This is a genomic window from Actinomyces gaoshouyii (assembly GCF_002072175.1).
GTDB classification, from domain to species: Bacteria; Actinomycetota; Actinomycetes; order Actinomycetales; family Actinomycetaceae; genus Actinomyces; species Actinomyces gaoshouyii.
In genome coordinates, this window is record NZ_MVIV01000002.1 from 1 (window position 1) to 57,123 (window position 57,123).

Annotated in this window: 48 protein-coding genes and 4 tRNA genes; 14 read left to right on the top strand and 38 right to left on the bottom strand. The window is 72.4% G+C overall.

The window, feature by feature from the left end; genetic code table 11:
• Positions 1–329: 329 nt before the first annotated feature.
• The 15 genes from ppdK to B1H50_RS01805 form a co-directional block, all read right to left on the bottom strand.
• Positions 330–3,044, bottom strand: coding sequence for a pyruvate, phosphate dikinase (gene ppdK / locus B1H50_RS01735; RefSeq protein WP_080462089.1), 2,715 nt, complete (start codon positions 3,042–3,044; stop codon positions 330–332).
• 136 nt (positions 3,045–3,180) lie between these two features.
• A complete protein-coding gene (locus B1H50_RS01740; RefSeq protein WP_080462090.1) occupies positions 3,181–4,257 on the bottom strand; it encodes a putative glycoside hydrolase in 1,077 nt (358 codons plus the stop codon).
• Complete coding sequence (gene pelF, locus B1H50_RS01745) at positions 4,254–5,969, bottom strand: GT4 family glycosyltransferase PelF (protein ID WP_080462091.1); 1,716 nt, start codon at positions 5,967–5,969, stop codon at positions 4,254–4,256. The genes B1H50_RS01740 and pelF overlap by 4 nt, the downstream gene beginning before the upstream one ends.
• The gene (locus tag B1H50_RS01750) at positions 5,963–7,411 is read right to left on the bottom strand and encodes a hypothetical protein (protein WP_229657845.1); all 1,449 of its coding nucleotides are present in this window, start codon (positions 7,409–7,411) and stop codon (positions 5,963–5,965) included. Before B1H50_RS01750 ends, pelF begins: the two co-directional genes overlap by 7 nt.
• Positions 7,412–7,704: 293 nt before the next feature.
• The gene (locus tag B1H50_RS01755; protein ID WP_080462092.1) at positions 7,705–9,519 is read right to left on the bottom strand and encodes an MFS transporter; all 1,815 of its coding nucleotides are present in this window, start codon (positions 9,517–9,519) and stop codon (positions 7,705–7,707) included.
• Positions 9,520–9,813: 294 nt separating this feature from the next.
• Positions 9,814–12,378 carry an ATP-dependent Clp protease ATP-binding subunit gene (locus B1H50_RS01760; protein ID WP_080462093.1) on the bottom strand — a complete coding sequence of 855 codons (2,565 nt, stop codon included), beginning with the start codon at positions 12,376–12,378 and terminating at the stop codon, positions 9,814–9,816.
• 293 nt (positions 12,379–12,671) lie between these two features.
• Positions 12,672–13,571 carry an ABC transporter ATP-binding protein gene (locus tag B1H50_RS01765; protein WP_080462360.1) on the bottom strand — a complete coding sequence of 300 codons (900 nt, stop codon included), beginning with the start codon at positions 13,569–13,571 and terminating at the stop codon, positions 12,672–12,674.
• A 6-nt stretch (positions 13,572–13,577) separates the two neighbouring features.
• Entirely contained in the window at positions 13,578–14,624 is a 1,047-nt protein-coding gene (locus tag B1H50_RS01770; protein ID WP_080462094.1) for an ABC transporter permease, read from the bottom strand.
• Entirely contained in the window at positions 14,621–15,805 is a 1,185-nt protein-coding gene (locus B1H50_RS01775) for an ABC transporter substrate-binding protein (protein ID WP_080462095.1), read from the bottom strand. The genes B1H50_RS01770 and B1H50_RS01775 overlap by 4 nt, the downstream gene beginning before the upstream one ends.
• Positions 15,806–16,205: 400 nt before the next feature.
• Entirely contained in the window at positions 16,206–16,985 is a 780-nt protein-coding gene (locus tag B1H50_RS01780; RefSeq protein WP_095532453.1) for a 4'-phosphopantetheinyl transferase family protein, read from the bottom strand.
• Complete coding sequence (gene dtd, locus B1H50_RS01785; RefSeq protein ID WP_080462362.1) at positions 16,986–17,411, bottom strand: D-aminoacyl-tRNA deacylase; 426 nt, start codon at positions 17,409–17,411, stop codon at positions 16,986–16,988.
• Positions 17,411–17,773: a DUF2516 family protein gene (locus B1H50_RS01790; protein WP_080462096.1), complete on the bottom strand. Its 363-nt coding sequence runs from the start codon at positions 17,771–17,773 to the stop codon at positions 17,411–17,413. Before B1H50_RS01790 ends, dtd begins: the two co-directional genes overlap by 1 nt.
• A 67-nt stretch (positions 17,774–17,840) precedes the next feature.
• A complete protein-coding gene (gene ygfZ / locus B1H50_RS01795) occupies positions 17,841–19,166 on the bottom strand; it encodes a CAF17-like 4Fe-4S cluster assembly/insertion protein YgfZ (RefSeq protein ID WP_080462097.1) in 1,326 nt (441 codons plus the stop codon).
• Positions 19,166–19,870, bottom strand: a complete 705-nt coding sequence (locus B1H50_RS01800) for a heme-binding beta-barrel domain-containing protein (RefSeq protein ID WP_080462098.1) — start codon at positions 19,868–19,870, stop codon at positions 19,166–19,168. The genes ygfZ and B1H50_RS01800 overlap by 1 nt, the downstream gene beginning before the upstream one ends.
• A gap of 111 nt (positions 19,871–19,981) precedes the next feature.
• Complete coding sequence (locus B1H50_RS01805) at positions 19,982–20,884, bottom strand: tellurium resistance protein TerC (protein WP_229657844.1); 903 nt, start codon at positions 20,882–20,884, stop codon at positions 19,982–19,984.
• Between the two features lie 147 nt (positions 20,885–21,031).
• Here B1H50_RS01805 and B1H50_RS01810 point away from each other — a divergent pair, with 147 nt between their 5' ends.
• From B1H50_RS01810 to B1H50_RS01820, 3 genes are all read left to right on the top strand, one after another.
• Positions 21,032–21,703, top strand: coding sequence for a response regulator transcription factor (locus B1H50_RS01810; RefSeq protein ID WP_080462100.1), 672 nt, complete (start codon positions 21,032–21,034; stop codon positions 21,701–21,703).
• Positions 21,704–22,153: 450 nt separating this feature from the next.
• On the top strand, positions 22,154–22,774 hold the full coding sequence (locus tag B1H50_RS01815) for a DUF47 domain-containing protein (RefSeq protein WP_080462101.1): 621 nt from the start codon (positions 22,154–22,156) through the stop codon (positions 22,772–22,774).
• Positions 22,775–22,789: 15 nt separating this feature from the next.
• Entirely contained in the window at positions 22,790–23,803 is a 1,014-nt protein-coding gene (locus B1H50_RS01820; RefSeq protein WP_080462102.1) for an inorganic phosphate transporter, read from the top strand.
• Between the two features lie 402 nt (positions 23,804–24,205).
• Here B1H50_RS01820 and B1H50_RS01825 read toward each other — a convergent pair whose 3' ends face one another.
• Positions 24,206–24,868 (bottom strand): hypothetical protein, encoded by a 663-nt coding sequence (locus B1H50_RS01825; RefSeq protein WP_080462103.1) that lies wholly within the window; start codon positions 24,866–24,868, stop codon positions 24,206–24,208.
• A 110-nt stretch (positions 24,869–24,978) separates the two neighbouring features.
• Here B1H50_RS01825 and B1H50_RS01830 point away from each other — a divergent pair.
• Positions 24,979–25,052: transfer RNA gene (locus tag B1H50_RS01830), tRNA-Lys, on the top strand.
• Between the two features lie 72 nt (positions 25,053–25,124).
• Here the strand turns inward: B1H50_RS01830 and B1H50_RS01835 are convergent.
• Entirely contained in the window at positions 25,125–25,553 is a 429-nt protein-coding gene (locus tag B1H50_RS01835; protein ID WP_080462104.1) for an organic hydroperoxide resistance protein, read from the bottom strand.
• A gap of 125 nt (positions 25,554–25,678) precedes the next feature.
• Between B1H50_RS01835 and B1H50_RS01840 the strand changes: the two genes are divergently transcribed.
• The gene (locus B1H50_RS01840) at positions 25,679–26,110 is read left to right on the top strand and encodes a MarR family winged helix-turn-helix transcriptional regulator (RefSeq protein ID WP_080462105.1); all 432 of its coding nucleotides are present in this window, start codon (positions 25,679–25,681) and stop codon (positions 26,108–26,110) included.
• A 46-nt stretch (positions 26,111–26,156) separates the two neighbouring features.
• Here B1H50_RS01840 and B1H50_RS01845 read toward each other — a convergent pair whose 3' ends face one another.
• From B1H50_RS01845 to B1H50_RS01885, 9 genes are all read right to left on the bottom strand, one after another.
• On the bottom strand, positions 26,157–27,614 hold the full coding sequence (locus B1H50_RS01845; RefSeq protein ID WP_080462106.1) for a DEAD/DEAH box helicase: 1,458 nt from the start codon (positions 27,612–27,614) through the stop codon (positions 26,157–26,159).
• Between the two features lie 284 nt (positions 27,615–27,898).
• The gene (locus tag B1H50_RS01850; RefSeq protein WP_229657843.1) at positions 27,899–28,297 is read right to left on the bottom strand and encodes a DMT family transporter; all 399 of its coding nucleotides are present in this window, start codon (positions 28,295–28,297) and stop codon (positions 27,899–27,901) included.
• 45 nt (positions 28,298–28,342) lie between these two features.
• The gene (locus B1H50_RS01855) at positions 28,343–29,299 is read right to left on the bottom strand and encodes an AEC family transporter (RefSeq protein WP_080462107.1); all 957 of its coding nucleotides are present in this window, start codon (positions 29,297–29,299) and stop codon (positions 28,343–28,345) included.
• A gap of 29 nt (positions 29,300–29,328) precedes the next feature.
• A complete protein-coding gene (locus tag B1H50_RS01860; RefSeq protein ID WP_080462108.1) occupies positions 29,329–30,297 on the bottom strand; it encodes an endonuclease/exonuclease/phosphatase family protein in 969 nt (322 codons plus the stop codon).
• Positions 30,298–30,308: 11 nt separating this feature from the next.
• Positions 30,309–30,812, bottom strand: coding sequence for a peptide-methionine (R)-S-oxide reductase MsrB (msrB, locus tag B1H50_RS01865; protein WP_167370994.1), 504 nt, complete (start codon positions 30,810–30,812; stop codon positions 30,309–30,311).
• Between the two features lie 121 nt (positions 30,813–30,933).
• Positions 30,934–32,232, bottom strand: coding sequence for a mechanosensitive ion channel family protein (locus B1H50_RS01870; RefSeq protein ID WP_080462109.1), 1,299 nt, complete (start codon positions 32,230–32,232; stop codon positions 30,934–30,936).
• Positions 32,233–32,405: 173 nt separating this feature from the next.
• Positions 32,406–32,478, bottom strand: a tRNA-Phe gene (locus tag B1H50_RS01875).
• A 49-nt stretch (positions 32,479–32,527) separates the two neighbouring features.
• Positions 32,528–32,601: transfer RNA gene (locus B1H50_RS01880), tRNA-Asp, on the bottom strand.
• 52 nt (positions 32,602–32,653) lie between these two features.
• Positions 32,654–32,726 (bottom strand) — tRNA-Glu (locus B1H50_RS01885).
• A gap of 129 nt (positions 32,727–32,855) precedes the next feature.
• Between B1H50_RS01885 and B1H50_RS01890 the strand changes: the two genes are divergently transcribed.
• From B1H50_RS01890 to B1H50_RS01930, 9 genes are all read left to right on the top strand, one after another.
• Entirely contained in the window at positions 32,856–33,245 is a 390-nt protein-coding gene (locus B1H50_RS01890) for a metallopeptidase family protein (protein WP_081172287.1), read from the top strand.
• A gap of 60 nt (positions 33,246–33,305) precedes the next feature.
• Positions 33,306–34,589: a glycoside hydrolase family 3 N-terminal domain-containing protein gene (locus B1H50_RS01895; RefSeq protein ID WP_080462110.1), complete on the top strand. Its 1,284-nt coding sequence runs from the start codon at positions 33,306–33,308 to the stop codon at positions 34,587–34,589.
• Between the two features lie 72 nt (positions 34,590–34,661).
• Complete coding sequence (locus B1H50_RS01900) at positions 34,662–36,614, top strand: ABC transporter transmembrane domain-containing protein (RefSeq protein WP_080462111.1); 1,953 nt, start codon at positions 34,662–34,664, stop codon at positions 36,612–36,614.
• Positions 36,614–38,350: an ABC transporter ATP-binding protein gene (locus B1H50_RS01905; RefSeq protein WP_080462112.1), complete on the top strand. Its 1,737-nt coding sequence runs from the start codon at positions 36,614–36,616 to the stop codon at positions 38,348–38,350. The genes B1H50_RS01900 and B1H50_RS01905 overlap by 1 nt, the downstream gene beginning before the upstream one ends.
• Positions 38,351–38,500: 150 nt before the next feature.
• Positions 38,501–38,983, top strand: a complete 483-nt coding sequence (locus B1H50_RS01910; RefSeq protein ID WP_080462113.1) for a phage holin family protein — start codon at positions 38,501–38,503, stop codon at positions 38,981–38,983.
• Positions 38,980–39,621 (top strand): hypothetical protein, encoded by a 642-nt coding sequence (locus tag B1H50_RS09595; RefSeq protein ID WP_143231746.1) that lies wholly within the window; start codon positions 38,980–38,982, stop codon positions 39,619–39,621. The genes B1H50_RS01910 and B1H50_RS09595 overlap by 4 nt, the downstream gene beginning before the upstream one ends.
• 11 nt (positions 39,622–39,632) lie before the next feature.
• Positions 39,633–39,974 (top strand): DUF3618 domain-containing protein, encoded by a 342-nt coding sequence (locus tag B1H50_RS01920; RefSeq protein ID WP_080462115.1) that lies wholly within the window; start codon positions 39,633–39,635, stop codon positions 39,972–39,974.
• 188 nt (positions 39,975–40,162) lie between these two features.
• Positions 40,163–40,399 carry a DUF3073 domain-containing protein gene (locus B1H50_RS01925; protein ID WP_080462116.1) on the top strand — a complete coding sequence of 79 codons (237 nt, stop codon included), beginning with the start codon at positions 40,163–40,165 and terminating at the stop codon, positions 40,397–40,399.
• A 290-nt stretch (positions 40,400–40,689) separates the two neighbouring features.
• Positions 40,690–41,157 (top strand): DUF3806 domain-containing protein, encoded by a 468-nt coding sequence (locus tag B1H50_RS01930; protein ID WP_080462117.1) that lies wholly within the window; start codon positions 40,690–40,692, stop codon positions 41,155–41,157.
• 233 nt (positions 41,158–41,390) lie between these two features.
• Here the strand turns inward: B1H50_RS01930 and purM are convergent, their stop codons facing one another.
• The 12 genes from purM to gdhA form a co-directional block, all read right to left on the bottom strand.
• Entirely contained in the window at positions 41,391–42,539 is a 1,149-nt protein-coding gene (purM, locus tag B1H50_RS01935) for a phosphoribosylformylglycinamidine cyclo-ligase (RefSeq protein WP_080462118.1), read from the bottom strand.
• Positions 42,536–44,470, bottom strand: a complete 1,935-nt coding sequence (gene purF / locus B1H50_RS01940; protein WP_373284806.1) for an amidophosphoribosyltransferase — start codon at positions 44,468–44,470, stop codon at positions 42,536–42,538. Before purF ends, purM begins: the two co-directional genes overlap by 4 nt.
• A gap of 30 nt (positions 44,471–44,500) precedes the next feature.
• Positions 44,501–45,958, bottom strand: coding sequence for a GntP family transporter (locus B1H50_RS01945; protein WP_229657842.1), 1,458 nt, complete (start codon positions 45,956–45,958; stop codon positions 44,501–44,503).
• Positions 45,955–46,878, bottom strand: a complete 924-nt coding sequence (locus B1H50_RS01950) for an NAD(P)-dependent oxidoreductase (RefSeq protein ID WP_080462119.1) — start codon at positions 46,876–46,878, stop codon at positions 45,955–45,957. Before B1H50_RS01950 ends, B1H50_RS01945 begins: the two co-directional genes overlap by 4 nt.
• A gap of 33 nt (positions 46,879–46,911) precedes the next feature.
• Positions 46,912–48,336, bottom strand: a complete 1,425-nt coding sequence (locus B1H50_RS01955; protein WP_080462120.1) for a four-carbon acid sugar kinase family protein — start codon at positions 48,334–48,336, stop codon at positions 46,912–46,914.
• Positions 48,337–48,428: 92 nt separating this feature from the next.
• Entirely contained in the window at positions 48,429–49,247 is an 819-nt protein-coding gene (locus tag B1H50_RS01960) for a FadR/GntR family transcriptional regulator (RefSeq protein ID WP_080462121.1), read from the bottom strand.
• Between the two features lie 123 nt (positions 49,248–49,370).
• On the bottom strand, positions 49,371–50,954 hold the full coding sequence (locus B1H50_RS01965) for an RNB domain-containing ribonuclease (RefSeq protein ID WP_080462122.1): 1,584 nt from the start codon (positions 50,952–50,954) through the stop codon (positions 49,371–49,373).
• A 45-nt stretch (positions 50,955–50,999) separates the two neighbouring features.
• Positions 51,000–51,401, bottom strand: a complete 402-nt coding sequence (locus B1H50_RS01970) for a sterol carrier family protein (RefSeq protein WP_080462123.1) — start codon at positions 51,399–51,401, stop codon at positions 51,000–51,002.
• 146 nt (positions 51,402–51,547) lie between these two features.
• Complete coding sequence (locus B1H50_RS01975; RefSeq protein WP_080462124.1) at positions 51,548–53,626, bottom strand: PTS fructose transporter subunit IIABC; 2,079 nt, start codon at positions 53,624–53,626, stop codon at positions 51,548–51,550.
• A gap of 97 nt (positions 53,627–53,723) precedes the next feature.
• Positions 53,724–54,728 (bottom strand): 1-phosphofructokinase family hexose kinase, encoded by a 1,005-nt coding sequence (locus B1H50_RS01980; RefSeq protein ID WP_080462125.1) that lies wholly within the window; start codon positions 54,726–54,728, stop codon positions 53,724–53,726.
• Positions 54,725–55,495 (bottom strand): DeoR/GlpR family DNA-binding transcription regulator, encoded by a 771-nt coding sequence (locus tag B1H50_RS01985; RefSeq protein WP_080462126.1) that lies wholly within the window; start codon positions 55,493–55,495, stop codon positions 54,725–54,727. Before B1H50_RS01985 ends, B1H50_RS01980 begins: the two co-directional genes overlap by 4 nt.
• A 246-nt stretch (positions 55,496–55,741) precedes the next feature.
• Complete coding sequence (gene gdhA / locus B1H50_RS01990) at positions 55,742–57,079, bottom strand: NADP-specific glutamate dehydrogenase (protein WP_080462127.1); 1,338 nt, start codon at positions 57,077–57,079, stop codon at positions 55,742–55,744.
• Positions 57,080–57,123 lie beyond the last annotated feature (44 nt).

The following is a 57,123-nucleotide window of genomic DNA, read 5'->3' on the forward strand; positions in this document are numbered from 1 at the left end:
GAAACCCCCCACCCACCCCACCCAGCAACCAACAACCGGTCTCGCCCCAGTTTTCAACCGGTCTCACCCCTCACAACAACCGGTCTCGATTCAAGGGAGAGAGGGCGAGAAGCGCGGGCCGATGCAGCGGGCCAGGGCGAGCATGGTCCTGCCGGTGGCCGGGGACGTCCTCGATGAGCGGGTGCCCGCCGGTGAGGAAGGTGGCGACGGCAATGCGCACCGCATCTGAGATGCCCCGGGATGCGTGATGGCGCCCACCGCCCCATGAGGGGGCGGTGGGCGCCATCACCGGTGGCCTGCGCAGGGCCGTGGATGGGTGTGGCGCGGCCCTACTGCCGGGCCGGCTCCGGGGCGAGGACGGCGGCGCGACCGGCCTCGAGGCGCGCCACGGGGACGCGGAACGGGGAGCAGGACACGTAGTCGATGCCCACGGAGTGGAAGAAGGCGATGGAATCGGGGTCTCCGCCGTGCTCGCCGCACACGCCCATCTTCATGCCGGGCTTGGTCGAACGGCCGCCCTCGACGCCCAGGCGGACCATGGCGCCCACGCCGTCGACGTCGATGGACTCGAACGGGGAGGTGCCGAAGATCGCCTCGTCGATGTAGTGGCCCACGAAGGAGGTCTCGACGTCGTCGCGGGAGAAGCCCCAGGTGGTCTGGGTCAGGTCATTGGTGCCGAAGGAGAAGAAGTCGGCCTCCTCCGCCACGTGGGAACTGGTGACGGCGGCGCGGGGCAGCTCGATCATGCAGCCGATCGGGAAGGAGAGGTCGTAGCCGGACTCGGCGCCGACCTCGGCCAGGACGGCCTCGGCGCGCTCGCGGGCGATCTGGAGCTCCCGGATGGAGCCGATGAGCGGGATCATGATCTCGGGGCGCGGGTCTCCCCCGGCGCGCAGGCGCTCGACGGCGGCCTCGGCGATGGCGCGCACCTGGAGCTCGATGAGTCCGGGCATGGTCAGCAGGAGGCGGGCACCGCGCAGGCCGAGCATGGGGTTCGCCTCGTGGCTCTTGCGCACCACGGCCAGGAGGGACTCATCCGCGGGGTCGAGGACCCCCTTCTCCCGGTCGACGGCCACCTTGACGCTGAGCTCGGTGAGGTCGGGGAGGAACTCGTGCAGGGGAGGGTCGATGAGGCGCACGGTCATGGGCTTGCCGTTCATCGTGGTCATCATCTGCGCGAAGTCGTCCTTCTGCAGGGGCAGGAGGACGGCGAGGGCCGCCTCGCGCTCGGCGTCGGTGGAGGCCAGGATGAGGTTCTGGACGAACTTCTTGCGCTCGCCGAGGAACATGTGCTCGGTGCGGCACAGGCCCACTCCCTCGGCGCCGCGGTGGATGGCGTGGCGGGCGTCGTCGGGGGTGTCGGCGTTGGCACGCACCGCCAGGCGCCGGACCTTGTCCGCATGGCGCATGAGGCGGTCGACGCTGGTGATGAGCTCGCGGTTATCAATGTCGCCGGCGCTGTCCAGGGCGGTCTCCAGACCGCGGCGCAGGTAGGTCATGACGGGCGAGTCGGCCACCTCCACCGAGCCGAGGAAGACCTCGCCGGTGGTGCCGTCGATGGCGATGATGTCCTCGCTGGTGAGAAGCTCGTCGCGTCCGGCGACCCGCACGGTCTTGGCTGCGGCGTCGACCTCGAGGGCCTCGGCGCCGCACACGCAGGTCTTGCCCATGCCGCGGGCGACGACGGCGGCATGGGAGGTCTTGCCGCCGCGCGCGGTGAGCACGCCGGAGGCGGCCACCATGCCGGGCAGGTCGTCGGGGTTGGTCTCACGGCGCACGAGGATGACGGATTCGCCGGCCTCGGCGCGGGCGATGGCCTCGGCGTTGTCGAAGGCGATGAAGCCGACGGCGGCGCCGGGCGAGGCGGGCATGGCCTTGGTGAGCAGGTCCCGCTCCCCCGTGGTGGAGAACTGCGGGAACATGAGCTGGGTGAGCTGGTCCCCGGTGACGCGGGTGAGGGCCTCATCGGTGGTGATGAGCCTTTCGTCGACGAGCTGCGTGGCCACGCGGAAGGCCGCGGCGGCGGTGCGCTTGCCCACGCGGGTCTGGAGGAGCCAGAGCTTGCCGCGCTCGATGGTGAACTCGATGTCGCACAGGTCGCGGTAGTGGGTCTCGAGCTTGCGCATGGCCGCGCGCAGGTCCTTGTAGGACTCCGGGTCGAGGGATTCCAGGTCCGCCAGGGACAGGGTGTTGCGGATGCCGGCGACGACGTCCTCGCCCTGGGCGTTGACGAGGTAGTCCCCGTAGACGCCGGAGCGGCCGGTGGAGGGGTCGCGGGTGAAGCAGACGCCGGTGCCGGAGGTCTGTCCCATGTTGCCGAAGACCATCGTGCACACGTTGACGGCCGTGCCCAGGTCGTGGGGGATCTTCTCGCGGCGCCGGTAGATGTGGGCGCGCTCGGTGTTCCAGGAGCGGAAGACGGCCTCGGTGGCCATGTCGAGCTGGCCGCGGGGGTCCTGGGGGAAGTCGATGCCGGCCTGCTCGCGCACGATGGCCTTGTACTCCTCGACGAGCTCGGTGAGGGCGTCGACGTCGAGCTCGTAGTCGAGGGCGACGCCGCGCGAGGCCTTCTTGGCGTCGAGGGCGCCGGAGAAGTGCCCGCCATCGATGTCCAGGACGGTCTTGCCGAACATCTGGATGAGGCGGCGGTAGGAGTCCCAGGCGAAGCGCGCGTCCCCGCTGACCTCGGCGAGCCCCTCGACGGAGGAGTCGTTGAGGCCGATGTTGAGGACGGTCTCCATCATGCCGGGCATGGAGAACTTGGCACCGCTGCGCACGGAGACGAGCAACGGGTCCTCGGGGGCGCCGAGCTCGCGACCGAGCTCCTCCTCGACCTCGCGCAGGGCGGTGGTCACCTGGACAGCGAGCTCATCGGGGACGGCGCCGTCGGCGAGGTAGGCACGGCAGGCGTCGGTGGTGATCGTGAAGCCGGGGGGAACGGGCAGGCCGAGACGGGTCATCTCGGCGAGGTTCGCGCCCTTGCCGCCCAGGAGGTCCTTCTGATCCTTGTCTCCCTCACTGAAGCGGTACACGTACTTGGGCATCCTCGCCCCTTTCAGTCGTCAGTCGCGCGGCATCGCGCTGGTCAGGTCGTCCCACTCTAATGTGACTTCAGTCCCAGGTTCAAACCGCGGTGATTCGGCGGAGGCGCCCCGAGGGACCCATGGCGCTCGGACGGCCTCAGGGCCGCAGGGCGATGAGCCCGGACCTCGGACCCAGGAGCGCGCGCCGGGGCAGGGGCGCGCCGTCGGGCCCGCCCCGGGGGCCCGGCTCCACGAGGCCGGCAGGCAGTCGGGGGCGGGCGCCGCGGGCGCCGTCGAGATTGACGATGGCGACGCCCCGTTCGAAATCGCGCCGCCACAGGCGGGCCCGGTGCCGGGGCGGCCCCAGGGGCGCTCCGAGGTCGGCGTCGAGGGCGGGGAGCCAGGCCAAGCGCGAGTAGTCGTCGTGGCCGGTGGAGGCGAAGGCGCCGCGCCCGCCGCCCAGCACCCAGAAGGCGGCCAGCCCGTAGAGGGCCCGGGGCGATCCCGCGCCCCCGCTGGGGGCGCGCACGATCGTCAGGCCGGGGGCGGTGAGCTCATGGGCCTGGGCGAGCGCGTCGGGGGCATCGAGAAAAGAGTCGTCGCCCCAGCCGAGCCAGCACTCGTCGAATCCCCCGCCCCAGGCGCTGTGGCGCTCCCAGCGGCCGGGCTCGCGGCGGGCCTCGGCGATATTGGGGACGAGGATCCGGCCGATGCCCGCCAGGGCGGCGCCGGCCTCGTCCACCAGCATCCCGAGGGACTCGCGCAACGCGGCGGGATCGTCAGCGCCCTCGATGGGCAGGCCGAGGCCGTAGTAGTCGTCGAAGACATCGTTGTCGGCCATAACGCCGTCGAAGGCGGTGGGGGCGATCCTCTCGCGCACGCGCTCGGCCCAGGCGCACCGGTAGTCAGGGTCCCAGACGGTGGTCTGGAAGTGCCCCGGATAACCATCCCATTCGATGAGGGAGCCGTCGCGGCGCCGGGCGTGCCAGCCGTGGCGGGCGGCCTCGGCCTGGGCTATCCCGGAGGCGAGGCGCTCGGGCGGCTCGAAGTCCCTCGTCGAGGACAGGCACTGGTAGGCCAGGACCGTCATGTGGGGCGCGAGCTCCTTGAGGCGCGCGGCGGCGGCCGTCTCCCAGGGCTGGAGGATGGCGGCCCGGTAGTGCCGGGCCGCCTCCTCCACATCCGCAGCCTTGAGGGGGCCGCCGTAGCGGATCCAGGCGCCGACGCCGGTCATGCGCCCCCTGCCAGCGGCCCGGCGGCCCTCGCGGAAGCGGCGCGGCGCTGACTCGCGAGATCGTTGTAGATCCGGTTGTAGGTGGCGTTGACCAGGCCCAGGTTGAAGGCGGTCTCGACGCGGCGCCGGGCCGCGCGGCACATGTCCTCGTACAGACCGGGGTTGGAGATGACCTGGTGGATGCGGTCGGCGAGCAGGGCGGGATCACCGGGGGTGAGCATGAGCCCGCACGGACCGATGAACCCGCCGTCGTCGGCCTTGATCGGGTCCTCCACCACCGAGCGCAGGGCGCCGACGTCGGAGGAGACGGTCGGGATCCCGGCGCCCATCGTCTCCAGGGAGACCACGGGCAGGCCCTCGTTGTAGCTCGGCAGGACGAACAGGTCGAACTCGTCGAGCAGCTCCCGCACACGCACGGTGCCGCGGATGGTGATGACGTCATGGAGGCCCAGCTCGGCGATGCGGGCCGCGCAGCGCTCGTAGTACTCGGGCACGTGCTCGGTGGGCCCGCAGACGTCGAGGTGGATGCGCATGCCCCGCTCGCGCATGATCTCAACGGCCTCGATGAGGTCGAGCAGCCCCTTGATCGGCACGATCCTCGCGATGTAGACGAGCCTCCACAGGTGGCGGTCGCCCTCGGCGTGGATGCGCCCGATCGCCTCACGGCGGGCGGTCCACGGGGTGTCGAACTCCTCGACGTCGAGCCCGTTGGGCAGGACGACGGACTTGTCCGGGATTCCGCCGAGGTCCTGGGCCTCCTCGATGGCGCGGGGATAGAGGTAGGTCATGAGGTCGGCCTGGGGATAGCACAGGCGGCCCATCTCGATCCACCAGGCCATCCACATGCGTTCGCGCGCGGTGACGTCGAAGTCCCGGTAGTCGCTCAGGCGCACCGGCAGGTCCATGCGCCGCTCCAGGAGCGTGTTGACGGTGTCGCGCACGTAGAGGTTGTGCTCGGTGAGCAGGAAGGAGGCCCCGTGCTGGCGGGCGGCGGCCGCCGCCAGCAGGGAGGCGTAGCCGGTGGTGTGGGCGTGGTAGACGGCGGCGCGGGGCACGGGGTCGGCCAGGACGGCGTGCGCCAGGGAGAAGAAGTCGCGCAGGCACCAGAAGAGCTCGGACAGGGGCATGCCCAGGTCCGGCATCATCTCGCGGAAGGCCTCCATGAACTCCTGGGTGCCCAGCAGCGCCCACAGGGGGTAGCGGCGGGTGGCGGGGCTCATGCCCTCATCGATGAGCCGCCAGACCTCCTCGCCGTCGCCTGTGGTGGCCAGCTCGATGAGCGCGCCGAGGAGGCGACGCGACAGGGCGCGCCGCTGGGCGCGGCTCATGCGCAGGTCCCGGGGGCGGGCGGCCAGGAAGTCGTCGCGGTGCTCGGCCATCGACAGGTAGAGCACCCTCACCCAGGCCACATTGGACGGCATCCCGTACAGGTCCGTGTGCGGGGCCTCGGAGTCCCAGGCGATGTGGATGATCCCGAAGGTCTTGTCCGGGTTGCCGGAGATGATGTCATGGACAACCGCCGAGACCCCGCCCTTGAGGTAGGGGTAGGTGGACTCCATGACGATGGCGACATCAACGTCCTCGTAGCGGCCGTCGGCCGGGACGCCGTCGGGCCGGGATGCGGCGGGGGCCTGCGGCGCGAGCGGGACGGGGACCTGCGGGGCGCGCTCGTCGAGCGCCTCCACAGCGGTATCGAGCGCGAGACTCACCATGACAGTGCCTTTCCCCAGAAGAATGCGTATTCGGGCGCGCTCCAGCGCCGGTGGTAGATGAGGGCGCCGATGACGCTCAGGCCCATCGCGGCCAGGGCGATGGGGCCGTAGGCGCCCGCGCCGTCGAAGGCCGCGAAGGAGGCGGCGATGAGGACGACGGCGATCCCTGACAGGGCCAGGGCCGCCCGGGAGCCGCCGGCATGGTCGATCTCATAGGCGAGGAGGGTGAGGACGGCCAGGAGGAGGCTGGCGGCGCTGATGGTCGTCACCGTGGCGATGTCGCCGGGGGCGAGGATCGCGGTCAGGGCGACGACGACGAGCGTCGCGGCGCTGCCCACCGAGGCCATGCGCGCCAAGGACCAGGTGACCATGCGCCGCAGCGCGGATCCCCGCCGGTGCAGGGCGCTCATGGGCTCGTTCTCCAGGGCGTCGCGGAAGCCGGTGAAAGCCTGGTTGATGCGCGGCGAGGCGACGGCGAAGTAGTAGGAGTAGGCCAGGACGGCGGGCTGGAGGCACAGGTAGACCAGCGAGACATCGAACTGCCGGCCCACGGCGACGAACAGGAGGAGCTTGTCGGCCCACAGCACGCCGCCCAGGATGAGCCCGCGCCCCATGTCGGCGATCACCGGGGCGACGGCGAAGCGCCGGGGGCGGGCCAGGGCGCGCAGGTCGGCGCCGATGGCGAGGACCTGGCTCAGCGCCCCGGCCAGCGGGGGCGCCAGCCACCAGCCGGGCGCGATGAGCAGCGCGATCGCGTAGGCGAGCCAGCCCAGCGCCCACAGGTGGCGGCGCGAGCCGAGGTCGGCCACGACGAGGGACTGCACGAATACGACGTGCGCCATGATGAGGGCGAAGTGGGCCACCAGGGCTCCTACACCCCAGCCGGTGACGAGCCCGATGCAGGCGGTCACGGCGGTCGCCGGCACGATGGACAGGACGAGCAGAGCGGGCCAGATCTCGCAGTAGCGGCGCCTGACGGCGTCGGGCCCCTGGCCGATGGTGGAGCCGAGGAGGCGGTACACAGGGGTTCCCACCACCTGGCTGAGCCAGGGGACGGCCACCGAGGCGGACAGGATGAGGGTCTCGAGGCGGACACCCGCCACGGCGTGCGGGGCGAGGCGGTCGGCAACGAGTGGGAAGGCGCTGCCCAGGAGGATCGCCGGGGACATGACCAGGACCATGAGCCACAGCGATGATCCCCGATCACGGGGCCCGGTGGGACGACCGCCCCTGGCCGCGGCGGGCGGGGAGGTGAGCAGCGCGGCGGCCAGGAGGACCAGCGCCGCGATGAGGGCGATGGTGCTGGCGGCGGGCCAGCCGAGCAGCCAGAGGATGGAGGCGCCGAGCGCGAGCGGTATCACCAGTACGGTGAGGTCGACACGAGGGAGAGGACTGCGGCCCCCGCGCTGCGGCAGGTGGCGCTGTTCGTGTATGCGGCTCATTCTGTTGTGCTCTCACAGGGGGTCGTGAAGGCGTTTCGGGTTCGCCTCTGCGCTGATCAGGGACCAGGACCCTTCCACGATAACCGCGCCATACGCTCCACTTGAAATTACGTACGGCACTCAAAGCGATACGCAATAACTTTCAGGAAACGATCAGCGTTTTCCCAGGTCCGCGGAAGCGCTGGAATCAGGGCGCTATCCTCTCCCCCGGGCCGCCCGCGCCTGGGAGAAAGCCCGGCAACGCGCAACGCAGAAGCCGCTGCGATGTGCGCAAGACCATTTCCCCGAGTTCCTTAATTCGGGACGGGGTCGGACTCGCTCGGCGCGGGTCGGCTCCGCGCGCCCGAGGAGTCGGGGGAGGCGCTCTCGCGCTTACGGGCCTCATCGAGGGCCCTGAGGGCCTCGGTGGTGGCGCGCGTGGCGCGGTCGAGCCTGGCCCGCGCCTTGTCCTCCCAGGCCTGAGCCACCTCGACCTCGGCCAGGGCCTCCTCGACGGTCGGCTCGGTGTCGACGAGGTGGGCCGGGGCGATCGCGAAGATCTCGGAGACATCGAGGTCGGGGTTCTCCTCCTGGGTCTCGACCAGCTCGGCGACCTCCTCCTGGCTGGCCACGGCCGGCATGGAGCCGGGCAGGGGGCGGCGGGCCGTCTCCTTGAGCCCGAAGATCGCCCCGAGGGCCGCCGCGGAGGTCCCCATCAGCCAGAAGGCGGGCGCCAGGGGGCTGCCGGTGGAGGCCACGAGGGCCTCCAGGATGAAAGCGGCCGTGCCGCCGAAGAGGGCGACGGCGATGTTGTAGGCAATGCCCATGCCGCCGTAGCGGCAGCGGGTGGGGAAGATCGCGGGGAGGGAGGCGGCCAGGTTGCCGACGTAGGCCGCCGTCGGATAGGCCAGCAGACCCAGGCCGAACAGGATCGACCAGACCTCCTTGTGCTCCAGCAGCAGGAAGACGGGCACCGCCAGCACGATCGTGCTCACCGCCGCGGACAGGAGGACGGGCCGGCGGCCCACGTGATCCGACAGCCGGCCGCAGGCGGGCACGAGGAAGGCCACGAGGATGAGGATGGGCAGGGTCAGGAGGGGGCCGTGCTCGGCGTCGAGGCCTAGGGTGGTGGTCAGGTAGGTCGGCATGTAGGAGGTGAGGGTGTAGCCCACGGTATTGGCACCGGCCACGAGGACGATCGCTATGCCCAGCTCCCGCCAGTAGGTCCGCACCATCTCCTTGAAGCCGAGGGGCCCCTCCTCCGGCTTCATGATCTCGGTCTCCACGGCCGCCAGGTCCGCGGGCTCCTCGTCCTCGGTCTCTGCCCGGGCGCCGCGGAAGGCGGGGGTGTCCTCGATGCGGGCCCTCAGGTAGAGGGCGATCGTGCCCATTGGCAGGGCGAGGAGGAAGGGGATGCGCCACCCCCAGGTGGCCATGAAGTCCCCGGGCAGGGTGAGCATGAGGACGGAGACGAAGCCCGCGCCCAGCGCATTGCCGATGTAGGAGCCCCAGTCGAGCATGGCGGCGTAGAAGCCGCGGCGCTTGTCGGGGGCGTACTCGGTGACGAAGGTCGTGGCGCCCGCGTACTCGCCACCGGTGGAGAAACCCTGGACGAGCTTGAGGCAGATGAGCAGGATCGGCGCCCATACGCCCAGGACGCTGGCCGGCGGCAGGATGCCGATGCCGAAAGTCGCCAGCGCCATCATCATGAGGGTGAAGGCCAGGACCTCCTTGCGACCCAGGCGGTCGCCGAGCTGGCCGAGGATGACGCCGCCCAGCGGCCGGGCGACGAAGGTGACGGCGAAGACCCCCAGTGAGAAGAGGTTCTGGGCCACGGGGGTGGCGTTGGGCAGGAAGGCCTGACCCACGAGCACGGCGACGTAGGCGAAGACGCCGACGTCGTACCACTCCATGATGTTGCCCACGACGGATCCGAGGATCGCCCTGCGCAGCGCCGATTCCTCGACGACGGTGACATCGTCGGCGCGCAGACGGCGCCTGCGGCGCAGGTAGGCGAGCCGGCGCTGCTCACGGCGCAGCCGCTCGGCGCGCCTCCGGTCGCCCTTCGCGCTGGCGCGGGATGCTCGTTCCTGAAGGCTCTTCTCGGTGGCAGGGATCTTGTTATCCATCGACTTCCAATCGTCGTCTGGCACGGTCGGCAGACGCGCAGGGCCAGCGGCCCGACCAGCCGGGTCGGGCGGAGAAGTGGGAGAGCCGGACCGCGCCTGCCCGCATCGCGGCGCGCAGGTCGCCGGAACGACCCAAGAGGCTACCACCCGGGCCGCGATGCCCCGTCGGGGCGACAGTCGCACCCGGTGGCTCCCCCGAACGGCGCCAGCGCGGGCCGGGAGAGAGGAGGAGCCCGTCAGATCGCCGTTTCCCCAGCGCCGACGGGCTCCTCGCGGGAGCATTCCCCTGGGGGATCAACCCACCTGGGGAGCCTCGGTGACCTCCGCTGAGCCCTGGCCCCCCTCGCCCGCGACCGTGGCGGCCCCCTCGACGTCGGCGACGGCGGCCTCCTGCTCGGGGACGGCGGGAATGGCCTCGCCGCGGAAGGTGAACTCCCCGAGGATCCCCTCGCCCCGGGCGTCGACGATGACCCTCTGACCGCGCTCGATCTCGCCGAAGAGGATCTTCTCCGACAAGGCGTCCTCGATGTCGCGCTGGATGGCGCGACGCAGCGGGCGGGCGCCGAGGACCGGATCGAAACCTCGTTCGGCGAGCAGCTCCTTGGCGGCGTCGGTGAGTTCGATCGTCATGTCCTGCTCGCTCATGCGCTTGTCGAGGCGGGCGATCATGAGGTCGACGATCTCGCGCACCTCCGCCTTGGTCAGCTGCGGGAAGACGATGAGGTCGTCCACACGGTTGAGGAACTCGGGCCGGAACTGCTGCTTGAGCTCGCGGTTGACGTGGGCCTTCATCTCCTCGTAGTCCATGGCTCCGGACTCGGTGGACTGGAAGCCCGTGGCCACCGACTTGCCGATGTCCTTCGAACCGAGGTTGGTCGTCATGATGATGACGGTGTTCTTGAAGTCGACCTCCCGGCCCTGGGCGTCGGAGAGGTGCCCGTCCTCCAGGATCTGCAGGAGCGAGTTGAAGATGTCCGGGTGGGCCTTCTCCACCTCGTCGAAGAGCACCACGGAAAAGGGGCGGCGGCGGACCTTCTCGGTGAGCTGGCCGCCCTCGTCGTAGCCGACGTAGCCGGGAGGGGCGCCGAAGAGGCGCGAAACGGTGTGCTTCTCGGCGAACTCGGACATGTCGAGCTGGATGAGGGCGTCCTCGTCGTCGAAGAGGAACTCCGCCAGGGCCTTGGCGAGCTCGGTCTTGCCCACGCCCGTGGGGCCGGCGAAGATGAACGAGCCGCCGGGGCGCTTGGGATCCTTCAGGCCGGCGCGGGTGCGGCGAATGGACTTGGAGATCGCCTCGATGGCCTTGTTCTGGCCGATGATGCGCTTGTGGAGCTCGGCCTCCATGTTGAGCAGCTTGGAGGACTCCGCCTCGGTCAGCTTGACCACGGGGATGCCGGTGGACATGGCCAGGACCTCGGCGATGAGGTTCTCATCGACCTCCGCCACCTGATCCAAGTCCCCATCCTTCCAGGCCTTCTCCTTGGCGGTGCGCTCCTCGGCCAGTCGGCGCTCGTCGTCGCGCAGGGCGGCGGCGCGCTCGAAGTCCTGGTCGTCGATCGCGGATTCCTTTTCGCGCTTGACCTCGGCGATCCTCTCATCGATGTCGCGCAGCTCCTGAGGAGCGGTCATGCGCCGGATGCGCAGGCGGGCACCGGCCTCATCGACCAGGTCGATGGCCTTGTCCGGCAGGAAGCGGTCATTGATGTAACGGTCGGCGAGCTTGGCGGCGGCCTCGATGGCATCGTCGGTGATGACGACGCGGTGGAAGGCCTCGTAGCGGTCGCGCAGCCCGGTGAGGATGCCGATGGTCTCCTCGATACTGGGCTGGTCCACGGTCACCGGCTGGAAGCGGCGCTCCAGGGCGGCGTCCTTCTCGATCTTGCGGTACTCCTCCAGCGTGGTGGCGCCGATGGTCTGAAGCTCGCCCCGGGCGAGCATGGGCTTGAGGATGGAGGCGGCGTCGACGGCCCCCTCGGCGGCGCCGGCGCCCACGAGCGTGTGGATCTCGTCGATGAACAGGACGATGTCCCCCCGGGTGCGCACCTCCTTGAGGACCTTCTTGAGGCGCTCCTCGAAATCGCCGCGGTAGCGCGAGCCCGCCACGAGGCTGCCCATGTCCAGGGAGTAGAGCTGCTTGTCGCGCAGGGTCTCAGGGACGTCGCCGTGGACGATGGCCTGGCTCAGGCCCTCGACGACGGCGGTCTTGCCCACGCCGGGCTCCCCGATGAGGACGGGGTTGTTCTTGGTGCGCCGGGAGAGGATCTGCATGACCCTCTCCATTTCCTTGTGACGGCCGATAACCGGGTCGAGCCTGCCCTCGCGAGCGGCCGCGGTGAGATTGCGGCCGAACTGGTCGAGGATGGCGCTGCCCGACGGCGTCCCCTCCTTGGAGGGGACGCCGGCCGTGACGGCTTCCTTGCCCTCGTAGCCCGAGAGCATCTGCATGACGGTCTGGCGCACGGAGGACAGGTCCGCGCCGAGCTTGATGACGACCTGGGCGGCCGTGCCCTCGCCCTCGCGCAGCAGGCCGAGCAGGATGTGCTCGGTGCCGATGTAGTTGTGCCCCAGCTGCAGAGCCTCGCGCAGCGAGAGCTCGAGGACCTTCTTAGCGCGGGGGGTGAAGGGGATGTGTCCGCTGGGCGCCGCCTGCCCCTCGCCGATGACCTCGACGACCTGGGCGCGCACGGCGTCCAGGGAGATCTGCATCGACTCCAGGGCCTTGGCGGCCACACCCTCGCCCTCGTGGATGAGGCCGAGAAGGAGGTGCTCCGTGCCGATGTAGTTGTGGTTGAGCGCCCGCGCCTCGTCCTGGGCAAGGACGACGACGCGGCGGGCGCGATCGGTGAAGCGTTCGAACATCGCGGGTTATCTCCTCGGCACGCGCGGTCGGTTGGGGACGCCGGACAGCCGCGTGCGCTCAATGAGCGCGAGCGGGCCCAGCGCGGGCACGTGCTGCCAAGGCTAACGGCGGCGTATGGGGCCCATGCCCCTGTTCGCGGTAGGCGTGAGCCAGGATTAAGCCCGGCGGACTCATATCTCGCCGGGATGGGGCGCGCCATCGGTGCGCCGGGAAGAGCCGTCCGCGCCCACCGGTGCGTCCCGCCCGCACCAGTGGGCGCCAACCGCACCGGTCGGACGGGCCGCCGCCCCGCCTACCGCCCCAGCAGGGAGAGGATCCGCGCCTTGAGGTCCTGGTAGTCGGCGGAGGCGGGAGCGGCGGCCAGGAGGCGCGGCACCTCGAGATCGGCCACCACATGGGCGGGCCTCTCGGACAGGACGACGACGCGCTCGGCCAACCGCAGCGCCTCGTCGACATCGTGAGTGACGAGGATCGCGGTGAAGGCCTGGGAGGCCCACAGGCGGGAGAACTCGTCCTGGAGCCCCAGGCGGGTGAGCGCGTCGAGCTTGCCGAAGGGCTCGTCGAGGAGGAAGAGCCGGGGCCGGTTGACCAGAGCCCTGGCCAGGGCTGCGCGCTGGGCCATGCCGCCGGAGAGCGTCGAGGGATAGGCACCGGCGAAGTCGCGCAGCCCCACGATCTCCAGGGCGGCGTCGATCCGCCTCTGGTCGATGGCCAGGCGCCCCCGCGCCTGCGGCCCGAGGGCCACATTGTCCCTCACGGTCCGCCACGGCAGGAGGGTGGCCTCCTGGAAGGCCATGGCCCGCTCGGGAGCCGGGCGGGTGACCCTCTCGCCATCGACGACGACGCTGCCGCGGGTGGGCGCCTCCAGGCCGGCGAGGAGCCGCAGGATGGTGGACTTGCCGCACCCGGACTGACCGACGACGGCGACGAACTGCCCGGACGGGATCGTCAGCGCCACGTCGTCGAGCACGTGGAGGGAGGACCCCTTGGCGGCCTCGGCCTCGTGGCGGGCGCGGGCCGCGGGCGAGACGCGGCGGATCGCCCAGGGGACCCAGCCCTGGTCGAGCTCGTGGTGGAGCGGGTAGCGGTGCGAGACGCCGTCGAGGACCACCTCGGCGCCGCGGGGGCGCTCAGGGCCGATCGCGGCCCCCGGGCCGGTCGCCGCGGGGGCGCTGGTCGTGTTCTCGGTCATCATGGGTCACCACCGGACGAGGTCGTGCTGCCAGGCGAGCAGCGAGGAGCGGAGCTTGAACAGCAGGATCATGAGCGCGCGGCAGAAGACGACGAGGACGACGAGCCCCACGTACATCCGGGGGTAGTCCGCCCAGCCCTTCACCCAGTTGATGTACCAGGCCAGACCCTTGTCGACGCCCACGAGCTCGGCGGTCATCAGGGCCGCGAGCGACGTGCCCAGGCCGGTGAACAGGCCGGTGAGCATGTCGGGCAGAGCGGCGGGGACCGCCACGCGACCCACGAGGAAGCCCTCGGAGGCGCCGAGCGTGCGGGCGGCGTCGATGTAGCTGCGGGGCACGGCGCGCACGCCGGCGCGCGTCATCGTCGCCATGGGAAACCAGGCCCCGAAGGCGATGATGAGCACTGCGGAGGCGAAGGTCGACGGCGCGACGAGCAGCGCCAGCGGGAGCAGGGAGGCGGCTGGGACCGGGCCGATGCTCTGCAGGAGCGGGTGGAGCCAGTAATCGGCCCGCCGCGACCAGCCCATGAGCAGTCCCGTGGCGAAACCCATCACCGAGCCGAGCGCGTACCCCGTCAGGAAGAGCAGGGAGGAGGCGCCCAGGCTCGAGGCGAGGAGGTCGGCATCCCCGCGAAGCGCCTCGATGAGGACCTCCGGGGAGGCGAAGTAGGGCGGGGAGAGCCAATCGAGCTTCGCCGTCGTCATCTGCCACAGGATCATCCACGCCCCGCCCAGCGCGATCCACGGCAGGCGGTGGGCCAGGGCGAGGGCGGCCGATGACGCGGGCCGGGCCAGCGCCCGGGCGAACCACATCGCCAGGAGGGCGATCCAGACCCCGACGACGATGAGGAGCGGCCGGTGGTCGGCCGTGCGCAGCGCGGTGTCCGGGACGGCGACGATGATCACCGGATGCGCCGCCCACAGGGCCAGTGCGAGGGCGCCCTGCACCAGGAGGCCACGGCTCCGAGACTCCGCCGTCGGCCCGGCGGCGCCGGCAGGGGCCGGGCCGTCCGGGCCCGCCAGCGGCTGGGGCTCCTGTTCCGCGGCGCTCATCGGCCGATCCCCAGGTCGGCGTAGACGGCGTCGGCCAGCGCGTCGGCCGCGATATCGGCGGAGATGAAGCCGGTCTTCTTGAAGCGCTCGATCCCCGGCTCGATGGCAGCGCGGAAGCGGGTCGCGGAGGCGTCGAAGTCGTAGGTGCGCAAGACCTTCTCGACGACGTCCCGCTCGGTGGCCACGTACTCGTTGTCCACCTCGAGCCCGGCGATCTCCTCGATGTGGTCGGGCACGTAGGCCGCCCCCTTGATCCACGCCTCGGTGAGCGCCTTGGCGCTCTCGGGCCGCTTGGCGATGAAATCGCCGTTGAGGACCACCGAGCAGCAGAAGTCCTCGGCATCGTTGTTGGCGATCTCGTGGCCGGTGCCGCCCAGGACGGGCAGGAGGACACCGGGATCGGAGCCCATGATGACGTCCACGTCCCCCGAGGACAGGGACTGGCCGAGGGAATCGGAGTCGACGGTGCGCCAGCTGATGTCCCCGCCCGAGGGATCGGGGTTGATCCCGGCATCGGACAGGCCGATGGAGAAGTAGGCGAAGGCGGAGGACGACAGTGAGGGGACGCCGATCGAAGCGCCCTTGAGATCGGCCAGCGAGGAGTAGGGGGAGCCCTCGGGGGCCACCACCCGCAGGCAGCCGGCGTGCAGGCCGGCGGTGAGGCGGGCGTTGAGGCCGTTGTAGATCGGCTCCAGCCAGGAGAAGAAGATCCCCGGGGCGCCGATGTACTTGCCGGCGCCCACGCCGTCCTTCGTATCCTCGGTCTGCTGGGTGCGCACGAGGGTGACGTTGAGGCCGACGTCGTCGAAGTAGCCCTGATGGTAGGCGGCGTAGAGCGGGGCGGCGCAGATATCCCCGCCGATGACCAGGGGGATATCCTCGGCCGCTCCGATGACGCCCTGGTTCGTGCGGCGCAGGGTGAGCCAGGCTCCCCCGGCCACGAGGGCCGCGGCGGCCGCCGAGCCGCCGATGAGGAGGCTCCGGCGGGAGGCGGAGCGCTTGGCGAGGGCGGCGAGTTCGTCGGGATCGTCGGCGGCGGCGAGGATGTCCGCCGCATTGCGCGGGGTGACGGACTCATCAACGCGATCCCCCGCGGTGGAGGGGCGCGCGGCGGCGGTCCCCTCGGGGCTGGGGGCGGAGGACGGCGAGGGGGCAGGCGAGGGTGATGAGGATGCGGACACGATGGTCTCCTTGTGAAAAGCGGGGCGAGGTGGGGCGAATGAGCCCGGGGGGGCACCGCAGTAGCGGCGGCCGGCGACGGTGGCCCGTGGCCATGGCGCGGGCGGCGCCCCTGGGCGCTCGCCCCGGGCGCGGACCTTCTGCGCCAGGGGCTCGGCAGGGCCCGTCCGGCGCGGAGGCGGGGCCGCGAGGGGAGCGGCCCGGGGGGCGGCGCCGTCGACCCGCCGCCGACTCAGCCCGTCAACGGACGGCGACGGCGGTGCCCGGAATGATCAACAGGGCCGACGGCTGGGCATGGAGCGGCGACAACAGCGCATCATCCTCGCGCGGCCGATCATCGCCGACGACGCGAGGGCGTCGTGGCCGGCAAGGATGCGCGTGGTGTGTTCCATGCAACAGAGCCTACGCACCGGGCGCGGGCGATGTCATGGAGGCGCCCGGAATGCGGACGCCCGCGGGCCGCGGGTCGGGGCCGATGACGCGGGGCCGTCGAGCGAGGTCGGCCTCACCGCCCCACCGGCCCGCGGGCACGACGACAGCCGTGGCAATGGTGTCCTCGGCGAGAATCCACCTCCCCTGAAGGCGCCTCGTCCTCCCACCGGGCCGGGGATCGGTCAGATCCGCGATGAACTCGCCGTCGCCGAGGCGCACCAGGGCATCGCCGAAACCCAGCCATCGCATCTCCCGCGGGTACCAGGCCTTGTACAGGCTCTCCTTGGCGCTGAACAGGAGCCTATCGACGGCGGCGTCGGGCCTCTCGGCGGCCAGACGGCGAAGGCCATCGAGCTCCTCCGGCGCCGTCGCCACCCGCACCAGCACGCCCGCCGGGAGCGGCGCGTTGGGCTCCGCATCGATGCCCAGGCAATCCACGTCCTCCTGGCGCGCCACTGCGGCGGCGCGGTAATGCTCGCAGTGGGTCATGGAGCCGACGACACCCGCGGGCCAGGCCGGCTCGCCCGCACTACCGGGCACCATGGGCGGACGCCGGAAGCCCAGGTCGCGCAGGGCCCGGCGAGCGCAGCCCCGGACGGTGGCGAACTCCCGGCGCCGCCGGTCGACCATGCGCTCGGCGAGGGCGGCTTCTTCGCGATGGAGGATCTCATCGAGCTCCTCACGGGTCTCGGCGACGCTGACCGAGCCGGGCACCAGCTCCGGCAGGAGCCGCGCCGGGCCACCGATCACTCAGGCCTCCACCAGGATCGTCACCGGGCCGTCGGCCTCCATGTCGATGCGCATATCGGCGCCGAAGCGGCCCGTGGCCACCTCCAGGCCGCGCCCGCGCAGATCCTCCACGACGGCGTCGACCAGCGGCTCGGCCACGGGGCCGGGGGCGGCCGCGTTCCAGGTGGGGCGCCGCCCCTTGCGCGCGTCCCCGTAGAGGGTGAACTGGGAGACGACGAGCACGGGCGCGCCGGCCTCGGTGACAGAGCGCTCGCCGGCCAGGAGGCGCAGGTCCGCGATCTTGCGGGAGATCGTGGCCACCTGCGCGGGGCCGTCGTCATGAGTGGCGCCCACGAGCACCATGAGGCCCGGACGCGCGATCTCGCCGACGACGTCGCCGTCGACCCGCACGGCCGCGCGCGTGACGCGCTGGAGGACGGCGCGCATCAGCGCCACCGGCCCTTCGAGCCCCCACCGCCCGAGCGGCGGATCCGCGAGCGCACCCGGATCGGGCGGTACACCTGGAGGGCGGGGCGCACATCGGCGAGGTAGACCGCATTGACCACCATCCCCAGCAGGCCGAACAGGGACATCTGCCCCATGAGCAGGATCACCGCGAAACCTGCGGCGTTGAGGCCCATCCAGAAGCCCTTGCTGCGCCTGCCCGCGGCGACGTAATGATCGGCTCGGTGGATGGTGCAGTCCGCCAGCGCCCAGAGCCCGAGCGCGATGCCGACCACCTGGAAAGCGAGCTGCAGATAGCCGACGGCCTCGGCGAGGGCATGCGCGGTGCCGATCAGAATGCTCACGCCCCTACCTTAGCGGGGCGACGGGGCGGGGCAGGGGGCCGCCGCGCCCGGGGCGAACCCGGGCGGTTCAAGCGGTTCGGGCCGTGCGGGGCCCGCCGGCCAGGCCGCCGGTCGATCCGCCGTTGCCGAGCCCGATGCTGCGGCCCGCGGCCCGCAGCCCCGCACCCGGCCGCTCGGCGGGACTGGCCTGCGCCCGCCCCTCGGGGCTGACCAGCGGCTCCTGAGCGGCATCCACCGCGCCGACGATCTCGGGGGGTGTCGCGCCATCGCCCTCCCCTGCGTCCCCGGGCTCGTCGGTCTGCCCGACATCGACGAGGAGAGGCGCATCCACGGGCACGCCCCGGCGCAGGAGCGCCAGGGCGATCGGCCCGAGCTCATGATGGCGGGCCACGCTCGTCACGGCGCCCACCACGCGCTCCCCCAGGCGTACGGGAGCGCCGGGAAGGGGCGCCTGGCCCGTCAGTCCGTCGAGCTGCAGAAGGCAGAGGCGCCGTGGGGGGCGCCCGAGGTTGAGGGTGCGGGCCACCGTCTCCTGGCCCGGGTAGCAGCCCTTGTCCAGGTGGACGGCGGTACGCAGCCAGTCGAGCTCGTGCGGGATCGCGCGCTCGTCGGCCTCACGGGCCCGGCGGGGGCGCCCCGCCTCGACGCGCAGCGCCTCCCAGGCCAGCGCCCCGGCCATCCTCCGCCCCGCATCCCCAGCCAGGAAGGACCGGGCGATATCCGGAACCCGCCCGGCGGGGGCGAGCACCACGACCGCGCGATAGCCCTCCCCCGGATGTCGGGAGGTTTCGAGGCCGACGTCGTAGCTCGTCCCACCGTCGACGACGCCGGGCCAGGGGTCGCGCCAGGCCATCGGCGCTCCCGGGAGGAGCGTCGCGGGAGCATCCGACTCCGCGAACGGCTCATCGCCTCCGGGGAGGGTCGCGCGGACCGCCTCCTCGAGGGCGGTGGCACCGCTCCCCAGCGCGCCCAGGGCGGCGACGTCGTCGCGCGGGGACACCTCGACGCGCAGCGTGAAGCGCATCCTCTCCAGGTGCTCGACGAGCACCGGCCCCCCTCCCGCGTCGACGACGACCCAGGCGGTGGCGCCATCGTCGAGGACGGCCAGCGCATGGCGGATCCGCCCCTGGGCGTCCAGGATGAGAGCCTCGGCCCCGCCGTCGCCCGGGGCCAGGGAGGTCAGGACCTGGGTGGTCAGCGTGGTGAGCCAGGAGAGGCGGTCTGGACCGCTCACCGCCACGACGTCCCTGGCCAGTGCGGCGATCGCCTGCCCGTCGGCCAGGGCCGCCTGCTCGCGCAAGGGATTGCCGTAGTGCGCGGGGACGGCGGCGTCGGGACTCGTGGCGTCCTCGGCGATCGCCTCTGGCCAGTCCAGCAGTGGTGAGCGGCGCATCACTGGGCGGCCCCGTCGTCGTCGGCCCCCTGTGCGGGGGCATCGGCCGGCTCGGAGGGCTGAGGGCCATCGGGCAGGAGCGCGCCCGGCCGGGCGGCGGGGTCCTCGGGGTCCTCGACTCGCCCGAGGCGGCCGGAGGCGTAGCTCTGCAGGTCCTGGTCGAAGGCGGCCATGTCCTGCGCCCACATGAGATCGCCGCCCACGAGCCCGAAGACGCGGGTCATCTCGGTCAGGGGAGCACTGGTGCGGGTGCGGCCCACGGCCTGGGTGCCGATCTGCGCGCGGGGGCCCTGGATCCAGCCCTCCCAGACGCCGACCTGCCCGGCCGGGTCGGCGGAGACCACCTCGAGGCGGGTGATCGGGGTGCGGGTGTCGGCGTCGTCGGCGTCGGGCCGCTCCTGGCCGACAGGGCGCCAATAGGCGGTCTCCGAGGACCAGATCCGGGCCGGGGCGATGCGCGTGGCACCCTCGAGACCGGGGACCTCGAAATCGAGGTCCTCCGATCGCGTGGCGTCCAGGGTCCACACGGTGGTGGTCTGGTGCAGGTAGGGACCGCCGTCGTGCTCGAAGACGATCTCCTGGTAAACCGCCTGCTCGGGAATGGTCTCGCCGTAGGTGAGCACGCCGTAGCCGCGCCAGGTGCCGACCAGCCAGGCGAGCGGGTAGAGCTCGGGGGCCAGGTCCTCGGGGAGGGAGAAAGTCATGCCCCCACCCTAAGCCGCCCCGCCCCCTCCATCGGGACCGGTCGAGAATTAAGGGGCGAGACCGATCCGGGAACCGGTCTCGCCCCTTATTTTCGACCGGTCCCGGCACGGCTAACCGGCAACGAAGCTGCCCATGAGGCGGGCGATGGCGTACGACGGCGCTCCGACGGCGAGGATCGGCACGATGGCGCTGGCGATCGCTGCCCGTCCACCGGGAACCCACTGGTGCGTCCACAGCACCCGGTTGGCGGCCGCCATGAGGACGCCGGCCGTGAAGCCCACGATGAGGCAGGCTCCCCCGGACTGAGCGGCCTCGCCGAGCCCCGTGTGCGCCGGCCCGAAGAACCCGATGACGGCGAGCAGACCGCCGACCGCGCCCGAGATGACCGCGGGCAGCGTCATGGTGAGCGTCTCCAGAACGCTGGCGCGCACCTCCAGCGTGGTCAGCAGCGCGCCGATGAACAGCGCCAGACTGCATGGGACGATGACGGCGGGGTCGGCCACGCCGGGCTCCAGCGCGCACCAGGCGGCGCCGGCGATCGCCACGAGACCGCCGGAGACCGTCGAGGACAGGCTCTCGAGCAATCCCCTCCGATCCCCTTTGCGGAGCATCTGGGCGACGAATGCGATGAGGACGGACAGCGCCATGACGACACCGGCGGCGCCGTAGTCCTGCCTCCAGGCCACGGCCAACGCGCCCGCGACCCCCGTCAGGGCGATCACCGCTGTCGAGCCCGTATCGTGGCGGGCCCGGACGAGGGCCGGCCACCCCTGCGCCATGGCCAGGACGAGGACGACGATGAGAACCATCCTCGCCCACACCGCCATCGGGGCCGAGGCGGCGAGGAGAACGGGGATGAGACCGGCCACCGCCAGACGGGTCCAGGCGGGGTCCACGATGCCGGGCTCCTTCGGCACGCCGTTCCCGCGCCGGGTGCCGTATCCGGGGCGGGAGGAGGCGGGAGCAGGCGCCGGGCGCCCTGGACCGCTCTGGAGATTGGCAGGGGTATCCACATCTCGTATCGTCGCACACCCCGGCACGATCGCATGACGTGTGCTTGACTTGGGCAGGCCCCCCGAGGGCGTCCGGGCACGCGCCCCGCGCCACTCGGGACGGCCTGTCCGGCAATGCCCAGGAGGGTTCCCGAGGAGAGGGATCGCATGCGCGTCGTCATGTTCACCCACGCCGCCGATCCCGCGGATGCGCTTCCCGCCGCATCGTTCCTCGACGCGACAGTCACCTGTCTGCCCCCGCTCCCCTCGAACTACGGCGCGGTCGACGACGCCGACGCGGTCCTCATCGACACCAGGGCGGACCTGACCCGGGCGCGAGCCCTGTGCCAGCTCCTGAGTGGGCCGATGGAGTGCGGACCGATCCTTCTCGTCGTCGACGACGGAGGGGCCGCGGCACTCCAGGACGACTGGGGGGCCTCAGACTTCGTCATGGCCGGGGCCTCCCCCGCCGAACTCGCCGCGAGACTGCGGATGCTGCGCCGCGCCGCGCCTCCCTCCCAGGCCCCCCGAGAGGACCGCCTGGAGGTCGGCGACCTCGTCATCGATGTCACCGCCTACACGGCTAGGATCCACGGGGAGATCCTCGATCTCACCTACAAGGAGTTCGAGTTGCTCAAATTCATGGCGATCAACCAGGGCCGGGTCCTGACCCGGGAAACACTTCTGGACGAGGTCTGGGGCCAGGACTACATCGGCGGAGCGCGGACGGTGGACGTCCATGTGCGCCGCCTGCGCGCGAAGCTCGGCACGGAGTACGACCAGTTCATCGGGACGGTCCGCAATGTGGGCTACCGTCTCGATGCCCCGGGGATCATCTAGAGGCATCCAGGGCGCGCAGCAATGCCAGGCAATGCCAGGCAATGCCAGTCCGCGAGACCCCCGCCGGGGCCGCCATCATCGGCCCCACCGCCATTGCCCCCCGGCGCCTTTGGCGCACGCGCGACGCTGCTGCTACCTTGAAGCCGACGCCGGGTCGTGACGGGCCCCGGGCTCCACCTTGTGCCGCCACGAGCGGCATTCGCGCCGACTGGCGCTCTTGCGGCCCGGCGTCCTCAACCACGATTCCTTCTCGAGAACGACACCGCAGCCGAGAACCCGCACCACACCTGAGATCCCGATTACCCGTGCTCACCTGAATCGACCATCTCCCGAAGCGGCCACTATCAGCAAGCCGACCGCCTCAGGACCCCCGCCCCGGGAAGAATCCGGGGCCGCGCATTCATGACAGGAGCGGCGATCCGAGCCGCCCAGACCAGCAAGGAGCCATCCGTGCGCATCCACCCCCGCAACAATGACGAGGCCCTCTTCGACCTGCTGTCGAGATCCGCTCGCCACCTCGTCAGCGCCTGCGATGTCCTCGAGCAGATCATCAACGCCGACCGCGAGGAGCGCGCCAGCCTCCGCGAGACCCTCCACGCGGAGGAGCACGCGGCGGACAACTCGCACCACGATTTCCAGCGCCTCATCAACGCCACCTTCGTCACCCCGCTGGACCGCGAGGACCTCCACCTGCTCGGCTCCACCATGGACGACTGCATGGACCTGGTCGACGAGGCCGGCGACTGCATCGTCCTCTACCACGTCGGCGTCCTGCCCCAGGCCTGCCACGAGCTGGTCGATATCCTCAAGCAGTGCGCCGAGCTCACCTCGCAGGCCATGCCCCGCCTGAAGTCCCTCAAGGACATGGAGAGCTACTGGGTGAAGATCAACGAGCTGGAGAACCACGGGGACCAGATCTACCGCGCCGGCATCGGCAGGCTCTTCGAGGAGGAGATGGACCCCGTCAGCCTCATCAAGCGCAAGGAGATCATCGAGCGCATGGAGGCCGCGATCGACGCCTTCGAGTCTCTGGCGAACACAGTCGAGTCGATCGCCGTGCGCGAGTCCTGACGAATCGGCACCGCAATGATGACAGCACTGGTCATCGCGATCCTCGTCGTCGCGCTCATCTTCAACTTCACCAACGGCTTCCACGACGCCGCGAACGCCATCGCCACGTCGGTCTCCACACGCGCGCTGTCCATGCGCACGGCCCTGCTCATGGCTGCTGTCATGAACGTCATCGGAGCCATGCTGGGCACCTCGGTGGCCCACACGATCGGCTCGGACATCGTCTCCATCACCTATGGCTCGGATGAGGGGAACATGATCGCCCTCATCGTCGTCTTCGCCGCACTGTTCGCCGCGATCGCCTGGAACCTCATCACCTGGTGGTTCGGGCTGCCCTCCTCGTCCTCCCACGCGCTGATCGGGGGCCTGGCCGGCGGAGGCATCGCCTGCGGGCTGATGGTCCACTGGAGCTCGATTCTGGACAAGGTCGTCATCCCGATGATCGTCTCGCCTCTGGGCGGGTTCATCGTGGCCTACATCGCCATGATCATCGTGCTGCGCCTGTGCGCGGCCCTGCCCTACCACCGCACGATGCGGCGCTTCCGGTGGGCCCAGACGGTCTCGGCCGCCGCCATGGCCCTGGGCCACGGCCTCCAGGACGCCCAGAAGACGATGGGCGTCATGCTCATCGCCCTGACAGCCGGGGGGCTCCACTCCTTCGACCACGGCGTGCCCGCCTGGGTGAAGATCGCAGCGGCACTGACGATCTCCCTCGGCACCTACTTCGGCGGCACCCGCATCATGGCGACCCTCGGGTCCAAGGTCATCGATCTCGATCCCGCTCACGGGTTCGTCGCGGAGAGCGTCGCTGCGGGCTTCCTCTACGTGGCCGCCATGGGCTTCGGCGCCCCGGTGTCAACGACGCACACGATCACCACCTCCATCATGGGCGTGGGCGCCACGAAGCGCCTGAGCGCCGTGCGCTGGGGCGTGGCCGGGGACATCGTCGTGGCCTGGGTGATGACCCTTCCCGCCGCGGCGGCGATCGCCGCCGTCGTCTCCTTCATCCTCCGGGCGGCCCTCCTGTGAGAGCGGCGGTGCTCCGCGATCATCACGGGGCACCGCCGGCGGCGCCGGCATCGCCGCCAGCACGGCATCATCGGGCCCGGCCCTGCGGTTCCCCCGCGGGCCGGGCCCGACTCGTTCTCCCCACTCCGGCCGATGCCATCCACCGAGCCGGAACCGGCCGCCGCCGCCGTGGCGGCCCCACCACCAGGCGCCGACGCTCGCCTCCTCCTCCCCGATATCACGTCCTTCTCGTCTGCGACAAGGCGGCTCCCCGCTCATCGCCCACCCCATGCCCGGCCCGGCGCCCCGCCGCCTCCCAGCGGCTCCGGGCGCCTCCCAGCGGCTCCGCGGCTCGCACCCTGCCCGCACGAGGAGGGGGCACGGACGACGGGGTGCGCCGCAATACGCTGCCCCCGCGCCGAGTCAGTCCAGGAGGCCCGCCCGGGCCCTCACGGCGGCATCGGAGAGCTCGTCGGCGGTGGCCAGGAGCGCGGAGTCCCGGCGGGTGACGCGGTCGGCGAGGGGGTCGGCGTCGTCGTCGATCCACTCGGGGGCCGAGCCCGCGGCGAGCGCCGCGAGGAATCCGGAGGTGGTGGAGAGCAGTGGGGCGAGCGCGGGAACGGAGCCCTCCAGCGCGCCGGCGAGGACGGCGTCGAGGCGCGCGCGCAGCTCCTCGGGTGAGATGACCGGGCGTCCCTCGGCGAGGGCGGCGTCGAGGCGCGCTGCGAGGGCACCGTCGCCATCAGGGCCGGTGAGGTCGACGACGGTGGCGTAGCGGCGCCCGACGAGCGCGGCGTCGCGGCGGATCCACTCGCGCACGAGGAAGAGGCGCCACAGGGCCCCTGGCAGGGTGGTGGCCGGTGAGTCCGCCCAAAGCTCGGCGACGTCATCGACCCCCTGCCCGGCGACGGCGTTGATGACCGCCTCCCGGGTGATGGGGTCCTCCGGGGCGGCGGGGAAGCCGCCGACGAGCGCCTGGGCGGCGCGATGGGCGAGCTCGGAGGCGACGGCGGTGTCCGCGCCGCCCTCGATGGATTCGGCGGCCTCGGGGTCGAGCCGGGCGGGGCGGTGGAACTGGCGTGCCATGGCGTTCTCCTTCGGTGCGCAACGCGCCCATTGTCTCGCACGCCCGCCGTGGCGTGTCCTGCGCGCCCGGGTCCGGCTATGCTGCGCGTGGTGCCGGCCCCCGGCGCCGCGCCCCCTTAGCTCAGTTGGTCAGAGCTGCGGACTTTTAATCCGAAGGTCGTGGGTTCGAGCCCCACAGGGGGTACCGCCGCGCCCTCGGCCCGCTGGCCACGAGCGCTGCCCCTTCCTGGGATTCGACTCCGGGCACGGGGCCCGCTCAGTCGTCGACGACGACGACGTCGACTCGAATGTTGCCGCGAGTGGCGTTGGAGTAGGGGCATACCCGATGCGCGGCATCAGCGAGCCCCTGGGCAACCTCGTGCGGCAAGTCCGGAACGACCACCTCGAGGGTGACGGCGAGCCCGTAGCCCTCGCCGGCCCTGCCGATGGAGACTCGCGCGCCCACCGAGGAATCGCCGAGCTCCTGCTTGGCCTGCCGCGCCACTCCCTGAAGGGCGGAGTGGAAGCAGGCGGCGTAGCCCGCGGCGAAGAGCTGCTCCGGGTTGGCGCCATCGCCACTGCCGCCCATCTCCTGCGGAATCGCAAGATCCAAGGAGACGCGGCCATCCGCGGTCTGGACGTGTCCATCACGGCCCGCGCCGGTGGCAATGGCCTCAGTGGTGTAAATGGGCTCGATCTCGTTCATGGGTTCTCCCTGCTCACTGCTCCTGCTGCCCCGGCACTCCGAGGAGGCGGCCCCTCGGCCACCAGGCCAATATAGTGCACAATTTAATTGCACACAACTCATCTGTCTGAGGTAGTTTCAACGGCATGCCCCACGATCCGCTCGCGCTCGACCGCCAGCTGTGCTTCTCGCTCTACCGCGCCAGCCGGGCCATCACCCGCGCCTACCGCCCCCTCCTGAAGGACATCGGCCTGACCTACCCCCAGTACCTCGTCATGCTCGCGCTCTGGCAGTGCGGCGAGCCGATGGGCCTCAATGACATCGGCAGCAGGATCAGCCTTGACAGCGGGACCCTCACACCACTGCTTCGCCGCCTGGAGGAGGCCGGCCTCATCACTCGCGCCAGGGATCGCACGGATGAGCGCCGCCGCCTCATCGCCCTCACCAGCGCGGGCCGCGACCTGCGAGAGCGGGCTGCCGCCATCCCCGGAAGGATGACCGCGCTCTACTCCCAGCCCCGTGCGGACCTGGAGCGCCTGAAGTCCGCGCTCGACGACATGGCCGCGCGGCTCGCCTGACCCCACAGCCCGATCGGGGCGGCCGCGGCGGGCAGTCGCGAGGAGGTCAGCGCCCCGGGCGACGGCCCCGGTGCGAGGAATGCTTCTGTCCTTGCTGCGCCTTCTGCCCGACCCCGGTGCGACGCCCGCCATGACGCGCCCCGTGGCGGGATCCGGCGAGGGAGGACCCACCGGCCCTGCGGCCGTGCGCGCCGCGGGCCGGCGCCTGGACGCCGGCGCTGGTGGGCCGGCCTCCCTTGATGGCGACGCCGTCGGGCATGTCCTCGGCGGCCACGCGCTCGGCCCGCTCGCCAACAAGTGCGGTGACGGCGTCGTCGTCGGGGCGCACGCGCTCCATCTCGGCCTTGATATGGGCCTTCTTGAGGAGCACCTGGACATCCTTGCGCTGCTCGGGCAGGACGAGGGTGACCACGGTTCCCGAGGCGCCCGCGCGGGCGGTGCGGCCCGAGCGGTGCAGGTAGGCCTTGTGCTCGGCGGGCGGATCGACATGGACGACGAGCTCGACGCCGCTGACGTCGATGCCGCGGGCGGCGATGTCCGTGGCGACCATGACGCGCACGGCCCCGGAGGTGAAGGCCCCCATGGCCCTCTCTCGGGCGCCCTGGCTCATGTTCCCCTGCAGCTCGACGGCCGGGATGCCGGCGCTCACGAGCTTGCGGGCCAGGCGGCGGGCGAGGTGCTTGGTGCGGGTGAAGAGGATCCGCTGGCCGGTGCCGGAGGCGAGGCGGGTGACGACGCCGTCCTTGGCGGTCCTGTCCGCCAGGAGCCACACCCGGTGATCCATGTCCGTCACCGGGGAGGAGGCGGGGTCGACGGCGTGCTGGAGGGGGTCGTGGAGGAACTCGCGGACGATGGCGTCGACGCCGTTGTCGAGGGTGGCGGAGAAGAGCATCCGCTGGCCGCCGGCGGGGGTGGCGCGCAGGATGCGGCGCACGCTGGGCAGGAAGCCGAGATCGGCCATATGGTCGGCCTCATCGATGACGGTGATGCTGACCTCATCCAAGGAGCAGCGGCCCTGGGCGATGAGGTCGAGGAGCCGCCCGGGACAGGCCACGACGATGTCCACTCCCGCGCGCAGCGCCTTGACCTGGGGGTTCTGGTTGACGCCGCCGAAGATCGTGTTGACGGTCAAGTCGAGTGCCGCGGCCAGCGGCTTGATGGTCTCGGTGATCTGGAGGGCGAGTTCACGGGTGGGCGCCAGAACGAGGCCGATGGGATGGCCGGCGCGAGCGCAGTCCTCGTCGGCCAGGCGCTGGACAAGGGGCAGCGAGAAGGCGAGGGTCTTGCCGCTGCCGGTGCGCCCCCGGCCGAGGACGTCGCGGCCGGCGAGGGTGTCGGGCAGGGTCGCGGACTGGATGGGGAAGGGGGAGGCGAAGCCGCGCGCGGCGAGTTCGGCGATGAGGTCGGGGGCGACGCCGAGGTCGGCGAAAGTAGGGGCGGGAGCCTGGCGGGAGGCCGAAGCGGAGGAGGCGGGCGCGCTGGGGCGCTTGCGGGTGGCGGGCACGGGGGTCCTGTCTGGATCGGGGCGGCGCCGCGCCGGTGGGCGGGCGCAGCGCTGCGGGGTGCCGGTATCGGGGGGTCGACGGCGTCGCCGGCCCTCACGGGGCGTGGGGCGCCGGAGCCGGGGCACCAGCCTGGCCTCGGCATGCCGCCGGGCCGAGCGCCATCATCTCAGGCCCAGGGCCCGCCCCGCCATGACCCGCGCCGCTCAGCAGCCGACGAGGCCTGTGACGCCCGTCGCGCCCGCCACGCCTCGTACAGGAGCCTCAGGACGGTCATCCGTTGCTCTCAGGACCTCCCGGCGACGGCGAGACTGACGAGGACGAGGCCGGGGAGTTCCCCGATATCGGGCATCTGGCGCAGCATGACGATTCCCAACGCCATCGAGGTCGCCGGCATGGGGGAGGCCAGGAGGCTGAGCGTGTCAGCACTCAGGCGCCCCAGGTTGATCTGGTCGAGGGCGCAGGGGATGACCGTCGAGAGCACCGCCAGGGCCGTCCCCGCTGAGCTGTAGGCCCCAGACGCCGTCGGAGCCGCCAGGGGCGTATAGAACAGCGCGCCTGCCGCCATCCCCGCCGCGAGCGCGTCGAGCCCCGCCGCCAGGGCCAGGAGCACGCCCGCCCGATGGGCGGGATCGGAGATATCCAGGCCCGCCACGGAGATCGAGGCGTAGAAGAGGACGGTCATCGTCGCCGTGGACACGCCGAAGGAGGCCGCCGCTCCCAGCGCCCCTCAGCCCAGGATGGACGCCGCCAGGAGGACGACCGGCGCGAATCCGGCCGTGGTCAAGAGGACCGTGTCGCGAGCGAGGTCGGTGGCGCGCTCATAGCGCGAGGCATACATGAAGATGTTCTGCGCGGTGGGCAGGCAGGCCGTGGTGACGGGCACGAGCAGCACCTGGCCCCGCAGTCCCATGAGGCCACCGACGGCGAGAGCGAGGAGCGGCGCGACGAGCAGCTTCCAGCCCACCGCGCACCACAGCGCCGGACCAGCGGGACCGGTCACCCTCCCGAGCGGCCCCATCCGGCGCTCGCGCTGCGAGTCGGCCAGGCTCAGCCCCAGGGAGAGCATCATGAGGGGGACCGCCATGCGGCCCAGCATGCCCAGGACCTCGGCAGGGCTCCCTCCTGCGATCCCGGCCGGCTCCCAGCCGGCCAGGTTGAGGACGGTTCCCGTCACCACGCCGATGAGCAGCGGGTTTCGCAGTGGCGCGGTGGCGCGCCGCAGGGCGGTCCGGCCCGACTTGCCGGTGATGACGTCGAGGATCGCGAAGGAGCCCGGGGTCAGGACAATGAGCTGGAGCAGCAGGATCGGGGCGATCGGTGTCACGTCGCCGACGACGAGGAGCGCCACCGGGATCCCCAGGTTCGCCGCGTTGACATAGCCCGAGGCCAGCGCCCCGATGAGGGCGTCGGCGGGGTTGCGCCCCAGTACCCACCGGTGCACTGCCCAGGCACCGGCGATCGTCAGCAGCTCGGCGATGATCGCGGCCAGCGCTCTGGCCGAGACGACGGCATCCAGGTCGGCGCCCGCCAATGTCGTCAGCATGAGGGCGGGGGTGGCGGCGAAGAAGGCCAGGCGGGTGAGCACGCGATCGGATCGGGGCGGGAGCGCGCCAGTGCGCCCGAGGACCCACCCGATCGTGATGACAACGGCGAAGATCGCCAGTCCGCTGATGATCCTCAGCATCGTCTCATCACGGTCTCAGCACGGCGCGCTCACGGGACCGGCTCGAGGTCGGCCCAGGCGCCCACATGATCGGAGACGACGAAGGCGCGGGTCCCCCACGCGACCGCGCGCAGGAGGGGCGCACTCGGGGCCTGTGAGGATGCCTGCGCGTCCATGCCCGGCATCCCGTCGGCGCTCATGGGCCAGGGATCGGTGAGGAGGTGGTCGGTGCGCTCGCGCGGCGCCCAGGCGGGGAAGGTCGGTCCCTCTCCCAGGGGGCGGGCCACCCCGGTGGCGGCGACGCCGCCCGGCCCCATGTTGAGATCTCCGGCCAGCAGTCGCGGCCCGGGCAGGGTGGTCAGAGTCGCCCAGGCGGCGGCGAGCTGCCGGGCGGCCATGCCGGTGCGCGTGGCCAGATGCGTGGAGGCCAGGGTGATCGAGTCGAACCCGCCATCCCCGGGGATATCGATCCGGGCGGCGAGCATGGTGCGGGCGGTGGAGGTCTCGAGGTGGTAGGAGCGGGGGCTCCAGGCGCGCTCGCCCCGTCGGCTGAGGGTGGCCGGGCCCCTGCCGAGGCGGCGCACGTGCCAGGAGCGCACGGGCAGGCGGGACAGGATCGCGTTGCCGAATCCGGCGGGCCCGCGGCCCCTGATCAGATGGACGGGGGCGAGGACATCGTCCCAGGCGCGCTCCAGGGACGAGCGCAGCGGGCGGCGCCGCATGCCGACCACGGGCCCGGCCCAGGCGGCGGCGAAGCGGTGGTGCTCCCAACCGAGAAGGTGGGCGAGCTCTCCGGCCTGGTCGATACCGCCGGAGCGCCTCTGGCGCATGTCGACCTCCTGGAGGGCGACGATGTCGGGGGCGAGCGCGGCGATCTGGCCGGCAAGCGCCTCCAGCACGGTCCGTGCGGCGGCGGGGTCGGTGATATCGGCGCCCGCCAATGGGGCGGTGCCGCTGTCGTGCTCGGCCCCGGCGCCGGGCAGGCAGTGCTGGAGGTTGAGGCTGAGCACCCGGATCACGAGGACCGACTCTATGCCCGCCCGACGCGTCGAAGCCAGTGGCGCCGTCCTGCGTCCCCGTCCGCAGCGGCCTCGGACTCGCCGTCATCGCCATCGGAGGAACCACCGTCGGCCTCGAAGGTGAGGCTCACGGAGTTCATGCAGTAGCGCTGGCCGGTGGGCGTGTGAGGGGCGTCGTCGAAGACGTGGCCGAGGTGGGAATCGCAGGCGGCGCAGCGAACCTCGGTGCGAACCATGCCGTGGGAGGTGTCGCGCAGGAGGGTGACCGCCTGGGAGTCGGCGGGGTCGTAGAAGGAGGGCCAGCCGCATCCGGACTCGAACTTGGTGGTCGAGCGGAAGAGCTCTGCCCCGCAGCCCCGGCACCGGTAGATGCCGACGCGCTTCTCATCCAGGAGGGCGCCGGTGAAGGCCCGCTCGGTGCCGGCCTCGCGCAGCACGTGGTACTCCATGGGGTCCAGGAGGGCGCGCCACTGGGCGTCGGTGCGGGCGATGGCCGCCGGGTCCAGGCGGGGGATGTCGGTTCCGGCCTCCTCGGCAGGAGTGCGGTCTGGTGCTGGCGTGGTCGGATTGCTCGTGGTGCTCACGGGCCCATGGTTGCCCGCCCGCGCCGATAGCGCGAGCCCGACGGCGCTGTTTTCACGATCCGGGAACCGCGCCATCCGCGGAGGCCGTCGGCTCCGAATCATCCGATCCGCCGTCGTCCTGGCCCGGGCCCTCGACACCGGGCCCCTCCAGGTCGGCGACGGCGGACGCGCCCTGGGCCGTCTCGATGCGGATACGGGTGCGCGGCAGGGCCTCAGGGGCCTCGCGCTGCAACCAGACGAGGATCTCCTCACGCACATGGGCGCGCAGATTGGCGACGTCGGTGGGGTTGCGCCCGGAGACGGCGATGCGCAGCATGACCGTCGCGGTGGAGGTGTCGAGGACGGAGAGGGAGGCCAGGCGCCCGTCCCACAGCGGTGTCCCGGCGACGACATGCGCGAGCTGGGCCCGGATCGCCTCGATGGGCGCGCGCCAGTCGAGAGCGAGGTCCACCGAGCCCGTGTACTGGGCGGAGCGGCGCGACCAGTTCTCGAAGGGGTTCTGGGTGAAGTGCGTGGAGGGGAGGATGAGGCGGCGGTCGTCCCAGGTCCGCATGACCACGTAGGTCAGCGTGATCTCCTCGATGACGCCCTGTTGATCCTTCTGGACGACGACGGTGTCCCCCACCCTCATGGCATCGGTGCTGGCCAACTGGATGCCGGCGAAGACATTGCTGAGGGCGGACTGGGCGGCGAGACCCATGACCACCGAGAGGATGCCCGCGGAGGCCAGGAGGGATCCCATGGCGACCCGGGCGGCGGGGAAGGTCATGATGACGCCGACCAGCCCGCAGATGATGATGATGGCCTTGGCGACGCGCCGCAGGATCTGGGCCTGGGTCGTCACCCGGTTGGTGCGCCCGGGCTCGCCGCGGGCGCGCACCCCCTCGACGACGAGCGCCTCGACGGCCTTGGTCAGGGAGACGACGAGGAGGGTCGACGCCGCGATGACGCCGATGAACAGGATGTGGAGGGCATCGCCGGTCCACGCGGGCGCATCACCGTCCCCGGCGGCGAACCGGCAGCCGAAGTAGCCGCCCAGGGCGCTCCCCAGGATGACCAGCGGCGTGCGGCAGTGCTTGACGAAATGCGTGTAGTAGCTGCGGCGCCGCGCCATGATGCGCAGGGCGAAGACGATGGCGACGGCGGTGAGCGCTCCCACCAGAGCGAACAGCAGGCCGGCCCCGGCGAGGGCCGCCACATTGAAGGTGGTCTCGACGGCGGCCTCGACGGTCCCGGGGGTGGCGGTGGCGCTCGGGGTGGGTGCGGCCGAGGGGTCGAGAGGGGCCGAGGGGATGGGGGTGGCCGACGGACTGGGGACAGGGGTTGGGGAGGGAACCGGCGGCGTAGTCATGAGTACAGCGTACTGAGGAGGATCGGGGTCGCCTCATGAGAGGATCGATGGAGGATGGCCGATGGGCCCTCCGGCGTCGCACCGACTGCCGCCACCGCCCGTGGCACGGGCTCGCGAATGCATGAGAATGCGCGAAACCCCTGGAGCCTTGTGAGTTCCAGGGGCTGTCGCCGTGGCTCCGACCGGCGTCGATCCGGTGACCTTTCGATTTTCAGTCGAACGCTCTACCAACTGAGCTACAGAGCCGTCGGGATGCGATCGGCCCGATCATCATCTGATCGGGCCGACCCTTCCGCGACCTCGACGGGACTTGAACCCGCGACCTCCGCCGTGACAGGGCGGCGCGCTAACCAACTGCGCCACGAGGCCTCGTGCGGCACGAAGCCGGACTCTATTCGAGTTCTTCCACTCGCACGAGCCGTACCCCCAACGGGATTCGAACCCGTGCTACCGCCGTGAAAGGGCGGGGTCCTAGGCCGCTAGACGATGGGGGCCCAGATGCCCTTGGCGTCGCCGCGCCTCGAACCAGGTAGAACCTTAGGCGGCGCCGATGAGCTCGCGCAAATCGGCTGAGCGTGAGTCGCCTCACCACGGCGGAATAGCGACATGACACCATGGGCGCCATGGCACCAGCCCACCTGACCGCCGAGGAGTTCGAGGACGCCGTCGACGCCGGACTCGGCCTCATCCCCGACGCCCTCCTCGACCAGATCGACAACGCCGCCATCATCATCGAGGCCGAACCCGACGCCGAGCTCCTCACGCACGAGGACTACGATGACGACGGCCTGCCCACGCTCCTGGGCTACTACGACGGCGTCCCCCTGACCGAGCGCGACGAGGGCTGGTCCGGGGCCCTGCCGGACCGCATCCTCATCTTCTCCGGCCCCCTGGAGCGCTGGTGCAACAGCCGCGAGGAGCTGGTCGAGGAAATCGCCGTGACCGTCATCCACGAGATCGCCCACCATTTCGGCATCTCCGACGAGCGCCTCCACGAGCTCGGCTGGCAGTGAGCCCCGCCGCTCGCTGTCGCCCACTGCCCCATCCCGACGCCATCCTCTAGGGTCCTGGGCATGACGTCCCTCGACCCGCGCCCCGCCCCCGCGGCACGTACCTGCTCAGCGGGATGGAAGCGCGTGGGCCGACGCCCCATGCTCTTGGCCGCCCTGCTCGGAACAGCGGGCCTGGCCGCCTGCGGCGAGGGCCCCTCGGACCCCGCGACGGCAGCGCCCGAGCACAGCCCGTCAGACGCTCCCTCCCCCGCCGAGACGACGTCGCCCGCCCAGGAGCCGGCCGCCGCGCCGTCGGGGACGACAACCCCCGACGACCCGCTCGCGGGCTGGTCCCTGGAGGAGAAGGTCGGCCAGCTCCTCATGGTGGGCGTGAACGCCACCACCCCCTCGCAGGCCGCCAAGGACGCCGTGACCGCCCACCATGCGGGCAATATCTTCCTGTCCGGCCGCTCGTCCGCCTCAGCGACCGAGATCGGTCGGACCGTCTCAGTGTTCACCGGGCTCACCGAGTCCTCCACCCACGGCGCCGCTATGCTCGTGGCCACCGACCAGGAGGGAGGGGATGTTCAGGTCCTGTCCGGGCCCGGGTTCTCCTCCATCCCATCGGGCGCCGAGCAGGCGGGGCAGTCGCGCGAGCAACTGGTCGCCTCCGCCACGGCCTGGGGCCAGGAGCTCGCGAGCGCCGGGGTCACGATGAACCTGGCGCCGGTCGCCGACCTCGTCGACATCGCCGCCCCCACCTCCAACGCCCCCATCGGCCAGTGGCACCGCGAGTACGGCCACGACGCCGCCACGGTGAGTTCCCAGGCGAGGGCCTTCGCCGAGGGGATGCGCGCCGCCGGCGTCATCCCCACCTTCAAGCACTTCCCCGGACTGGGCCGGGTCAAGGAGAACACGGACACCGCCTCCGGTGTCACCGACTCGGTGACTACGCGCAGCGGGGACCCCGCCGTCGCGATCTTCAGGGACGCGATCGCGGGCGGCGCCGAGGTCATCATGGTCTCCTCCGCCTACTATTCGCAGATCGACGCCGGCGCGCCCGCCATCTTCTCCTCCACGATCGTCACGGACATGCTGCGCACCGAGATGGGCTTCACCGGCGTCATCATCACCGATGACGTCTCGGCCGCCGTCCAGGTGCAGGGCTGGGGAGCGGGCGAGCGCGCGCTGAAAGCCGTGAGCGCGGGCTGCGACCTCGTCCTGGCCTCGGCCGATGCCTCGGTGGCGGCCGCCATGGCGACAGCGCTCGTCTCGGCAGCGCAGTCCGATCCGGCATTGGCGGCGCGGATCGACGAGTCGGCCCGGCGGATCCTGGCACTCAAGAGCGCCAAGCAGGGCGGATGACCAGGAGCCACTATCTCGCTCTCAGGGGAGGGCGGGTCATGGGGACGGGGTGACAGCTAGGCTCGGAGGATCATGCGATTCCTGCCCGTACCGGACGCGCCGCTGGCCACACCGCCCACGCGCTCCACCCGCGCCGTCCTGGCCTGGCTGCTGCGGCGCGCCGCAGCCCCCTTCGCCGTCGCCTGCGCGGCCTCCATCGTCGCCAATGTCATCCAGGCGATCGTCCCGGCGTTCCTCGGCGCCGCCCTCGACTCGGGGATCGAGTACGGCCTGACGCCGCGCATCTGGGCCCTCGCCCTGGGCCTGCTCGCCCTGTTCTGCGTCTACGCCGTCGGGGACACGATGCTGTCCTACTTCTCCACCCTCGTGCGCCTGCGCATCTCCTTCGACATCGACCGCCTCGTCGGCCGCCAGGTGACCACGACCGGCGCCGCCCTGGACCGCCAGACCTCCTCAGGCGAGGTCTCCTCGATCGTCGCCTCGGACTCGGACTCCATCGGCACCTTCTTCCAGCGCGCGGTCCCGGTCATCGGGGCGGCGGTCTCCTTCGCGGTCGTCGCCGTGCTCATGCTGCGCACCTCCCCACTGCTGGGCACGATCGTCATCATCGGGATGCCGCTGACGGCGTGGATTGTCACCCTCGTCATCAAGCCCCTCCAGTCGCGCCAGTCGCGCCAGCGCGAGGCGCAGTCCGAGGTCACCACGATCACCACCGACACCGTCGCCGGATTGCGGATCCTGCGCGGCATCGGCGGGGAGGAGGTCTTCGCCGACCGCTACCGGCAGGCCTCTCAGGAGCTGCGGCGCCGGGGCGTGCAGGTCGCCGGAACCCAATCGATCCTCATGAGCCTGCAGGTCCTCCTCCCAGGGCTGTTCGTGGCCGCCATCGTGTGGGCCGCGGCCAGGCTGGCCATCGAGGAGGAGATCACCGCCGGGGAGCTCATCACCTTCTACGGCTACACCGCTTACCTGTCCTGGCCCCTCATGGTTTTCTCCTCCTCCGTCCAGGAGTACACGCGCGCCGTGGTGGGCGTGCGCCGCCTGCGCCGGCTCCTCGAGACCGCCCCCACCGCCGGGACCACCGCCGAGCGCCAGCACCTGGAGCGCGACATGCGCTCCGCCGAGCCCGTGACCGGCCAGATCCACGACACCGCCTCCGGGGCCCGCTTCGCCCCCGGGCTCATGACGGCGATCGTCGCCCCCAACCCGGATATCTCCGCCGCCCTGGCCACCCGCCTGGGGCGCTTCGACGACGGCGCCTCCCCCGTCACCCTGGACGGCGTCGACCTGCGGGAGATGGGACTGGCCCGGGCGCGCGCGAGCATCGTCGTGGCGGGGGCCGAGGCCCAGCTCTTCACCGGGACGCTGCGCCAGGCCCTTTCCGGGCGGGACGCCCCCGACCCTGTTCCCGTGGGCCCGGCCGAGCTCGCCGCGGCGGAGGCCCGGAGGGCCGGGGTGGCCGACGTCGACCAGCAGGTCCGCCCGCAACCACGCCAGGCCGATGGCGACAACCGGCTCCTGGCCGCCCTGGAGGCCGCCGACGCGAACGACATCCTCACCTCCCTGCACGCCGGCCTCGCCGGGATGATCACGGAGAAGGGGCGCTCCCTGTCCGGCGGGCAGCGCCAGAGGGTCGCCCTGGCCCGCGCCCTGCTCACCGAGGCGCCCGCCCTCGTGCTCATCTCCCCGACCTCCGCCCTCGACTCCCATACCGAGGCGCGGGTGGCCCAGCGGATCCGCTCGGCGCGCGCCGGGCGCACCACGGTGGTGGCCACCGAGTCGCCGCTGGTCCTGGCAGTCTGCGATGAGGTCGTCCTCCTGGGCGAGGATGGCCGCGAGCGCGCTCGGGCCACCCACCGCGAGATGCTCTCGCGCGCGAGGGCAGGCGATGAGTCCGCACTGGCCTACCGGCGGATCGTCGCCCGAGCCACCGGCTCTGAGGACGCTCCCGACGGCAACGACGCGGGCGGCGCGGACGCGGCTCCCGCCGCGGCGTCCGAGCCCATCAGGGGGGTCGATCGCTGATGGCGCTCCCCCTGGCTCCCGGTCGCGTCGCCATGCGCAAGGCGCTGGGCATCATCTCCGCCTACCGCTGGCGCTTCGCCGGCGTCCTGGCCCTCCAGATCGCCGCGGTCCTGGCCACGCTCGTCGCCCCGCAGCTGCTGGGCCGGCTCGTCACCCGCGTCTCGCAGGGAACCGCGAGCGCCTCCTACGCGGACGGCGTCGTGGGGGCGATCGTCGTCGTCACGCTGCTGGGGGCGCTCACCAACCGCTACGCGCAGATGCACGCGCGCACTCTGGGCGAGTCGGTGTTCGCCGACCTGCGCGAGCGGATGATGACGCGGGTGGTCCACCTGCCCCTGTCCGCCGTCGAGTCCGCGGGCACCGGGGACCTCGTGGGCCGCACCACCAACGACATCTCCCGCATCGAGTTCCTCGTGAGGGTGGGGATCCCCCAGATCATGGTGTGCGTGGTGACGATCGTCTTCACGGTCCTGGCCGCCTTCACCGCCGATTGGCTGCTCGCCCTGGCCCTGGGCGTCATCGCGCCGCCCGTGTGGCTGACGATGCGCTGGTACCTGCGCCGCGCGGTGCCGGTCTACCGGGCGGACCTGGCCGCCGTCGCGCGCCTGAATGGGACGGTCTCGGAGACCGTCGAGCACGCCGAGACCGTGGATGCCCTGGCCCTGGGGGCGCGCCGTGAGGCGGCCCTGCGGGCCGATATCGCCGAGGCCTGGAGCCTGGAGGAGCTGGCCGCGCGCCTGCGCCTGGTCATGTTCCTCATTCTCGACATCGCCTGGCGCGCCCCGGTGGTCGTAGTCCTGCTGTGGGGCGGATTCCTGGCCTCACGCGGCTGGGTGGGCCTGGGGGAGATCACCACGGTGGCGCTGTACGCCATGGAGATCCGCAAGCCGATCGGCCAGCTCATGTTCTGGATCGACCTGCTGCAGGTGACCCAGGCGGCGCTGTCGCGGATCATGGGGGTGGAGGAGGTCCCGCCGGACCGCACCCCCACCGGCGAGGTCCCCCGGGGCAAGCGGATCGTGCTCGACGACGTCCGCTTCGCCTACCGCGAGGGCGTCGAGGTGCTCCACGGCATCTGCCTGGAGCTCGTGCCCGGGGAGAGACTCGCCGTCGTCGGCCCGTCCGGATCGGGCAAGTCAACACTGGGGCGGATGCTCGCGGGCATCAACCCGCCGACCTCGGGGACAGTGACCGTCGGCGGGGTGAGCCTGACCGACCTGACCGAGACCGAGCTGCGCGGGCACGTGGCCCTCGTGACGCAGGAGCACCACGTGTTCGTCGGCTCGATCGCGGACAACCTTCGCCTGGCGCGCCCGGACGCCGACGACGACACCCTGCGCCGGGCGCTGACCTCCATCGGGGCCGATGCCTGGGTGGATTCCCTTCCCGACGGGATGGGCACGCGCGTCGGCTCGGGCAACCTGGCGCTCACGCCGGCCCAGGCCCAGGAGGTGGCCCTGGCGCGGCTGGTCCTGCTCGACCCGCACACCCTCATCCTCGATGAGGCGACCTCCCTGCTGGACCCCGGCGCGGCCCGGCGCCTGGAGCGCGCGCTGTCCACCGCACTGGCCGGGCGCACGGTCATCGAGATCGCCCACCGGCTGTCGACCGCCCACGACGCCGACCGGATCGCCGTGGTCATGGAGGGCAGGATCACCGAGCTGGGCACGCATGACGAGCTCGTGGCGCTCGGCGGGGAGTACGCCTCCCTGTGGGAAACCTGGAGCCGCTCCTGAAGGACTAAGGACGATGGACCCTTTCCCCCTCGGCGCGGCGGCGCGGCGCCCATGCGTGCACGCGTCGCGCACCGCGCCGCGCGGTATGACATCCTGTGTGGAGCATTCGCGCACCGCGCCCGACCGCGCATCCGACCAGGAGGGTCAACCATGAGCGAGACTCCCACCACGCCGCCGCCACTGCCAGGCGCCCCCGGCTCCTACAGCCAGGGCGGCGCGCGCGGCCCCCAGCCGACGATCGGCGAGCTCATCGCCCGGATCTCGGAGAACATCTCCGGCCTCATCCAGGGGGAGATCGACCTGGCCAAGGCCAAGGGCAAGCGCATGGTCACGAACCTGGGGCTCGGCGCGGCGCTTCTCGGCGCGGCGGGCGTCCTCGCGCTGTTCGCCCTCGGGATCCTCCTGGGGGGGATCGTGCACCTGCTGGCGCTCGCGCTGCCTTTGTGGGCCGGCTACCTCATCGTGGCGCTCGTCCTGTTCATCATCGTCGCGATCCTGGCGCTCCTGGGCGTCAAGCGCCTCAAGAAGGGCCGCAGTGACGTCCCGGCGCCCCAGGAGGGCCTGCGCTCCAGTGCGGAGACCGTGAAGTCCGCCGTCGCCTCCGGCCTGAGGAAGGGAGGCGAGGCGCTATGAGCGCCCAGCCCGATTACGGCATCATGCCCGGCGGCCGGTCGGAAGCCGCGGGAGCGCCGGGAGCGACCGCGCGGTCGACGCCCCCCGCACCCCCCGCAGCGCGGGTCACGGCGTCGTGGCCCGACCGGCCCATGCCCTCGGCGGTCCCGCCGATGCCGCCGCACCCCGCCGCCCCTCGGGCGCACGCGCCCCGCTCCGATGCGGCGGAGGGCGCCCCCACCCGGCCCGAGGCGCCGTCCGCGCCGTCGAGCCCCGAGGAGATCCAGGTGGCGCTCAATGCCCGCCGCGCCGCCCTGGCCGCCGACGCCGAGGCCTTGGGCGAGCGCCTGGCGCCCGCCGCCGTCAAGGCCGTCGTGAGTCGGAGGGCATCGGCCGCCGTGACCGCCGCGCGCGGCTACGCCGAGGAGGCCGGCGCCCAGGCGCGCTCCTTCGTCGCCGCCCACCGGCACGACTCCCCCACCCAGGCCGCGAAGAGCGCCGCCATGCGCGTCAAGCGCTTCCTCGATGACGCGGCCGATGGCGATCCCCTCGCCCTGGGGGTCGTCTCTCTGGCCGGTATCGCCCTGGCCGGCGGCGGCGTCGCCAGTCTTGCCAGGCTCGCCCGAGCGGACCGGCGCCAGGCCTTCCCAGCGGAGTAACAGGAGCACCTATGAGCGAGCAGAGTGGGTCGGCGGCGCCGACCCCCGAGGAGATCGAGGCCCGACTGCGCGCGCAGCGCGAGGCCCTGGCGGGCAGCGTCGACGAGTTGGCGGCCCGCGTGGACCCCAGGGTCCAGGCGCGTGCCGCGGGCGAGGAGCTCAAGGAGCGGGCGCAGGAGACCGCCTCGGGCCTGCGCGAGCGGGCCGAATCCCTGAGGGACCGCGTCTCCGGGACCCTGCACCGCGCCAGGGCCGGGGACGCCGAGGCGATCCGCTCCACCGCGACCGTCGCGGCGGTGACCGGCGGCACCATCGCCGCGGCCGTTGCACTGGGGCGCCTGCTGCGCCATTGACCCGGATTCCCGGCGATCGGGCCCGCGCCGGCGGGGCCCGGAAATCCCAACAGCCACGCCAGTCCCGCCCTCCGAGCGCCGAATGGTGCTCATGCTCGGTGACGATGTACGGTTGCCTCACGACACATTAGCCCATGCACGCGCGCGCCTTGAGCGCGCTCAGAGACACGTTGGAGGGGGTCGAGCCTATGGGGCGCGGCCGTCAGAAGGCCAAGGCGACCAAGGTCGCCCGCAAGCTCAAGTACTTCAGCCCGGAGACCGATTACGCGGCGCTCGAGCGCGAGCTCTCCACCGCATCGGGTCCTGAGGCCGACGACCAGATCGATTACGAAGCGCTCGCCTCCAAGTACGACATCCCGGACGAGGACGCCGAGTGGGATGCCCCCAGCGAGACGGCGCCCACCCACGGCACTCGACGCCGCTGAGGCCGCCGCTGGCGCCCTGCCCCGCCGCGTCCTCGCGGGCGCTCCACTGAACGGCGCGCCGCCCCCGGCAGTCCCCGGGCGGTGGCGCCGGGGCGTTCTCCCTGTCAGTGCTCACGCAGCCCCCACCGCGCTCCCAGGTTCGTCACCCTACGGTTGACCCGCTCTTGAACAGCTCAAGAGTTGTCGCCCGCTCTCATGCGGGCGCTCCGAGCCGGTGCGCCCGCGCCTCATGCCCTGCCGGACGGGCCGCGTCGGCTGAGAGCTCATCTCGACGAAGGGAGACACTGTCGATGGCACGCAAGGACGAAGCTCAGCCCAGCGAGTGCGGTGCCTCCGCGCCCCAGATCAGCCCTCTCAACGAGGCTGAGACCGCGTGGATCGACATGCTCGTGTCCCAGGCCGACCAGGCCGGGCTCATGACGTCACCAGCCGCGCTCCAGGAGTTCCTTGTGGCCGAGCGCGCCGCGTGGTCGTCGGTCGCCCCCGAGGAGCGGGAGGACCCGAACCCGACCGTCTCCATGATCGGCGCCGCCCTGGGCCAGATGCTCGTCAACCAGTGCGGCCTCTCCTGGGCCCTGGTGACCGACGAGTACGGGACCGATGCCGCGGTGGTCGGCGATCCCGGCCAGATCACCCTGTTCCCCATCAACGCCGTCGCCAAGCGCTGGACGGGGCAGAGCGAGGGGGACCTGGCCGACTACGTGGAAGGCGCCCGCCGGGCCATTGAGCGGCGCCGGCGCGCCGAGGCCACCGCCTAGCCGGGGGCGCCCCGCCCCACACAGGACTCTCGACGCCGGCAGCGTCGATCCCCTGACCCTGAGCAGCCGGTCCACCTCCTTGATGCGCGCGATCCCTGATCGCGCGCAGGGCCGGGTCCCTGAGAACGGCGCCGGGCGCACCGTGGTGCGCCCGGCGCCGTCATGCTCGCGAGCCGGCGGACCAGTCCCCCGGACGGGGCGGTCCGGCGAGCCCCGGCCGCCGGCGGTGCTCGTCACGCCCGATACTGGCCGTGGATGTCGACGGAACCGCCGTCGACGCCCTTGGCGCCGGCCACGACCCGTCCACTGGGCGCGTAGCCGGCGGCGTCATGGACGGTTCCGAGCACCCAGGCCTCGATGCCCGCCGCCCGGCTGGCCGCCATGGTGGCGTCAGCGGCCTCCGGGTCCACCACCGCCACCATGCCGACTCCCAGGTTGAGGGTGGACTCGAGGTCGCCCCAGGGCACCTCCCCCAGGGCGCGGACAAGGTCGAAGACGGGCGGGACCGTCCAGGCCGAGCGGTCGACGTCGCCGACGAGGCCGGTGGGAAGGACTCGGGAGAGATTGGCGGCCAGTCCCCCGCCGGTGATGTGGGACAGCGCATGAACGCTCATCTCGCCGGAGCCGTCATCGGGGCTGACGCGCTCGAGGATGCCCAGGCAGGCGGCGGTGTAGAGGCGGGTGGGTTCGAGGAGCTCGGCGCCGAGCGCCCTGCCGAGCTCGGGGACCTCGCGGTCCAGGGACCAGCCGGCGTGCTCGATGACGCGCCGCACGAGGGAGTACCCGTTGGAGTGCAGGCCGGAGGAGGCCATGGCGATAAGCGCGTCCCCCGCGCGCACGCGCTCGGCGCCGAGGACGCGGTCGGCCTCGACGACCCCGGTGGCGGCGCCGGCGACGTCGTAGTCATCGGGGGCCATGAGGCCGGGGTGCTCGGCGGTCTCCCCGCCCAGCAGGGGCGCGCCGACGGCGGCGCAGGCCTTGGCCACGCCGCGGACGATGTCGGCGACGCGCTCGGGGACCACGCGGCCGCAGGCGATGTAGTCGGTCATGAGCAGGGGGCGGGCACCGACAACGACGATGTCATCGACGACCATGCCCACGAGATCCTGGCCGATGGTGTCGTGGACGCCGAGGGCCTGGGCGATGGCGACCTTCGTGCCGACCCCATCGGTGGAGGTGGCCAGGAGGGGGCGCCGGTAGTCGCGCAGCCCGCTGACGTCGACCATGCCGGCGAATCCTCCGACGCCGCCGACGACCGCGGGCGTCATGGTGGCGGACACAGAGGCCTTCATGAGCTCGACGGCGCGGTCCCCCGCCTCGGTATCGACGCCGGCGGAGGCGTAGGTGATGCCGGTAGATCCTGTGGTGCCTGTGGTCCTCACTGGGGGTGTCCTTCCTCGGGGGCGGCGGGCGCCGGGTCGGTGGTGGGGCCGGCGGGCGCCCCGGGGCGGGCGCCGTCGGGGACGCGGACGGTCTGCGGCTGCGGGGCCGTGCGGCGCTTGGGGGCGGTGGCCCGGGTGGAGCCGGTGGCGAGGTCCGGCATGGTGATGAGATCCGGGCTGATGTAGCGCGGCGCGCTGGGCACAGCGGGCCGGGGCTCGATGGCCTCCCGGCCCTGGTCGGCCGAGGCGGCCGAGGCGATGACGCCCTCGCGGGGCGGGGTGATGGGGTAGGAGCCGGTGAAACAGGCCAGGCAGAGCTCGTTGCCCGGCTGCCCGCTGGCCTCGATCATGCCGTCCACGGACAGGTAACCGAGCGAGTCCGCGCCGATGGAGTCGCGGATCGCGTCCACGCTCATCGAGGTGGCGATGAGCTCGTCCCGGGTGGCGAAGTCGATGCCGTAGAAGCAGGGCCAGAGCACGGGCGGGGAGGAGATGCGGATGTGGACCTCGGCGGCGCCGGCCTCGCGGAGCATGCGCACGAGGGCCCGCTGGGTGTTGCCGCGCACGATGGAGTCGTCGACGACGACGAGGCGCTTGCCCTCGATGACCTCGCGCACGGGGTTGAGCTTGAGGCGGATGCCGAGCTGGCGCAGGGTCTGGGTGGGCTGGATGAAGGTGCGGCCCACGTAGGCGTTCTTCACCAGGCCCTGGGCGTAGGGGATGCCGGAGGCCTGGGCGTAGCCGATGGCGGCGGGGGTGCCGGACTCGGGAGTGGCGATGACGAGGTCGGCGTCGACGGCGTGCTCGCGGGCGAGGATGGCGCCCATGGTGTTGCGGGCGGTGATGATGGAGCGGCCCGCGATGCGCGTGTCGGGGCGGGCGAGGTAGACGTACTCGAAGACGCATCCGGCGCGGCGGGCGGCGGCGAAACGGGTGGAGCGAACGCCGCCGCCATCGATCTCGATGAGCTCTCCGGGCTCGATCTCGCGCACGAAGCGGGCGCCGACGATGTCCAGGGCGGCGGTCTCGGAGGCGACCACCCACCCGGCGTCGAGCCGGCCCAGGACGAGGGGGCGCACGCCGTGGGGGTCGCGGGCGGCGTAGAGGGTGTGCTCGTCCATGAAGACCAGCGAGTAGGCGCCGCGCAGCATGGGAAGGACGAGCCGGGCGGCGGAGGCGACGTCGGGGGCGGGGCCGCCGTTCGCGTCCCCTGCCGGGGCGCCATCGGGGGCCGGGAGGAGGCCGGGCCAGGCCTCGGCGCGGTCAGCCGCGTGGTCCCAACCCGCGGGGGCGCCCGCGGTGGAGACGAGGTTCATGAGCGCGGCGATGACGGCGGTGTCGGTGGACGAGCCCCGGCCGAGCTCCCCGGTGAGGTCCTCGCCGCTGGCCGCGTGGACGGCCTCCATGAGCTCGCGCGTGTTGGTGAGGTTGCCGTTGTGGGTCAGGGCGAGGGTGGAGCCAGCCACGGGACCGAGCATCGGCTGGGCGTTCTCCCAGGTGGTGGCGCCGGTGGTGGCGTATCGGACATGGGCGACGGCCATGTGGCCGGCGAGGTTGGTCAGGACGGGGTCGTCGAAGACCTGGGAGACGAGGCCGAGGTCCTTGTAGACGCGGATGGAGGCGCCGTCGGTGGTGGCGATCCCGGCGGATTCCTGGCCGCGGTGCTGCAGGGCGTAGAGCCCGAAGTAGCACAGCCGGGAGACCTCCTCCCCGGGGGCCCAGACGCCGAAGACGCCGCACTCCTCGCGGATCCCGGGCTCGTCCTCGACCCGCGGATCAACGGTGCTCGGGCCCGGCGCCACCGCGCCGGCCCCGAGGTCCGCGGGGCGCCCGGGGCCCTCCGGGCGCCCAGGCGCGCGGTCGCCCCGGGAGGAGGCGGATGGAGTGGTGGAGCGGAAGGACGCGAGCGTGGGGATCTCACCGTGACGCACAGAGGCATCCTCCCACACCCCGTCCCCTCTTCAGACGACGAGCCACATCGCGGCGGTCAGGAGGAACCCGATCAATCCGGCGATGGTCGACAGCGCCGTCCACGTCCGCAGCCCGTCCTTGACGGACAGGCCCATGTACTTCGTGACGATCCAGAACCCGGAGTCGGAGATATGCGACAGGCCGAGCGCCCCGAAGCCGATGGCCATCTGGATGAGGACGACCTGGAGGGGCGAGTAGCCGCCGGTAGCGACGGCGTCGGCCAGCAGTCCGCCGGTGGTGAGGATCGCGACCGTGGCCGAGCCCTGCGAGGCCCGCAGCGCCAGGGAGATGACGAAGGCGGTGACCAGGATCGGCATATTGGCGTCCACGAGCACCCCGGACAGCGCCTTGCCGATCCCGCTGGCCACGAGGACGGAGGCGAAGACGCCCCCGGCGCCGGTGACGAAGACGATCGTGGCGACGTCGGGCAGGGCGGAGTCCAGGACCGTGCCGCGCTGCTCCAGGTCCCAGCGCTGCTGGTGGCCCACCACGACGTAAGCGAGCAGGACTGCGGTCAGCAGCGCCGTCGTCGAGGAGCCGATGAAGCCCAGCACCCCGTGGGCGGTGCTCCCCTTCTCGACCATCATCTGCCCGACGGTCCCCAGCATCATCTGGGCGATGGGCTCGATGATGAGGAGGATGACGGTGAGCGGCCCGGTGGCGCGGGGACGGGCGATGGCCCCGCCCGGCGCGTAGGTCGACTCGGCGCTCTCCTGCGCGGAGCCCAGCGAGCTGCCGTCCAGGACGATGCTGTCCACCTTGAACAGCTTCGAGGCGTAGTAGGAGGCGACGGCGACCAGGGCGCACACGGGCAGGGAGGCCATGGTCAGCAGCCCGACATCGGCCCCCAGGGTCGCGGCGGAGGCCACCGGTCCGGGGTGGGGCGGGACGACGACGTGCAGCGCCATGAGGGTGGCGGCGACCGGCAGCCCGATCCTGAGCGGGTTGATCCTGGCGATGTGGGCGAAGCCGAAGACGATCGGCGCAAGGATGATGAAGCCGACATCGAAGAAGATCGGGATGCCCAGGATGAAGGAGGCCGCGGTCACGGCTGCGATGACGCGTTGCCTGCCCAGCATGCGGGTGAAGCGGTCGGCGAGGATCTCCGCGCCTCCGGCGGCCTCGATCACGCGCCCCAGGATCGCCCCCAGGCCCACGATCATCGCCACGGTCCCCAGGGTCTTGCCCATGCCGTTGGTCATGGTGGTCACGACGTCGCCCACGGGGATGCGGGCGGCGAGCGCCAGGCCCATGGAGACCAGGAGCATGGCGACGAAGGCGCTCATCTTGGCCTTGATGACCAGGAGGAGCAGAACGGCGATGGCCGCTGCGGCCAGGAGCAGCAGGACGGGCGCGGACAGGACGGGCTCGGGGGGTTCCTCGCCGGCCATGGGCAGTATGGAGGCGAGCACCGGGGCCAGGCCCGGGCTCAGCGCGACGGCGCTCATGCCGGCGCCTCCCCGGACCGGTCGGCCCCGCCCGCCTCTCCCCGGCTCGGCGCCACCACCGTGATGATGCTGGAGTCGTCCCGGGCGGCCAGCCCGCGCAGGGCGCCCTGGAGGTAGAGCTGCTCGGCGGCGGCCGCGACGGGGGTGGACAGGCCGGCGCCCTTGGCGGCCGCGGTGACGATGCCCATGTCCTTGACGAAGATGTCGAGGCGGGAGCGGACCTCGGCGCCCTCGGCGTCGTAGGCCTGGAGCATGCGGGGGCCGCGGTCGCCGAGCATGAAGGACTCGGCCGCGCCGGCCATGAGGGCCCGCAGGGCCGCCTCGGGGTCGAGGCCGAGTGCTCGGGCCAGGGCGAGGGCCTCGCCGGCGGCGGCGATGTGGACGCCGCACAGGAGCTGGTTGACGGTCTTCATGGACTGGCCGTAGCCGGGGGCGTCGCCCACGCGCACGAGGGTGGAGGCCATGGCGTCCAGGACGTCGTGGGCGCGCTGCCAGGCGTCGTCGTCGGCGCCGACGACGACGAGGAGGTCCCCCTGGCCGGCGCGCGCGGGGCCGCCGGAGACGGGGGCGTCGATGAGGGCGAGGCCCGCGTCGGCCAGGCGCGCGGCGACGTCCTTGACGCCCTCGCCGACGGTGGAGGTGAGCAGGACGATGGCGCCGGGGCGCATGGCGGAGGCGATCCCGGTCGGGCCGAAGAGGAGTTCGTCGAGCTGGGCCTGGTTGCGCACGGCGACGAGGACGACGTCGGCTCCGGAGGCGGCCTCGGCGGCGCCTGCCGAGGGCGCGACCCCGGCCCGGGAGGCGAGGTCCATGCGCTCGGGGGCGATGTCGAAGCCGGTGACGGTGAAGGCGGTTGCCAGGTGGGTGGCCATGGGCAGCCCCATGGCCCCCAATCCGAGGACGGCGACGGTAGTGGTCATGATGATCTCCTGATCTGGTGGGGGCGCGGCTTCTCAGGGGGTTGTGTTGAGGGTCTTGACGACGACGGCGAGGGAGTCGTCGTCGCCGACATTGCCGGCGAAGACGATGTAGGGGACCCCGGCGGCGGGCCCGTCCTGGGGCTCCCACAGCGAGACGATCCCGGGGAGCATGGGGCCGCGGACGATCGCCCGGCTGATGCCCAGGCCCTTGGAGGCGACATCGGATGAGGTGATGCCGCCCTTGGCGATGACGAAGCGGGGGCAGCGCGCCGCGACGATGCGCTGGACGACCTCGACGACGGCCGCTGAGACGCGCCGGGCGAAGTCGAGGGACTCCTCGGGGTCCTTCCCGGGCACGAAGGCCCCGCCGCGGCGCACGACGACGTTGCCGTCCGCCAGGGTGGCGGCGGCGCGGTGGGCGATATCCAGGACGTGGGCATCGCGTCGCTGCGGGTCGAGGATGGTGGGGACGTCGAGGACGAGCTCAGGGGTGGCGGTGTCCGCGTGCAGGGCGTCGACCTGCCGGCCCGTCAGGCCGACGTGGGAGCCGATGACGATGAGGCCGCCCCGGGCGTCGGTGGCCGGGGCCGTGCTCGCGGGCTGGGCCTGGTCGGGGGTGAGCGGGGGGTGGGGCCTCTGGCCGATGCGGGCGCGCACGAAGGGCGGTCCGACGCGGTAGACGAAGGTGGACCCCGACTCCTCGGCCCTCTGGAGGGCCAGGGCGAGCAGCAGGAGGTCGTTCTCCTCGGCGCAGTCCACGGCGATGGGGGCGCGGTCCCGTGCGCCGCGCAGGGCCGCGACGACGGCGTCGGGGTCGGTGCGCAGCGCAGCCAGGTCGATGACGATGACATCGCCGGCCGCCGTGGCGCCCCCGGTCTTCTCCTCGACCCAGGCGGCGAGTTCGGAGGAGCGGTAGCCGAAGGTCCTGTCCCGGGCAAACTCGGTCTGGCCGACGGGGACGTACCCGGTGGTCGGGGAACCGGCGTAATGAGTGCCGTGGACGGTGATCCGCCCCGCGTCGGCAAAGGCCGGCGACAGGATGATGCCGTCGACGCGGGCGCCGTCGGCCTCGACGAGGTCGGCGATGGTGTCGGGCTCGAGGGGGTAGTGGCCGCGCAGGGTGGAGTCCGAGCGGGAGACGAAGGCGACGGCGCGCCCGGTCGCCCGGGAGGCCTCCAGGGCGTGGGTGACGACCTCGGTGTTGACTCTGGCCGCGTCCCGGGGGTCCAGGGACCGCGAGTTGGTCATGACGTAGACGGCGGGGGCGCCGGTGCTCAGCGCCCAGGTGAGGTCGGCGACGCTCCAGCCGGTGACCACGGGCAGGTCGGCGACGGACTGGGTGCCGGTGGGGTCGTCGTCGAGGACGATGAGGACGCGGTTGAGTCCTTCGGTGATGGCGGCGCGGTCGACGCGGGGGCCCTGCGGGATCCCCGCGGTGAGCTCGTCGAGGGTGATCATGCTCGCTCCTTTGCGACAAGTCCTCTGATGAATATCTGGCGAGTATGCGGGGCGCGTCCGCGAGGACCGGGGACGGGGCGGGGTGGCGCGGTTCAGGAGCCGCGGGGAGTCGGAAGGGCCGGGAGGACCGGAGGGGCGGGGTCGGGCGGGCACGTGGGCGGCCCGCCATCGCAGCCCTCGATCGGCCCCGATGCGACCGGAACGGTGGGGACGATCGGGGTGTGGGAGAGCAGGTCGTTGCTCGTCTGCTCCATATGCGCCCGCATGGCCGCCTTGGCGGCATCGGGCGATCCGGCGCGCAGGGCGAACAGGATGCGCTCGTGCTGCTCGATGGCGTGGCTCCTGACCTCCGGGTGGGCCGAGGTCACGAGCCTGGCGCGCATGAGCTCCTCGCGCAGCGGGGCGTAGGTGCCCACGACGAGCGGGTTTCCGGCCGCGTGGATGAGCAGGTCGTGGAAGTCGAGGTCGGCCCGGGCGGCGGCCTCGACGTCGTCGCGCTGGTGGGCGCGGCGCAGGTCGCCGATGGCGCGGCCCATGGCATCGAGCTGGTCCGGGGTACGGCGAGCGGCGGCGAGACCCGCTGAACCGACCTCGAGCATGCGGCGCGCCTCGAGCAGGGCCAGGCCAACCTCGCGCTCGTCGCGGCGGGCGCGCTCGAGCATGAGCAGGCCCGCCAGGTCCGTCCAGCGGTCCGGGTCGACGACGTAGGTGCCCGAGCCCTGGCGGGAGCGCAGGACGCCGCGGGCGACGAGGACCTTGATGGCCTCGCGCACGGTGAGGCGCGAGACCTGGAGGTCCTCGGCCAGGGAGGCCTCGGCGGGCAGCGCGCCGCCCGGCCGGTAGGTGCCGGCGACGACGCGGGCGAGGAGGGTGTCGACGATGACTGCGACGATGCTGACGCGACCGTTCATGCCGCCTCCCGTCCCCTCAAGTCCTCAGATGACTTGATGTACGTTACGGCAGTCACACCTGACGCGCAAGGGCTCGCGCCCCTCCACCCGGGCTCCGCGCCGGGAGCGACCCGGCCGCCGCGCTCACCTGTCCGCTTCCAGCCGGAAGCGCGTCCTACCGGCGGCGACGTCGACCGATTCGAGCCGGACGCGCACGTCCTGACCGACGGGCAGGCTCCGGCCGACAACCGTGCCGCGCACCGCCGGATCGTCGAGCATGACCTCGCCGCGCCCGTCGCGCTCGGAGGTGATGACGGCGTCGAAGACCTCCCCCTCGTGCCCGGCCAGGACGAGGGCCTCGATGGCGTCGATGGCGCCCCTGCTGGCGGCGCTCGCCCGCCGCCCCGTCGTCGCCATCGTCTCGGGCAGGCCCGGCAGCGCCTCCACCACCCAGTCGGGCGCACCGCGCCCGTCGCAGGCGGCGAGGCAGGCCTCGAGGCCGTAGCGGTCGACGAGCCTGCGCAGCGGCGCGGTGACGTGGGCGTAGCGGGAGGCGATGGCCGCGTGCTGGGCCTCGCCGTCGGCAAGCGGCTCACCGCCGGGCAGGAGGGTGAGGTAGCCCGAGCCGCGGAAGAGGGTGAGGGCGTGATCCATGAAGGCCAGGTGCGCGGGGTCGGAGGCGTCCAGGCCGCGCACGAGCTCGGCGTAGGGGACGGTGGCGGGCCAGTCGATGCGCAGCGCCCGGGCGACGCGGCGCAGCCGGCGCCGATCCTCCTCGGCGGCGGGCGGCATGGTGCGCAGGACACCGACGCCGGCGTCCGCCATGATCCGCGCGGCGCAGATCCCGGTGAGCAGGGAGATCTGGGCGTTGAAGCCCTCGACGGCGACCGGCACGCGGAAGACGAGGCGGTAGGCCTCGCCGTCGCGCTCGATCTCGTGCTCCGGGGCGGGCAGGGACACGCCTCCGCGGGCGGCCTCGCGCTGCTGGCGCAGGGTGCCGATAGTGGCCAGCAGGGCGGGCAGTTCGGCGGGGACAGCGCCCGGGAGGGGCGTGCCGGTATCGAGCGCGGCCTGGACCTCCTGGTAGGTCAGGCGCGCGAGCGAGCGCACGAGCGCCCGCTCCACGTGGGCTGCGACGATGGCGCCGGCGGCGTCGAGGTCGATCGTCCACAGGCAGGCGGGGCGCTCCTGGTCGGGCAGGAGGGAGGCGGCGCCGTGGGCGAGCACGGGCGGGTGCAGGGGCGTGGAGGCGTCGGGCAGGTAGACGGTCTCCCCGCGGCGCGCGAGCTCGGCGTCGAGGCTCCCGCCGGGGGTCACGAAGGTGGCCAGGGAGGCGATGGCGTAGGAGATCCGGTAGGCGGCCCTCCCCGCGCCGGGGTCGGAGGCGGCGCCGCACGGCCCGGGGGCTCCCCCACTCGCCGCGGCGGGCCCCGGGAGCGCGTCGGCATCGAGGCGCTCCAGGGCGACGGCCTGGTCGAGGTCCATGGAGCCGGGCGGATCGATGGTCACCAGGGGCAGGTCACGGGCGTCGCGGGCTCCCGCGGCCAGGAGGCGCGCCGGGCCGCCGGCCCGCCATGCGGCGGCGGCCGCCTCCGCCTCGGCGAGCGCGTCGGCGGGGAATCCCTCGGCCCCGGAATCGGGGATCTCGTAGCGCTCGCGCAGGGCGGCGAGCGCGGCGACGACGGGTCCGGGCGGTGCGGTGAAGCTGCTGAGGCGGGCGCGGCTCATGGGGCGAACCTACCGCGTCGGCGGCGCGCACTGGTGGAGGCGGGATCAGGCGGGCATGAGGGGCAGGTAGGGGCTGAGGTCGCAGCGCTCCCCCGAGGCCATCAGGGCCCCCGAATCCGTGGCGTCCTCCCAGGCCAGGCGGCCGGTGGCCAGGGCGAGCCAGGTGTCGGCATCGGTCTCGACGACGCTGGGCGGGGTGCCGCGCCGGTGGGTGGTCCCGGCAACGGCCTGAGTGGCTCCGTAGGGCGGGACGCGGACCTCGACGCTGCGGCCCGGCGCGCAGGCGGCGAGCTCCTCGAGCATGTAGCGAACGGCGGTGGCGAGCACCCGGCGATCGACGGCGGCCGACCGCGCCTGGGCCCCCTCCCTCGCGCCGGCTCCGGCGACGGCCCAGGCGCGAACGGCGGAGGCGCCGTCGGAGGGGTCGATGCGTCGTCGTGCCGGCATGGGCTGAAGATACCCGAGCGCCCAGGACACGCGGAATGCGCGAACCGACCCGCAGTAGTGCCGCGATGGCGCCCAGCCGATGCGAAATGTCCCGGGCCCCGCTCGCGACGGCGAACGGGGCCCGGGACGTCGGCGCGGCGCGGGGATCAGGCTGCGGCCGCAGCCGCAGCCACCTTGCGGTGCCCGAGGCCCTTGAGGGCCACCACGAGCGCTGAGGTCACCGCCACGCCGGCGAGAATCGCCAGGAGGAAGCCCACCACGTTGGTGATGGCGAAGGCCACGAAGAGGCCGCCGTGGGGGGCACGGGAACCCACGTGCAGGGCCATGGTCAGCGCGCCGGTGACGGCACCGCCGGCCATGGTGGCCGGGATGATGCGCAGCGGGTCGGCGGCGGCGAAGGGGATGGCCCCCTCGGAGATGAAGGACAGGCCGAGCAGCCAGGCGCTGCGGCCGTTCTCGACCTCGGCCTTGGTGAACAGGCGGGGGCGCAGGAAGGTCGCCACGGAGACGGCCAGCGGCGGCACCATGCCGGCGGCCATGACGGCCGCCATGATCTCGAAGGAGGCGGTTGTCTGCGCGGATAGGCCGGCCGTGGCGAAGAGGTAGGCCGCCTTGTTGACGGGTCCGCCCAGGTCGAAGCACATCATGAGACCGAGGATGACGCCCAGGAGAATGGCCGAGCTGCCACCGGACATCGAGGTCAGCCCGTCCTGGAGGGAGGTCATGAGTGCCGCGAGCGGCCGGCCGAGCACGAGGTACATGAGCCCGCCCACGACCAGCGTGGTCCCCAGCGGGATGACGACGACGGGCATGAGCCCGCGCAGCCAGCGGGGCACTGCGAGACCCGCGAGCCAGGCGGCGACGTAGCCGGCGAGGATGCCTCCCACAAGGCCGCCGATGAAGCCGGAACCGACCGCGGTGGCCACGACGCCCATGGCGAAGCCGGGGGCGATGCCGGGGCGACCGGCCAGTCCGAAGGCGATGTAGCCGGCGAGCGCCGGGACGAGGAAGCCCATGGCGGCCTGACCGAGCATGAACAGCACGGAGCCGAGGTAGAGGAGCATCCCCGAATGGATGCCCTCGCCGACAATGGCCGTCGGCGGGTTGGTGAGCGAGTAGTCCTTGACCACCGAGGCCGCGATGGACTCGCTGGCGCCGTCGGGGGTGAGGGCGACGCCGTATCCGCCGAGCAGGAACCCCAGGGCGATGAGCAGACCGCCCGCCGCGACGAAGGGGATCATGTAGGACACGCCGGTCATGACGGCGCGCTGGAGGCGCCGGGCCCAGTGGACGGAGCCCTGGTCCTCCTCCGCGGCGTCCTGGCCGCCTGCGGCGTCGGCGGGGACGCGCTGGGCGGCGGGATCGTCGATGGCGGCGAGGGCCTGGTCGATGAGGCTCCCGGCATCGTTGACAGCGGCCTTGACGCCGACGTCGATGACCGGCTTGCCGGCGAAGCGCTCGCGCCCCTTGATGGGCAGGTCGTGGGCGAAGACGACGGCGTCGGCGCGCTTGATGAGCTCGGAGTCGAGGGCGTCGATCTTGCCCGAGCCCTGGCCCTCGATGCGCACGGTGATGCCGCGCTCGGCGCCCGCCTGCTCGAGGGCCTCGGCGGCCATGAAGGTGTGGGCGATGCCGGTGGGGCAGGAGGTGGCGCCGACGATGATGCGCTCGCCGGCGGGGGCAGCGGGAGCGGCGTGGGCGGGAGCGCTCGCCTCCTCGGCGCTGGCGCCGCCCTCGAGCAGCTCGGGCTGGACCTGTTCGGTGACCATGCGGACGACCTCCTCGGCGCTGCCCGCGCTGCGCAGGGCGTCGGTGAAGTCGGTGCGCATGAGGCCGCGGGCGAGCTTGGCGAGGAGCTTGAGGTGCATGTCATCGGCACCCGCGGGAGCGGCGATCATGAAGATGAGGTCGGCGGCCCGGCCGTCGGCGGCGCCGAAGTCCACCGGCTCGGCGAGGCGGGCGAATCCGAGGCTGGCGGCGAGCACGTGCTCGGAGCGGCAGTGCGGGATGGCGATGCCGCCGGGGATACCGGTGGGGGCGGTGGCCTCTCGGGCCAGGGCGTCGGATGCCAGGCCCTCGGGGGCGTCGGCCCGCCCGGCCCCCGCGACAACCCCGGCCAGGTAGGTGATGACGTCGCTCTTGTCGGCGCCGGGGCTGGCGTCGAGCGCGACGAGCTCGGGGACGATGAGCGGCGCGGTGCCGCCGGTGTCGATGGTCTCGGTCATAGTGCTTCCTTGGATCGGTCGGTGCCGGGGATGCCGGCGGATCGGGTCATCGGGTCGTGGGGCGCCGGTGGTCGGGCTCGGTCTCGCAGCCGAACGCTCAGGCGAGCCGGGTGACGGCTGGCGGGGCTCCCGGCAGATCGGCGGGGGTGGGCAGGGTGGTTCCGGGCAGGGAGGCGGCGGCGGAGCCGTAGAGCATGGCGGTGGCCAGGCGCTCGGCGGGGCCGTCCCCGCGGGTGTCGGCCAGGACGTAACCGGCGACGGAGGAGTCGCCCGCGCCGACGGTGGAGACGACGTCGATGGCCGGAGCCGGGCAGTGCCAGGCGCCCTCGGCGGTCACGAGGACCCCCCCGGCGGGCCCGAGGGTGGCCATGACGGCGGTGACACCGCGGTCGACGAGGACGCGGGCGGCGTCGACGACGGGGGCGAGATCCCCGGCGAGGGCGCCGTCCTCCAGGGCCATGGCGCGCTCGGCAGGCAGTCCGGCGAGCTGGCCGAGCTCCTCGCCGTTGGGCTTGATGAGGTCGGGGGCGGCCTCCGGCAGGGCGGCTGCCAGGGCGGCGAGCGGGGCGTCCGAGGTGTCGACGGCGATGCTCACCCCCGTGGGGCGCAGCAGCGCGACGAGGCGGGCGTACCAGTCGGTGGGGGCGCCGGGCGGCAAGGAGCCCGACAGGATCGCCCATTGGGAGCCGTCGTCCCCGACCGAGCCGCCCCCGGCCCTGACGGCCGCGAGCAGAGCCTCCTCGATGGCGGCGCGCTCGGGCCGGCCCAGCTCGGCGCCGGGCTCGTTGATCTTGGTGGTGGTGCCGTCGGGCTCGGTGACGGCGGTGTTGACGCGCGCGGTGCCCGGCACGGTGACGGGGGCGACGGTCAGGCCGGGCTGTGCGACGGCCTCGAGGGCGACCCGCAGGGGGTCGTGCTCGGCGGCGGGCAGGACCGTGGTGGCCTTCAGGCCGGAGGAGACCAGGACGCGGGCGACGTTGACGCCCTTGCCACCGGGGTCGGTGACGACGCTGGTCAGACGGTTGACGCCGCCGCGCACGAGAGGCCCGGGCAGGGCGACGGTGCGGTCGAGCGAGGGATTGGGCGTGAGCGTGACGATCATGCGATGCGGACCTCGGTTCCTGTGGTGGACAGATGACTGGCCAGAGAGTCGGGCAGGGGGGCGTTGGTGATGAGGAGGTCGACGTCGGCGGTGTCGGCGAAGGAGACGAGGTGCTCCTGCCCGATCTTGGAGGCGTCCGCCAGGGCGAGGACGCGGCGCCCGGCTCCCACCATGGCGCGCTTGACGGCCGCTTCGTCCGGGTCGGGCGTGGACAGCCCGTGCTCGGCGCTGATCCCATTGGCGCCCAGGACGGTGGCGTCGGCCCTCAGGTGGGCGAGGGCGTCGAGAGCCTCCGGGCCGACGGCGGCCTGCGTCATGCCGCGGACCTGCCCCCCCAGGACGCGCACACTGATGCCCTCCCGGGGGGCGAGGAGGGAGGCGATGAGCAGGGAGTCGGTGATGACGCGCAGGTCGAGGCCCGTGGGCAGGAGGCGGGCGAGCGCGGCGGTGGTGGTCCCGGCGTCGAGGAGGAGGCTCATCCCCCTGCCCGGCTCCAGGGCATCGAGGGCCGCCGCAGCGATGGCGGCCTTGGCGGGGGCGTCCGCGAGCTCGCGCTCGGCGACGCCGGTCTCGGGGGAGGCGCTGACGGGGGCCGGGACAGCACCGCCGTGGACCTTGCGCAGGGCCCCGGCGCGGTCGAGGGCGCCGAGATCGCGGCGAATGGTCTCGACGGTCACGCCGTAGCGGGTGGCGAGCTCGGTGACGTGGACGCGGCCCTCGCGCGCGACGGCCGCGACGATGCCCGCTTGGCGTTGCTCGACGTTCACGCTGCCCTCCTCGACGACACTGTCCCGGATGCCCTGGAGCCCATATCAATGCCCGAACGGGCATTGATATGGGCTCAATAAGCCCTAACAAGCACAATCGTACGCCCGCTCGGGCGTCACGTCACGTGATCTACACCATATCCTAGCCGAGCCCGCGCGACGGCGCCCGCCACCTGCGGGCAGGTGGCGGGCGCCGTCAAGAGTCGGAGCCGGCGGCGCGGGGCCGCCGATCCAGCGGGGCGGGACTCAGACGACCCCGTGGGCGATCATGACGTCGGCGACGCGGGTGAAGCCGGCGGCGTTGGCCCCCAGGACGTAGTCGCCGGGGCGGCCGTACTCCTCAGCGGCGGCCACGCAGGAGTCGTGAATGTCGGCCATGATGGCGGTGAGCTTGGCCTCGGCGGTCTCGAAGCTCCAGCGGGTGCGACCGGCGTTCTGCTCCATCTCGAGGGCGGAGGTCGCCACGCCACCGGCGTTGGCGGCCTTGCCGGGGGCGTAGAGGATGCCGGCGGCCTGGAAGGCCTCGATGGCCTCGGGGGTGGAGGGCATGTTGGCGCCCTCGGCGACGACGGCGCAGCCGCCTCGCAGCAGCGTGGCGGCGCTGGAGCCGTCGAGCTCGTTCTGGGTGGCGCAGGGCAGGGCGACGTCGACCGGGACGTCCCAGACGCGCCCCTCGGTCACGAGGCGGGCACCGGGGCGGCGGGAGACGTAGTCGGCGACACGGCCGCGCTCGACCTCCTTGACCTGCTTGAGGAGGTCGAGATCCACGCCGGCCTCGTCGACGACGTAGCCGGAGGAGTCGGAGAAGGTGATCGGGGTGGCGCCGAGCTGCTGGGCCTTCTCGATGGCGTAGATGGCGACGTTCCCGGAACCGGAGACCGCGACCCTCTTGCCCTCCAGGCTCTGGCCCCTGGTGGCGAGCATGGACTGGGCGAACAGGACGGTGCCGTAGCCGGTGGCCTCGGTGCGCACGAGGGAGCCGCCCCACGCCAGGCCCTTGCCGGTGAGGACTCCGGCGTCGTAGGAGTTGCGCAGGCGCTTGTACTGGCCGAAGAGGAAACCGATCTCGCGACCGCCCACGCCGATGTCGCCGGCGGGCACGTCCGTGCTCGGGCCGATGTGGCGGGAGAGCTCGGTCATGAAGGACTGGCAGAAGCGCATGACCTCGGCGTCGGAGCGGCCGTGGGGATCGAAGTCGCTTCCGCCCTTGCCACCGCCGATGGCCTGGTTGGTCAGGGCGTTCTTGAAGATCTGCTCGAAGCCGAGGAACTTGATGATGCCGGCGTTGACGCTGGGGTGGAAGCGCAGGCCGCCCTTGTAGGGGCCGAGGGCGGAGTTGAACTCGATGCGGAAGCCGCGGTTGACCTGGACGTTGCCGGCGTCATCGACCCACGGGATCCGGAAGATGACCTGGCGCTCGGGCTCGACGATGCGCTCGAGGAGCGCGCCCTCGGCGTAGTGCGGGTGCTTGGCGATGACGGGGGCGAGGGAGTCCAGCACCTCCCGGACGGCCTGGTGGAACTCGGTCTCCCCGCGGTTGCGGGCGACCACCTGCTCATAGACCTTTTCAACGACTTCAGCCATGACGGACTCCTTCGCGTGCTCGCGTCCTCATAAAAGGCACCGTG

What these genes read in the sequence shown, in the direction of transcription:
- B1H50_RS01945 (WP_229657842.1), bottom strand. Translation starts at nt 45,958, where the DNA reads ATGAGCGCCGTCGCGCTGAGCCCGGGCCTGGCCCCGGTGCTCGCCTCC.
- B1H50_RS01980 (WP_080462125.1), bottom strand. Translation starts at nt 54,728, where the DNA reads ATGATCGTCACGCTCACGCCCAATCCCTCGCTCGACCGCACCGTCGCC.
- B1H50_RS01925 (WP_080462116.1), top strand. Translation starts at nt 40,163, where the DNA reads ATGGGGCGCGGCCGTCAGAAGGCCAAGGCGACCAAGGTCGCCCGCAAG.
- B1H50_RS01810 (WP_080462100.1), top strand. Translation starts at nt 21,032, where the DNA reads ATGCGCGTCGTCATGTTCACCCACGCCGCCGATCCCGCGGATGCGCTT.
- B1H50_RS01965 (WP_080462122.1), bottom strand. Translation starts at nt 50,954, where the DNA reads ATGAGCCGCGCCCGCCTCAGCAGCTTCACCGCACCGCCCGGACCCGTC.
- B1H50_RS01750 (WP_229657845.1), bottom strand. Translation starts at nt 7,411, where the DNA reads ATGAGCCGCATACACGAACAGCGCCACCTGCCGCAGCGCGGGGGCCGC.
- B1H50_RS01835 (WP_080462104.1), bottom strand. Translation starts at nt 25,553, where the DNA reads ATGAACGAGATCGAGCCCATTTACACCACTGAGGCCATTGCCACCGGC.
- B1H50_RS01765 (WP_080462360.1), bottom strand. Translation starts at nt 13,571, where the DNA reads ATGACCGAGAACACGACCAGCGCCCCCGCGGCGACCGGCCCGGGGGCC.
- B1H50_RS01920 (WP_080462115.1), top strand. Translation starts at nt 39,633, where the DNA reads ATGAGCGAGCAGAGTGGGTCGGCGGCGCCGACCCCCGAGGAGATCGAG.
- B1H50_RS01870 (WP_080462109.1), bottom strand. Translation starts at nt 32,232, where the DNA reads ATGACTACGCCGCCGGTTCCCTCCCCAACCCCTGTCCCCAGTCCGTCG.
- B1H50_RS01850 (WP_229657843.1), bottom strand. Translation starts at nt 28,297, where the DNA reads ATGACCGTCCTCTTCTACGCCTCGATCTCCGTGGCGGGCCTGGATATC.
- B1H50_RS09595 (WP_143231746.1), top strand. Translation starts at nt 38,980, where the DNA reads ATGAGCGCCCAGCCCGATTACGGCATCATGCCCGGCGGCCGGTCGGAA.
- B1H50_RS01825 (WP_080462103.1), bottom strand. Translation starts at nt 24,868, where the DNA reads ATGGCACGCCAGTTCCACCGCCCCGCCCGGCTCGACCCCGAGGCCGCC.
- B1H50_RS01895 (WP_080462110.1), top strand. Translation starts at nt 33,306, where the DNA reads ATGACGTCCCTCGACCCGCGCCCCGCCCCCGCGGCACGTACCTGCTCA.
- B1H50_RS01855 (WP_080462107.1), bottom strand. Translation starts at nt 29,299, where the DNA reads ATGCTGAGGATCATCAGCGGACTGGCGATCTTCGCCGTTGTCATCACG.
- B1H50_RS01800 (WP_080462098.1), bottom strand. Translation starts at nt 19,870, where the DNA reads ATGACTTTCTCCCTCCCCGAGGACCTGGCCCCCGAGCTCTACCCGCTC.
- B1H50_RS01890 (WP_081172287.1), top strand. Translation starts at nt 32,856, where the DNA reads ATGGCACCAGCCCACCTGACCGCCGAGGAGTTCGAGGACGCCGTCGAC.
- B1H50_RS01910 (WP_080462113.1), top strand. Translation starts at nt 38,501, where the DNA reads ATGAGCGAGACTCCCACCACGCCGCCGCCACTGCCAGGCGCCCCCGGC.
- gdhA (WP_080462127.1), bottom strand. Translation starts at nt 57,079, where the DNA reads ATGGCTGAAGTCGTTGAAAAGGTCTATGAGCAGGTGGTCGCCCGCAAC.
- B1H50_RS01740 (WP_080462090.1), bottom strand. Translation starts at nt 4,257, where the DNA reads ATGACCGGCGTCGGCGCCTGGATCCGCTACGGCGGCCCCCTCAAGGCT.
- B1H50_RS01975 (WP_080462124.1), bottom strand. Translation starts at nt 53,626, where the DNA reads ATGACCGAGACCATCGACACCGGCGGCACCGCGCCGCTCATCGTCCCC.
- dtd (WP_080462362.1), bottom strand. Translation starts at nt 17,411, where the DNA reads ATGCGCGCCGTCCTCCAGCGCGTCACGCGCGCGGCCGTGCGGGTCGAC.
- B1H50_RS01970 (WP_080462123.1), bottom strand. Translation starts at nt 51,401, where the DNA reads ATGCCGGCACGACGACGCATCGACCCCTCCGACGGCGCCTCCGCCGTT.
- B1H50_RS01905 (WP_080462112.1), top strand. Translation starts at nt 36,614, where the DNA reads ATGGCGCTCCCCCTGGCTCCCGGTCGCGTCGCCATGCGCAAGGCGCTG.
- B1H50_RS01770 (WP_080462094.1), bottom strand. Translation starts at nt 14,624, where the DNA reads ATGAGCGCCGCGGAACAGGAGCCCCAGCCGCTGGCGGGCCCGGACGGC.
- ygfZ (WP_080462097.1), bottom strand. Translation starts at nt 19,166, where the DNA reads ATGCGCCGCTCACCACTGCTGGACTGGCCAGAGGCGATCGCCGAGGAC.
- B1H50_RS01950 (WP_080462119.1), bottom strand. Translation starts at nt 46,878, where the DNA reads ATGACCACTACCGTCGCCGTCCTCGGATTGGGGGCCATGGGGCTGCCC.
- B1H50_RS01900 (WP_080462111.1), top strand. Translation starts at nt 34,662, where the DNA reads ATGCGATTCCTGCCCGTACCGGACGCGCCGCTGGCCACACCGCCCACG.
- B1H50_RS01960 (WP_080462121.1), bottom strand. Translation starts at nt 49,247, where the DNA reads ATGAACGGTCGCGTCAGCATCGTCGCAGTCATCGTCGACACCCTCCTC.
- B1H50_RS01955 (WP_080462120.1), bottom strand. Translation starts at nt 48,336, where the DNA reads ATGATCACCCTCGACGAGCTCACCGCGGGGATCCCGCAGGGCCCCCGC.
- pelF (WP_080462091.1), bottom strand. Translation starts at nt 5,969, where the DNA reads ATGGTGAGTCTCGCGCTCGATACCGCTGTGGAGGCGCTCGACGAGCGC.
- ppdK (WP_080462089.1), bottom strand. Translation starts at nt 3,044, where the DNA reads ATGCCCAAGTACGTGTACCGCTTCAGTGAGGGAGACAAGGATCAGAAG.
- B1H50_RS01930 (WP_080462117.1), top strand. Translation starts at nt 40,690, where the DNA reads ATGGCACGCAAGGACGAAGCTCAGCCCAGCGAGTGCGGTGCCTCCGCG.
- B1H50_RS01840 (WP_080462105.1), top strand. Translation starts at nt 25,679, where the DNA reads ATGCCCCACGATCCGCTCGCGCTCGACCGCCAGCTGTGCTTCTCGCTC.
- B1H50_RS01760 (WP_080462093.1), bottom strand. Translation starts at nt 12,378, where the DNA reads ATGTTCGAACGCTTCACCGATCGCGCCCGCCGCGTCGTCGTCCTTGCC.
- B1H50_RS01755 (WP_080462092.1), bottom strand. Translation starts at nt 9,519, where the DNA reads ATGGATAACAAGATCCCTGCCACCGAGAAGAGCCTTCAGGAACGAGCA.
- B1H50_RS01820 (WP_080462102.1), top strand. Translation starts at nt 22,790, where the DNA reads ATGATGACAGCACTGGTCATCGCGATCCTCGTCGTCGCGCTCATCTTC.